Annotated in this window: 58 protein-coding genes (2 of these 58 only partly in view); 36 read left to right on the forward strand and 22 right to left on the reverse strand. The window is 61.5% G+C overall.

Features of this window, described 5'->3' with window-relative positions:
* From PSJE_RS28070 to PSJE_RS28140, 15 genes are all read left to right on the forward strand, one after another.
* Window positions 1–633: the 3' portion of a CpsD/CapB family tyrosine-protein kinase gene (locus PSJE_RS28070; protein WP_090456392.1), read on the forward strand. 15 nt of this gene lie to the left of the window's left edge; the window shows 633 of its 648 coding nt (coding positions 16–648); its start codon lies off the left edge, out of view; its stop codon occupies window positions 631–633.
* Between the two features lie 22 nt (window positions 634–655).
* Complete coding sequence (locus PSJE_RS28075) at window positions 656–1,687, forward strand: polysaccharide biosynthesis/export family protein (protein WP_090456394.1); 1,032 nt, start codon at window positions 656–658, stop codon at window positions 1,685–1,687.
* Between the two features lie 14 nt (window positions 1,688–1,701).
* Window positions 1,702–3,294 carry a GumC family protein gene (locus PSJE_RS28080; protein ID WP_090456396.1) on the forward strand — a complete coding sequence of 531 codons (1,593 nt, stop codon included), beginning with the start codon at window positions 1,702–1,704 and terminating at the stop codon, window positions 3,292–3,294.
* Window positions 3,291–4,385, forward strand: coding sequence for a glycosyltransferase family 4 protein (locus PSJE_RS28085; protein ID WP_090457944.1), 1,095 nt, complete (start codon window positions 3,291–3,293; stop codon window positions 4,383–4,385). The genes PSJE_RS28080 and PSJE_RS28085 overlap by 4 nt, the downstream gene beginning before the upstream one ends.
* Complete coding sequence (locus PSJE_RS28090; RefSeq protein WP_090456398.1) at window positions 4,382–5,749, forward strand: O-antigen ligase family protein; 1,368 nt, start codon at window positions 4,382–4,384, stop codon at window positions 5,747–5,749. The genes PSJE_RS28085 and PSJE_RS28090 overlap by 4 nt, the downstream gene beginning before the upstream one ends.
* Window positions 5,746–6,714, forward strand: a complete 969-nt coding sequence (locus tag PSJE_RS28095; RefSeq protein WP_090456399.1) for a glycosyltransferase family 2 protein — start codon at window positions 5,746–5,748, stop codon at window positions 6,712–6,714. Before PSJE_RS28090 ends, PSJE_RS28095 begins: the two co-directional genes overlap by 4 nt.
* Window positions 6,707–7,843 (forward strand): glycosyltransferase, encoded by a 1,137-nt coding sequence (locus tag PSJE_RS28100; protein WP_090456401.1) that lies wholly within the window; start codon window positions 6,707–6,709, stop codon window positions 7,841–7,843. The genes PSJE_RS28095 and PSJE_RS28100 overlap by 8 nt, the downstream gene beginning before the upstream one ends.
* 12 nt (window positions 7,844–7,855) lie before the next feature.
* On the forward strand, window positions 7,856–8,854 hold the full coding sequence (locus PSJE_RS28105; RefSeq protein ID WP_090457946.1) for a polysaccharide deacetylase family protein: 999 nt from the start codon (window positions 7,856–7,858) through the stop codon (window positions 8,852–8,854).
* Entirely contained in the window at window positions 8,851–10,155 is a 1,305-nt protein-coding gene (locus PSJE_RS28110) for a lipopolysaccharide biosynthesis protein (protein WP_090456403.1), read from the forward strand. The genes PSJE_RS28105 and PSJE_RS28110 overlap by 4 nt, the downstream gene beginning before the upstream one ends.
* The gene (locus tag PSJE_RS28115; protein ID WP_090456404.1) at window positions 10,152–12,071 is read left to right on the forward strand and encodes a hypothetical protein; all 1,920 of its coding nucleotides are present in this window, start codon (window positions 10,152–10,154) and stop codon (window positions 12,069–12,071) included. Before PSJE_RS28110 ends, PSJE_RS28115 begins: the two co-directional genes overlap by 4 nt.
* Window positions 12,072–12,155: 84 nt before the next feature.
* Window positions 12,156–12,842: an N-acetyltransferase gene (locus PSJE_RS28120; RefSeq protein WP_090456406.1), complete on the forward strand. Its 687-nt coding sequence runs from the start codon at window positions 12,156–12,158 to the stop codon at window positions 12,840–12,842.
* A 4-nt stretch (window positions 12,843–12,846) separates the two neighbouring features.
* Window positions 12,847–14,046: a GNAT family N-acetyltransferase gene (locus PSJE_RS28125; RefSeq protein ID WP_090456408.1), complete on the forward strand. Its 1,200-nt coding sequence runs from the start codon at window positions 12,847–12,849 to the stop codon at window positions 14,044–14,046.
* Entirely contained in the window at window positions 14,018–14,812 is a 795-nt protein-coding gene (locus PSJE_RS28130; RefSeq protein ID WP_090457948.1) for a ChbG/HpnK family deacetylase, read from the forward strand. The genes PSJE_RS28125 and PSJE_RS28130 overlap by 29 nt, the downstream gene beginning before the upstream one ends.
* A gap of 126 nt (window positions 14,813–14,938) precedes the next feature.
* Window positions 14,939–15,232, forward strand: coding sequence for a type II toxin-antitoxin system RelE/ParE family toxin (locus PSJE_RS28135; RefSeq protein ID WP_057397259.1), 294 nt, complete (start codon window positions 14,939–14,941; stop codon window positions 15,230–15,232).
* A gap of 2 nt (window positions 15,233–15,234) precedes the next feature.
* Window positions 15,235–15,543 carry an addiction module antidote protein gene (locus tag PSJE_RS28140; RefSeq protein WP_057397260.1) on the forward strand — a complete coding sequence of 103 codons (309 nt, stop codon included), beginning with the start codon at window positions 15,235–15,237 and terminating at the stop codon, window positions 15,541–15,543.
* A 13-nt stretch (window positions 15,544–15,556) separates the two neighbouring features.
* On the opposite strand, the gene PSJE_RS28145 is transcribed toward PSJE_RS28140, so the two are convergent.
* The gene (locus PSJE_RS28145) at window positions 15,557–16,369 is read right to left on the reverse strand and encodes a class I SAM-dependent methyltransferase (protein ID WP_090456410.1); all 813 of its coding nucleotides are present in this window, start codon (window positions 16,367–16,369) and stop codon (window positions 15,557–15,559) included.
* A 171-nt stretch (window positions 16,370–16,540) separates the two neighbouring features.
* On the opposite strand from PSJE_RS28145, the gene PSJE_RS28150 reads away from it, so the two are divergent.
* Window positions 16,541–16,918, forward strand: coding sequence for a hypothetical protein (locus PSJE_RS28150; RefSeq protein ID WP_090456411.1), 378 nt, complete (start codon window positions 16,541–16,543; stop codon window positions 16,916–16,918).
* Between the two features lie 3 nt (window positions 16,919–16,921).
* Here PSJE_RS28150 and PSJE_RS28155 read toward each other — a convergent pair whose 3' ends face one another.
* The 4 genes from PSJE_RS28155 to PSJE_RS28170 form a co-directional block, all read right to left on the reverse strand.
* Window positions 16,922–18,355, reverse strand: a complete 1,434-nt coding sequence (locus tag PSJE_RS28155) for a sigma-54-dependent transcriptional regulator (protein ID WP_090456413.1) — start codon at window positions 18,353–18,355, stop codon at window positions 16,922–16,924.
* Window positions 18,324–19,817 (reverse strand): sensor histidine kinase, encoded by a 1,494-nt coding sequence (locus tag PSJE_RS28160; protein WP_090456415.1) that lies wholly within the window; start codon window positions 19,815–19,817, stop codon window positions 18,324–18,326. Before PSJE_RS28160 ends, PSJE_RS28155 begins: the two co-directional genes overlap by 32 nt.
* Before the next feature lie 102 nt (window positions 19,818–19,919).
* Window positions 19,920–21,020, reverse strand: a complete 1,101-nt coding sequence (locus PSJE_RS28165) for an SCO family protein (RefSeq protein WP_371318472.1) — start codon at window positions 21,018–21,020, stop codon at window positions 19,920–19,922.
* A 200-nt stretch (window positions 21,021–21,220) separates the two neighbouring features.
* Complete coding sequence (locus tag PSJE_RS28170; RefSeq protein WP_090456418.1) at window positions 21,221–22,666, reverse strand: sensor histidine kinase; 1,446 nt, start codon at window positions 22,664–22,666, stop codon at window positions 21,221–21,223.
* A 280-nt stretch (window positions 22,667–22,946) separates the two neighbouring features.
* Here PSJE_RS28170 and PSJE_RS28175 point away from each other — a divergent pair, with 280 nt between their 5' ends.
* Both PSJE_RS28175 and PSJE_RS28180 read left to right on the forward strand, forming a co-directional pair.
* A complete protein-coding gene (locus PSJE_RS28175) occupies window positions 22,947–24,293 on the forward strand; it encodes a hypothetical protein (RefSeq protein WP_090456420.1) in 1,347 nt (448 codons plus the stop codon).
* Window positions 24,294–24,328: 35 nt separating this feature from the next.
* Window positions 24,329–26,578: an Ig-like domain-containing protein gene (locus PSJE_RS28180; RefSeq protein ID WP_090456422.1), complete on the forward strand. Its 2,250-nt coding sequence runs from the start codon at window positions 24,329–24,331 to the stop codon at window positions 26,576–26,578.
* 677 nt (window positions 26,579–27,255) lie between these two features.
* Here PSJE_RS28180 and PSJE_RS28195 read toward each other — a convergent pair.
* Both PSJE_RS28195 and PSJE_RS28200 read right to left on the reverse strand, forming a co-directional pair.
* Window positions 27,256–28,674, reverse strand: a complete 1,419-nt coding sequence (locus tag PSJE_RS28195) for an FAD/NAD(P)-binding protein (RefSeq protein WP_090456426.1) — start codon at window positions 28,672–28,674, stop codon at window positions 27,256–27,258.
* A 15-nt stretch (window positions 28,675–28,689) separates the two neighbouring features.
* Window positions 28,690–29,253, reverse strand: coding sequence for a helix-turn-helix domain-containing protein (locus tag PSJE_RS28200; protein ID WP_090456428.1), 564 nt, complete (start codon window positions 29,251–29,253; stop codon window positions 28,690–28,692).
* An 84-nt stretch (window positions 29,254–29,337) separates the two neighbouring features.
* On the opposite strand from PSJE_RS28200, the gene PSJE_RS28205 reads away from it, so the two are divergent.
* The 7 genes from PSJE_RS28205 (at window position 29,338) to PSJE_RS28235 (ending at window position 36,610) form a co-directional block, all read left to right on the forward strand.
* On the forward strand, window positions 29,338–30,270 hold the full coding sequence (locus PSJE_RS28205; RefSeq protein ID WP_224795421.1) for a DMT family transporter: 933 nt from the start codon (window positions 29,338–29,340) through the stop codon (window positions 30,268–30,270).
* A 276-nt stretch (window positions 30,271–30,546) separates the two neighbouring features.
* A complete protein-coding gene (locus PSJE_RS28210; protein ID WP_090456432.1) occupies window positions 30,547–33,465 on the forward strand; it encodes a monovalent cation/H+ antiporter subunit A in 2,919 nt (972 codons plus the stop codon).
* A complete protein-coding gene (locus PSJE_RS28215; RefSeq protein WP_007986256.1) occupies window positions 33,465–33,809 on the forward strand; it encodes a Na+/H+ antiporter subunit C in 345 nt (114 codons plus the stop codon). Before PSJE_RS28210 ends, PSJE_RS28215 begins: the two co-directional genes overlap by 1 nt.
* Entirely contained in the window at window positions 33,806–35,491 is a 1,686-nt protein-coding gene (locus PSJE_RS28220; RefSeq protein ID WP_090456434.1) for a monovalent cation/H+ antiporter subunit D, read from the forward strand. The genes PSJE_RS28215 and PSJE_RS28220 overlap by 4 nt, the downstream gene beginning before the upstream one ends.
* Entirely contained in the window at window positions 35,488–35,976 is a 489-nt protein-coding gene (locus PSJE_RS28225) for a Na+/H+ antiporter subunit E (protein WP_090456435.1), read from the forward strand. The genes PSJE_RS28220 and PSJE_RS28225 overlap by 4 nt, the downstream gene beginning before the upstream one ends.
* Window positions 35,973–36,251, forward strand: coding sequence for a K+/H+ antiporter subunit F (locus PSJE_RS28230; RefSeq protein WP_007986253.1), 279 nt, complete (start codon window positions 35,973–35,975; stop codon window positions 36,249–36,251). The genes PSJE_RS28225 and PSJE_RS28230 overlap by 4 nt, the downstream gene beginning before the upstream one ends.
* Window positions 36,248–36,610 carry a Na+/H+ antiporter subunit G gene (locus PSJE_RS28235; protein WP_090456437.1) on the forward strand — a complete coding sequence of 121 codons (363 nt, stop codon included), beginning with the start codon at window positions 36,248–36,250 and terminating at the stop codon, window positions 36,608–36,610. The genes PSJE_RS28230 and PSJE_RS28235 overlap by 4 nt, the downstream gene beginning before the upstream one ends.
* A gap of 121 nt (window positions 36,611–36,731) precedes the next feature.
* Here the strand turns inward: PSJE_RS28235 and PSJE_RS28240 are convergent, their stop codons facing one another.
* From PSJE_RS28240 to PSJE_RS28255, 4 genes are all read right to left on the reverse strand, one after another.
* On the reverse strand, window positions 36,732–37,169 hold the full coding sequence (locus PSJE_RS28240) for a DUF3995 domain-containing protein (RefSeq protein WP_090456439.1): 438 nt from the start codon (window positions 37,167–37,169) through the stop codon (window positions 36,732–36,734).
* Between the two features lie 118 nt (window positions 37,170–37,287).
* The gene (locus tag PSJE_RS28245) at window positions 37,288–38,301 is read right to left on the reverse strand and encodes an ABC transporter substrate-binding protein (RefSeq protein ID WP_090456440.1); all 1,014 of its coding nucleotides are present in this window, start codon (window positions 38,299–38,301) and stop codon (window positions 37,288–37,290) included.
* 118 nt (window positions 38,302–38,419) lie between these two features.
* Window positions 38,420–38,623 carry a hypothetical protein gene (locus PSJE_RS28250; RefSeq protein ID WP_090456442.1) on the reverse strand — a complete coding sequence of 68 codons (204 nt, stop codon included), beginning with the start codon at window positions 38,621–38,623 and terminating at the stop codon, window positions 38,420–38,422.
* Complete coding sequence (locus PSJE_RS28255) at window positions 38,623–39,072, reverse strand: hypothetical protein (protein ID WP_172435400.1); 450 nt, start codon at window positions 39,070–39,072, stop codon at window positions 38,623–38,625. Before PSJE_RS28255 ends, PSJE_RS28250 begins: the two co-directional genes overlap by 1 nt.
* Before the next feature lie 433 nt (window positions 39,073–39,505).
* On the opposite strand from PSJE_RS28255, the gene PSJE_RS31845 reads away from it, so the two are divergent.
* The 3 genes from PSJE_RS31845 to PSJE_RS28270 all read left to right on the forward strand — a co-directional run bounded on the left by PSJE_RS31845 (window position 39,506) and on the right by PSJE_RS28270 (window position 40,511).
* Complete coding sequence (locus tag PSJE_RS31845) at window positions 39,506–39,754, forward strand: hypothetical protein (protein ID WP_090456444.1); 249 nt, start codon at window positions 39,506–39,508, stop codon at window positions 39,752–39,754.
* A gap of 160 nt (window positions 39,755–39,914) precedes the next feature.
* A complete protein-coding gene (locus PSJE_RS28265) occupies window positions 39,915–40,145 on the forward strand; it encodes a hypothetical protein (protein WP_007973761.1) in 231 nt (76 codons plus the stop codon).
* Window positions 40,146–40,274: 129 nt separating this feature from the next.
* Complete coding sequence (locus PSJE_RS28270) at window positions 40,275–40,511, forward strand: DUF2789 domain-containing protein (RefSeq protein WP_007973758.1); 237 nt, start codon at window positions 40,275–40,277, stop codon at window positions 40,509–40,511.
* 5 nt (window positions 40,512–40,516) lie between these two features.
* Here the strand turns inward: PSJE_RS28270 and PSJE_RS28275 are convergent, their stop codons facing one another.
* The 3 genes from PSJE_RS28275 to PSJE_RS28285 all read right to left on the reverse strand — a co-directional run bounded on the left by PSJE_RS28275 (window position 40,517) and on the right by PSJE_RS28285 (window position 43,095).
* Window positions 40,517–40,720: a hypothetical protein gene (locus PSJE_RS28275; protein ID WP_090457950.1), complete on the reverse strand. Its 204-nt coding sequence runs from the start codon at window positions 40,718–40,720 to the stop codon at window positions 40,517–40,519.
* Window positions 40,721–40,847: 127 nt separating this feature from the next.
* The gene (locus tag PSJE_RS28280; protein WP_408003778.1) at window positions 40,848–42,455 is read right to left on the reverse strand and encodes a methyl-accepting chemotaxis protein; all 1,608 of its coding nucleotides are present in this window, start codon (window positions 42,453–42,455) and stop codon (window positions 40,848–40,850) included.
* 235 nt (window positions 42,456–42,690) lie between these two features.
* Window positions 42,691–43,095 (reverse strand): TraR/DksA family transcriptional regulator, encoded by a 405-nt coding sequence (locus PSJE_RS28285; protein WP_007935965.1) that lies wholly within the window; start codon window positions 43,093–43,095, stop codon window positions 42,691–42,693.
* Between the two features lie 370 nt (window positions 43,096–43,465).
* Here PSJE_RS28285 and PSJE_RS28290 point away from each other — a divergent pair, with 370 nt between their 5' ends.
* The 5 genes from PSJE_RS28290 to PSJE_RS28310 all read left to right on the forward strand — a co-directional run bounded on the left by PSJE_RS28290 (window position 43,466) and on the right by PSJE_RS28310 (window position 48,269).
* Window positions 43,466–44,071, forward strand: a complete 606-nt coding sequence (locus PSJE_RS28290; RefSeq protein WP_090456445.1) for a glutathione S-transferase — start codon at window positions 43,466–43,468, stop codon at window positions 44,069–44,071.
* Between the two features lie 256 nt (window positions 44,072–44,327).
* On the forward strand, window positions 44,328–45,011 hold the full coding sequence (locus tag PSJE_RS28295; protein WP_090456447.1) for a response regulator transcription factor: 684 nt from the start codon (window positions 44,328–44,330) through the stop codon (window positions 45,009–45,011).
* Window positions 44,989–46,392 (forward strand): sensor histidine kinase, encoded by a 1,404-nt coding sequence (locus PSJE_RS28300; protein WP_090456449.1) that lies wholly within the window; start codon window positions 44,989–44,991, stop codon window positions 46,390–46,392. Before PSJE_RS28295 ends, PSJE_RS28300 begins: the two co-directional genes overlap by 23 nt.
* Before the next feature lie 534 nt (window positions 46,393–46,926).
* A complete protein-coding gene (locus tag PSJE_RS28305) occupies window positions 46,927–47,289 on the forward strand; it encodes a DUF6124 family protein (RefSeq protein WP_090456451.1) in 363 nt (120 codons plus the stop codon).
* A 59-nt stretch (window positions 47,290–47,348) separates the two neighbouring features.
* Complete coding sequence (locus tag PSJE_RS28310; protein WP_090456453.1) at window positions 47,349–48,269, forward strand: LysR substrate-binding domain-containing protein; 921 nt, start codon at window positions 47,349–47,351, stop codon at window positions 48,267–48,269.
* Here the strand turns inward: PSJE_RS28310 and PSJE_RS28315 are convergent.
* Window positions 48,190–48,786, reverse strand: coding sequence for a DinB family protein (locus tag PSJE_RS28315; protein ID WP_090456455.1), 597 nt, complete (start codon window positions 48,784–48,786; stop codon window positions 48,190–48,192). The genes PSJE_RS28310 and PSJE_RS28315 overlap by 80 nt on opposite strands.
* 72 nt (window positions 48,787–48,858) lie before the next feature.
* Window positions 48,859–49,968, reverse strand: a complete 1,110-nt coding sequence (locus PSJE_RS28320; RefSeq protein ID WP_090456457.1) for an NAD(P)/FAD-dependent oxidoreductase — start codon at window positions 49,966–49,968, stop codon at window positions 48,859–48,861.
* A gap of 118 nt (window positions 49,969–50,086) precedes the next feature.
* Here PSJE_RS28320 and PSJE_RS28325 point away from each other — a divergent pair, with 118 nt between their 5' ends.
* Entirely contained in the window at window positions 50,087–50,407 is a 321-nt protein-coding gene (locus PSJE_RS28325; protein ID WP_090456459.1) for a DUF2388 domain-containing protein, read from the forward strand.
* Window positions 50,408–50,460: 53 nt separating this feature from the next.
* On the opposite strand, the gene PSJE_RS28330 is transcribed toward PSJE_RS28325, so the two are convergent.
* Window positions 50,461–51,393, reverse strand: coding sequence for a pyridoxal-phosphate dependent enzyme (locus PSJE_RS28330; protein ID WP_090456460.1), 933 nt, complete (start codon window positions 51,391–51,393; stop codon window positions 50,461–50,463).
* A gap of 102 nt (window positions 51,394–51,495) precedes the next feature.
* Window positions 51,496–52,287, reverse strand: coding sequence for an SDR family NAD(P)-dependent oxidoreductase (locus PSJE_RS28335; protein ID WP_090456462.1), 792 nt, complete (start codon window positions 52,285–52,287; stop codon window positions 51,496–51,498).
* 124 nt (window positions 52,288–52,411) lie between these two features.
* On the opposite strand from PSJE_RS28335, the gene PSJE_RS28340 reads away from it, so the two are divergent.
* A complete protein-coding gene (locus PSJE_RS28340; RefSeq protein WP_090456464.1) occupies window positions 52,412–53,359 on the forward strand; it encodes a GlxA family transcriptional regulator in 948 nt (315 codons plus the stop codon).
* 110 nt (window positions 53,360–53,469) lie between these two features.
* Window positions 53,470–54,129 (forward strand): methyltransferase family protein, encoded by a 660-nt coding sequence (locus PSJE_RS28345; protein ID WP_090456466.1) that lies wholly within the window; start codon window positions 53,470–53,472, stop codon window positions 54,127–54,129.
* Between the two features lie 104 nt (window positions 54,130–54,233).
* Here PSJE_RS28345 and PSJE_RS28350 read toward each other — a convergent pair whose 3' ends face one another.
* The 4 genes from PSJE_RS28350 to PSJE_RS28365 all read right to left on the reverse strand — a co-directional run.
* Window positions 54,234–54,896 carry an HAD-IA family hydrolase gene (locus PSJE_RS28350; RefSeq protein ID WP_090456468.1) on the reverse strand — a complete coding sequence of 221 codons (663 nt, stop codon included), beginning with the start codon at window positions 54,894–54,896 and terminating at the stop codon, window positions 54,234–54,236.
* A 60-nt stretch (window positions 54,897–54,956) separates the two neighbouring features.
* A complete protein-coding gene (locus PSJE_RS28355; protein WP_090456470.1) occupies window positions 54,957–55,364 on the reverse strand; it encodes a response regulator in 408 nt (135 codons plus the stop codon).
* Window positions 55,365–55,533: 169 nt separating this feature from the next.
* On the reverse strand, window positions 55,534–55,818 hold the full coding sequence (locus tag PSJE_RS28360) for a pentapeptide MXKDX repeat protein (protein ID WP_090456471.1): 285 nt from the start codon (window positions 55,816–55,818) through the stop codon (window positions 55,534–55,536).
* A 53-nt stretch (window positions 55,819–55,871) separates the two neighbouring features.
* On the reverse strand, window positions 55,872–55,964 hold the 3' portion of the coding sequence (locus PSJE_RS28365) for a molybdopterin-dependent oxidoreductase (protein WP_090456473.1). It continues 693 nt past the right edge of the window; 93 of the gene's 786 nt are visible here — the last part of the coding sequence; its start codon lies beyond the right edge, outside the window; it ends in the stop codon at window positions 55,872–55,874.

Here is a 55,964-nt window from a genome sequence, read left to right on the forward strand (position 1 = left end):
GCTAAAAGCCTCAGCATTGCCAGCCCGAGCGAGTCCAATCTGACATCGACCGTGCTCGACCAGAACCTGCGGATCCTTTTCCTGACCGCCGCCAACCCCGGCGCAGGCACCACCACCAGCGCGCTGGCGCTGGCCAGTCAACTGGCGAAGATGAGCAGCGGCCTGGTGCTGCTGGTGGATGCCAGCCAGTCGGCGACCAACCTCACGCAACAGTTGGGGCTGAGCAAGGAACGGGGGTTTCGCGACTTGTTGTTCAACACCCAGAGCCCGCCCTTGTTGCAGGACTGCGTGGTGGACGTCTCCAGCCTGCCCTTTCACGTTCTGCCATTCGGCCGCTACTCCCGTGGCAACGAACACCTGACACCCGAGCGCCTGAGCCCGCTGCTCGATCAACTCGGCATCCGGTACCGCTTCGTGGTGATCGACGGCGACGCGGTGTATTCGGCCTCCGACACCCTGGTCATCAGCACCCAGGTGGACGGCGTGGTCCTGGTCGTGCGCTCGGAAGACACCCGCTGGGAGGTGGCCCAGGCCGCGGCCCAGCGCTTGAGCCAGGCGGGAGCGAAGCTGGTCGGCAGCGTGTTCAACCGACGCAAGTACTACATGCCCGAATGGCTGTACAGAAACCTGTGAGCAGTCAGACAAGGATGACGCCATGAACGCCAAGATGCTTGTCCTGCTTTTGCTGCCCCTTGCAGGTTGCTCCAGCACTTCCTCCGACGAATCCCAAGGCATGCCGGTGCAAATCCTCACGGCCCCACCGGCGAACGCCCAGGCCACTGACGTGCCCAAGGTCGAGCAGACCCTGCGCCCACAGGATGTGCTGGACGTGATCTTCCACATCAGCACCAGTGGCTCGGCCGCCTATCGCGTGCAGTCCGGGGACACGATCGCGCTGAACTTCACCGCCGCCAGCCAGTTCAACGGCAACCAGTTGGTGCTGCCCGATGGCACCATCGAACTGCCGGGGGCCCACACCACGGTGAAAATCGAGGGCCTGACCCGCGATGAAGCACGGGACGCGATTCAGCGCGCCTACGATCGCAAACAGCTGTTCCAGCCCAACCGCAATCAGCTGTCAGTGATGGTAGTGAGCCCGCTGGCCAATGAGTGGAACCTCAAGTCTGTGCTCAACCACCCCGGCACCGGCATGAGTCGGGAAATCACCGTGGGCACCGACGGCTACGCCAGCTTCCCGGAAATCGGTGCCGTACCGCTGCAAGGCATGACCATCAACCAGCTGGAGGCCTACCTCAATAAACGCTACGCCACCCTGCCGGGGCGCATGACCGTGGACGTGCTGCTCAAGTCCACCGCCGGCAACGAAATCTATGTACTGGGTGAAGTCGGCCAGCCGGGCTCCTACCCGATCCGCCGTCCGGTGTCGGTGCTCGAAGCCCTGACGTTGGCCCGCGGTTCCAACGTCAAGGCACGCCTGGACTCGGTAATGATCATGCGGCGCAACGGCAACCAGGTGGTCGCGCATCGTTACGACGTGGAAAAAGCCTTGTCCGGCGACGCCACCCAGATCGCCTACCTGCAAGCGGACGACATGCTTTACGTGCCCAAGACCAAACTGGCCAGCGCCGGTGAGCTCGCGCGGCAACTGGCGGACGTCGTGTTGTTCCAGGGCATGGGCCTCAGCTTCAGCTACCGCGTCGACAACAAAGACGACAACAGCAACTAACTCTCAGGTGGCCAATGAATCCAAAGGAAAACTACCTGCATGAGTTCTTCAGGATCTTCTTCGCCAACAAGCAGCTGGTGAAGCGAGTTTTCCTGGTCTTTGCCGTGATCGCCGTGGTCTTGCCGCTGTTGCTCAAGCAGAGTTTCGATATCACCGCCCAGGTGATCGTGCAGTCCAAGAAAATCTCCCAGGGGGATGCCACCAGCACCCTCAATCAGGAAAACGCTTCCTTCATTCCACCGTCGCTGGCGGACATGGAGACCGAGAGCAACATCCTGCGTTCGCCGGCCTTGATCCGCCAGACCATCAGCGAGTTGCGCGAAAAGGGTGAGTACACGCTACCCGTGAGCGCCTTCAACAAACTGCTGGTGCAGCCGTTCAAACGGTTTGTCACCAATCCCGTTCGCGAACACGTGACCAACCCGGTTCGCAACTTGCTCGGACTGCAGACCGATCCGGTACGCGACACCGTGCTCGATGCCCTCACGCAGCAAGCGTCCTCTGCCCTGAAGGTGGAAACCTTGCCCGGCTCCAACGTGATCTCGATCGTCTACCGTTTCCCTGACCCGGCCCAGGGCACCCGGTTCGTCGCCGCCCTGCTGCAGAACTACCTGGCCAGCCGCCAGGAAATGCAATCGATCGACCTGCCACAGAGCTTCTACGAAACCAAGAAGTTGCAGTACCAGGTGCGTCTCGATGGCCTGGAAGCCAATCGCCTGGCCTTGCTCGAAAGCATCGGTTCGTCCGACCCCAAGGAAGAAATCACGTTCCGTCTCAACGCGATCAACACCGAGGAGCAGGCGCTCAACCTGTATCAGGACCGACTGCTGCAAAGCCAGCGCTGGCTCGATTACCTGAAAACCAGCCTGGCGACCGCCAACAACGCCAGATTCACCGACTACACCTTCCCCTACACCTTCACCACCACGGTCGACAGCGTCGCTTTCGAAGACCGCGAGATCAAGCAACTGGGTGAGCAACTGACGACCCTGGTCAGCCGCTATATGGACGACCTGGCGGTCTTTCAGCCCGGCAGTGAGCCGATGCAAATGACCCGCGAGCAAATCATCCGGGCCCGTGGGCAATTCCTGAAGATTGTCAGCAACCGGATTCAGGAGCGCACCAGCGACCTGGCGACGATCAGCTCGGTCATCGAGCAGAAAACCGCGCGCATTGCCGAGTTCAAGAATCGTATCCACCAGTTGCAGGAAACCCGGAGCAAGCTGCGGCAGATGGACACCGAAATCAACGCGCTGCACAAGGCTTTCGCCACCTATGCCCAGCGCTTCGCCGAAAGCAGCACCGCGCGCGCACTGGACAACGACCTGTCCAACGCACGGGTACTCAGCCCGCCGTTCGAACCGACCGAAGCGGCGTTCCCCAAGCCGATGCTGATCATTCCGTTCGGAGTGTTCACCGGTTTGCTGCTGGCGATTGCCCTGGTCTATGTGCGTGAGTTCTTCGACCACCGCTTCAAGCACCCTGCACAAATCACCCATGAACTGGGCTTGCCGGTGCTGCTGGTGATCAATGATCAAAGCACCCTGCCAAACAATCCGCACAAGAGCTGGAGCGTACCGGCCCTCGTACATTGGGTGCGCAATTGAACGCGCCGCTCGGCACCACCCACGACCTGCCGATCATTCATTTGCTCAGCAGCGGCGGCTTCTATGGGGCCGAGCGGATGCTGCTGGATCATTGCCTGGCGACGCCGGGGCAGCACCAGGTGCTGTTTCTCGATGCGCCGCCAGAACTGATCGCGCGATTTCGCGAGGCCGGTGTCGATTGCCTCGGCTGTGCAGGCCTGGTCGCGTTGCTGGGGCATTTGCGCCAGCGACGGAACCAGCGGCCACTGATCAATACGCACAACTTCAAGGGTCTGTTGTTCGGCTGGATCGGCGCTACGCTGTTGCGCCTGCCACTGGTGATCACCCAGCACGGCTTCACCCCACGCAGTCGCAAGCAGAAGTTCTACACCTGGCTGAGCCTGCAACTGTGCCGCACGGCCTCGGTGAACCGGGTGGTGTGTGTCGCCGAAAGCATTGCCGCGCTGCACCGTCAGGCCAATGTGCGCACGGACAAACTGCAGGTGATCCCCAATGGCCTGCCGGCGGCCCACGACTTGCTGCCGCACAGTGGCGAGCGTCAACGCTGGCTGGCTGGCTACGTCGGGCGCCTGAGTAGCGAAAAAGGCCCTGACCTGTTTCTCGATGCGCTGATCCCGTTGTGTCAGCAGTACCCGCAACTGGACGCTGTGATGCTCGGTGACGGGCCGGAGCGCGAAAGCCTGCAGACGCGGATCGACGAGGCAGGCTTGCAGGCGCGCATCACACTGGCGGGCTACCAGACCGACATGGGCGCCTGGTGGCGGCAACTCGATGCGTTGGTGATCAGCTCGCGCACCGAAGGCACGCCCATGATTCTGCTCGAAGCGATGCAGGCCGGAGTGCCGGTGGTGGCCTTCGGCGTCGGCGGGATTCCCGATGTCTTGCAGGACCGCCACAACGGCCTGCTGGCCACGCCCACCGACAGTACCGCCCTCGCCCGCCAGATCGGCACGCTGCTGGGTGACCCGGCCCTGGCCGGGGAGTTGATCGACAACGCAAAACGTACGCAACGGGATCGCTACGACCTCAAGGTCCTGGCCGAACGCTGGTCGCAGCTTTACATCCGGACTGCACGAGAGGCGCACCCGTGATTGTTCCGCTCTCGATCGTCAGTTTGCTCGGCCTGGTCTGCCTCGGTTTGCTGGCCAGCCCTTATCCGTATCTGGCGCCGGGAGCGGTACTGGGCCTGGTGGGTGTCGCGGTGCTGTACCGCAAACCGGCCTGGGGCCTGTTGGGCATTGTCGCCATTCTGCCTTTCGAAGGTCTGTTCAAGGACAGCTCACTGTCGGGCTCCAAATTCCTCGGGGCTTCGCTGGCGCTGATCCTGATGCTGCAACTGGCGACTCACCAACTGCCGAGCGAGCGCCTGCGCAGCAATATCTGGCGTTTCCTGGTCGGGTTCATGGTGCTGTACCTGCTGAGCCTGTTGAACACCGACGACATGGGCTTCTCCCTGGGCCACCTGCGCGAATTGAGCGTCGGCCTGATTCTGTTTGTCATCACCCTGCTGGTCGGGCGTGAGTTGAACCTCGACATGTTCGCCAAACTGGTTGCCATCAGTGTCGCGGCGACCTGCGCCATGGCGATGTTCTCTGCCAAATACCAGGACGATGGCCGTGCATCCGGGATGCTCAATGACCCGAACGACTTTGCCCTGATGATCGCCTTCGCCGTACCCATGGCGCTGTTGCTGGTGGTCCGCAGCCCGAACCGGTTGCACCGGTTGTTCTGGGGGGGCTGTACCCTCTTGCTGCTGGGCGGCATGACCAAGACCGAATCCCGTTCGGGGCTGGTGGTGTTGCTCCTCAGCCTGTTGATCGGCGCGTGGCACTACCGCGCGCAGTTGCCACATATTCGTCCACGCTACCTGGGCTTTGCCATGCTCGGCCTGGCGATTGTGATTTCGCTGGGGCTCTATGCGATGCCGGCCGGTTACGTGGAACGCATCCAGTCGCTGAGCATCCTCAGCTCCGGGGCCAAGAGTCAGGACGCGTCACTGGGCCGTCGTGCCTCCTACATTGTGGTCGGCAGCGCCATGATCGCCGAGAACCCCTTGCTTGGCACCGGCCCCGGCACGTTCCCGCTGCACTACGCTACCACCGGTTATGCCAAGACCTTTGCCATGACCGGCAAGACCGATGACCTGTACCGTCGCGCCCACAACACCTACCTGGAGATCTTCAGTGAACTGGGAATTCCCGCCGGCCTGATGTTCGTCGGCATGCTCGCCCTGGGTTTGTACAACCTGATCCGCGCCCGCCGCGCCTGGCTATTGCGAGGAATTGGGCATCAGGCCGATCTGATGACCCACCTGAGCATGAGTTTTCTGTCGTTGACGTTGTTCCTGATGTTCCTCAGCGCACCGAATCACAAGTACCTGTGGATCATGCTCGCGTTGACCAGCGTGCTGCGCACTAAAGCCGAAGAAGCCCCGCCGACGGAGGTCAGGGCATGAACCGCATCAGCATCATCATCCCGATGTACAACGAGGCCCGGCACATCGCCCGGACCCTGCAAGCGGCACGACATGCCGCCGAGGCGGCCAACGTCGAATGCGAGTTGATCGTGGTGGACAACGGCTCCGATGACCAGGGCCCGGACATTGCCCGACAGTTCGGCGCCCAGGTGCTGGTCCTGCCCGGCCTGCTCATCGGTGCATTGCGCAATCGCGGAGCGGCGATCACCAGCGGCGAATGGCTGGCCTTTATCGATGCCGACGTCGAGATGCCCGAGAACTGGCTCAAGCTGTTGTTCGACCTCGAGTCCGGCGGCCAGGCCGATGTCATCGGCCTTGACCTGCACACCCCGGCCGAAGCGCCGTGGTACGCCGACGCCTGGCAGCGTCGCACCTTGCGTCCCGATACGCAGCCGCTGCATGTCGTGCAATGGCTGCCCACTTGCAACCTGCTGATGCGCCGTCGCTGGTTCGACAAGGTCGGTGGTTTCAATGAACAACTGCGCACCGGCGAGGACAAGGAACTGACCATGCGCCTGGTCGACGCGGGCGCGAAACTGCTCGCAGTCAACCAAAGCGTGGCGCTGCATTGGGGCTACGAAGGCAGTTGGCGGGAATGGATGGGCAAGGAATTATGGCGCCAGGGCAGTCATCTGCAACTGCTGCGCACCCATGGCCCGAGCCTGCGCTTGCTGCGTTTTCCGCTGCTGTCGATTGCCGCCTGGTTGATCGATTTCATGGCCATTTCCGCCCTGTTCGACGGGTTCCCCCATCATTCGCTGCTGATGCTGCTGCTGACCGTCCTGCCCGCCCTGGCACTGAGCCTGCGTCAGAGTGCCAGGCACCGCGACACGCTCCTGACCCTGCAACTCTGGGGCCTGCACTGGGTGCGCCTGCACCTGGCGGGGGCCGGGTTCATCCTCAGCCTTTGTCATTGGAATGCCAGGAGGCCCGCCCGTGGCTGAATTCATTTTCTGGTTGTGTCTGTTGCTACCGGTTTACGCCTACCTCGGTTATCCCCTGTTATTGACGTTGCTGGCACCGTTTTACCCGGCACCGCGCCAAGGACCGGCACAACCGATGGACGTGAGCATCGTGATTGCCGCGCACAACGAAGCGCGGCATATCGAAGAAAAACTGCGCACCGTGCTGGCCCAGGATTATCAGGCCCGCTCGCTGCAAATCATCCTCGCCAGCGACGGCTCGACCGATGACACAGTGGCCTGCGCGCACCGGGTCGAGGACCCGCGCATCACCGTGCTCGATCTGCCCCGCCAGGGCAAGGCGGCGACGCTCAATGCCGGGGTCGCGATCAGCAGCGGCGCGATCCTGGTGTTCACCGACGCCGACAACCAGTGGTCGACCGACACCCTCGGCCATTTGCTCGCGCCGCTCAACGACCCGCAGGTCGGTGGCTGCGCCGGGCACATGGTGATCCCGGTGACAGGAAAGGGGTTGAGCGTTGGCGACAGCCTGTATCGGCACTATGAAGGCTGGCTGCGCTACGTGGAAAATCGCACCGGCTGCATGGTCTCCGCCGACGGCGCATTGCTCGCCTTACGCCGCGAGTTGTTCCAGAACGTTCCGGCGGAGGTCAACGACGATTTTTTTATCAGCACCTGCGCGCCGGTCGCGTTCAAGCGGATTGTCTACGTGCCCCAGGCCCGGGTAATCGACCAGGGTGTGGACGAAGCCGACAAGCAATTCCGTCGCCGTCAGCGGGTCACGGTGGGTGGCCTGCAAAGCCTGGCCCAGCGCCGGGAGTTGCTGAATCCGCTGACCCACGGCCTGTATGCGATTGCCTTGATCAGCCACAAGCTGATCCGCCGGCTGGCGCCGATCCTGTTGTTGCCATTGCTGCTGAGCAATTTCTGGCTGTGGGAGGATCACGGCTTTTATCGCCTGAGCCTGATCGCACAACTGCTCGGTTACACGATGGCCATTGCCGGCCTGCTGGATTCGCAACACCGCTTGCCCAAACCCTTTCGCCTGGCCGCGTTCCTCCTGGTGACCCTTGCCGGGATGAGCATCGGCCTGTGGCAGTTCCTGCGCGGTCAGCGTTACGCCCAATGGAATCCCGAGCAAAATCGATGAGAGGTGCGTGCCGTGGCGATCAAACAACTGTTGAAACGCACCAGTGGCTGGCTGTACCTCAACTCCCCAGTGGGGCGCAAGCAACTGCACGGCGCCGGTGTGATCCTGATGTTGCACCGGGTGCTGGCCAGCGACCAGGCCGCCGAACTGCCCCACCGCAATGAACTGTGCGTCGGGCCAAAAGCGTTTGAACATTTGCTGGTGTGGTTGAAAAAACACTTCGACTGCGTGCCGCTGATGGACATTCTGCAACCGGGTGCGCGCTCGGAGCGACCGAAAGTGGCGCTGACCTTCGACGACGGCTGGCGCGACAACGCGCTGAATGCCTTCCCGCTGCTGCAAAAACACCAGGTGCCGGCGAGCATCTTTCTGTCCACCGACTTCATCGGTAGCCGCCAGCGGTTCTGGTGGGAAAGCATCGGCGAAACCCTGTGGAACAGTCATGGCGAACAGGCACGGCAGAAACTGATCGAACGCTTGCAGCACCTGGGGCGCCCGTTGCCGACACGGTGCGATGACCCGGATCGGCAACGCCGCAGCCTGGCGTTGCTGAACTTTTTGCAGAGCCTGAAAACCCTGTCGCCGCTGGACCTCAATCGCCTGACCGACGACTGCCCGCACGAGTCGTTGCCCCAGGCGCTGGACTGGCAGCAAGTGCGCCACCTGGAAGCGTCCGGCCTGGTGCGCTTCGGCCCCCACGGTGCCAGCCACGCCATCCTCACCGGTCTCGACGATCAACGCCTGGATGAAGAGCTGAGCCGCAGTCGCCAGGCGCTGCTCCACGGCTGCAACCAGCCATTGCCGGTTTACTGCTACCCCAATGGCGACAACGATGCGCGGGTGCGCCAACAGGTGGCCAGGCATGACTTCCCGTTTGCCCTGGGTACCGGCACCGGCATTTATCGAGGGGCCGAAGATCCACTGGCCCTGCCACGCTTCGGCGTCAGCCAGCGTACCGCACGCAATCCCGGGTTGCTGTCCTGGCGCATCTACCGTGGGGCACGCCCATGAGCGGCAACAACTACCTCAAGCACCTGGCCCTGAGCATGGGCACCAAACTGGCGATGATCGCCCTGCGCTTGCTGCGCAACGTGTTGCTGGCGCGAATTCTCGGCCCCAGCGAACGGGGGTTGTTTGCCTTGCTCAGCGCCCTGCCCGACCTGATCAGCGCGGCCACCAGCGGCGGCTTGAATTCAGCGGTAGGCTATCAGGCGGCCAAGCAACGACCGATGGGTTTGCTGCTCAGCCAGGTGCTGCTGTTCGGTTGCCTACTGGCGGCGTTGCTGACCTTGGCGGTGGTGGCGCTGACCCGCGAGTTCGGCAGTGAACTGGAGATCACTACGCAATTGGGCCTGCTCGCCTGGCTGTTGCTGCTGGCGGTGCCGCTGACCGTGCTCAAAAGCGGTTTGCTGACCCTGCACAACGCCTCGGGCGGCGTGGTCGCCTTCAATGCCTTGCGCCTGATCGAGTCGCTGGCGCCGCTGCTGATGTTCCTTGCCCTGTTCTGGATGTGGAAAAGCGCGGCCCTGGAAGCGGCGTTGATCAGTTGGCTGACGGGGATCAGCCTGGTGGTGCTGGCCGGTTGGGTCTGGCTCAAGCGTGAGCATCCGTTGAGCCTGCAATGGGACCGCGCCAGTCAAAACGAATTGCTGCGCTACAGCGCCCGCAGCCATCCGGACCTGCTGTTCCAGCAAATGATCCTGCGCTCCGACTTCCTGATCATCGGCGCCCTGCTCGGCACCACGGCACTGGGTCACTACGCCATGGCCAGCGCGGCCGCCGAGTTGCTGCTGATCGTTCCGGAAGCAGTGACCACGCCGCTGATGAAGCGCCTGCTGCAACAGGAAGAAGGCATCGAAAAAGTCACACCACTGGCCTTGCGCTTGACCGCTACGGTGATGATCGGCGCTTGCCTGAGCATGGCTGTGGTGGGTGAATGGTTGATCGTGACGCTGTTTGGCGAGGCCTACCAGCCTGCATACCCGGCGTTGCTGGCGCTGCTGCCAGGCCTGTTGGGCCTGTGCTATGCGAGCATTCTGCGCCTGGACCTGCTGGGCAAAAACCGGCCCGGCACGATTTCGTTGTTGATGGGCCTCAGCGCCCTGCTCAACCTGGCACTCAATGTGCTGCTGATCCCGACCTACGGCATCGTCGGCGCAGCAGCGGCGTCCTCTATCGCGTACCTGGCCGTGACCCTGGCGCTGTTGGTGGTGTATTGCCGGTTGAGCCACGTGCCGGTCTGGCAAACGCTCATCGTCCTGCCCGGCGACATCGCGCCGATGCTGCTGATGCTGCAACGGAAATCGGCATGAAACACCTGTTATTGCTGGTGAGTCTTGGACTCGGGCTGAGCGCCGAAGCTGCGCCCATGCGTTGGGCCGATATCCGCGACGGCAGCCTGTACCTGCAAACGGACCGCCCCGACACCCTGACCGTGCTCTGGACCCCGGTGTGGCAGGCTGAAGCCAACGAAGAACACCTCTACTTGCTCGACGGCCAGGGCAAACTCCAGAGCGAACGACTGATTGCCGCCAATGAGCCCCGCGGTAGTCAACGCTGGAACCTGGCGCCGGACGCCGCCAGTTATCGACTGGAAATTCCTGGCTACAGCTTCCGCCGTTATACGGTTGAGCACGACGACCACACCGTCGCACTGTTCGCCCCGGCCAAGGTGCATTTCAGCGCCGAGCCCCGGGACGGTGACGAGTTGTATTTCAAGGTCGCGGCCGGTGAGCACGCGGTGCTGGCCGGTAAATTCCACGGCGGCGTCGGCGCGTTGCAAGCGCAACGCGTGAGTGACGGCCAACAACTTTCACTTTCTCTAAAGCCGTACCCCTTCTATTGGCAGTTCGACAAAGTCGAGTTGCCCGTTGCAGCTACCGATCAAGTCTGGCGCCTGCACCTGCGCGGTAGCGGCAAGGTCGCATTCTGGCTCGATGGCACGGCCAACCTGTTCGCCCAGAACCCGCAACAGCTCAAGCCCTTGCGCGAAGACGAAGGCCAGACCCGGCTGACGCTGCACAACGACGTGCTCGGCAGGACCCCGAACCTGGGTATCGCCCTGCCCTATGCGCAACTGCCGGATTCCGGTTTCGCCGTGCTCGATGCCCTGCAACCACAGGCTGGAACCTATTACAGTCTGGTCGACATCATGGCGACGCGGCCGCATTACGAAGACGTGTTCCGCCGGCTGTATCAGGATCGCTTGGGCATCACTCAGGACATCACCCTGCTGGCCGGCAGACAGCGCCTTGCCTACCTGCGCGCCGACACCACCAGCAACGCCGGCCTCGACGCCTGGCTCGCCGCCACACGCGCACTCGGCGGCAAGGGCACACACTACATCGGTTTTGCCGACGAACCGAACCTCAACTACCCGGACTACGCCAGCTACAAGCGCATCTTCAACAGCATGGCCTGGCAAGTGCGCAGCAACCCGGACAACGCCAAAGCCGGCGTACGCATCGCCATGCCGGCCAGCTCCCGGTTCGTCAATGGCCCGTTCGTCGACAATGCCGCCGACAAGCGCGGCATCGACTGGGCCCGACGCCTGCTGGCCGAGTCCGGCGACAAGATCGATGCGCTGGCCTGGCACGAATGGATGGTCCGCGACCTGCTGGCGACCCGTGTCTACCGCGATAGCGTACGCAAAGCGGCAGAGCTGGTGGGGTTCGACGACCAGGGACGACCGCGCAAAGCCTTGTTGCTGGACCAGACCAACATGTCCAGCGGGGCCAGCCTCAGCCCTTACGATCAGGAAACCCACTACGCCTCGTTATGGTGGGCCTCGGTCATCATCAATGCTTCCCAGGACGGCTTGCTCGACATGCTCGGCTGGTTCCAGGCCTCCGATGAACCTGAATATCCCAAGGGTATGTTGCGCGTGCTCGGCAAGGATGAATTCCAGCTCAAGCCCGTGGGCCTGGCGCAGCAATTTATCCGCCAGCATTGGCTACGCGATGTCATGCGCCTGGAGAACGACGCCTTCGAGGTTGACGTGCTGGCCATGTCTGCCGGGCACCAACGCAACCTGCTGGGCGTCAATAAAGGCTCACGCTTGCAGCGTGTGAGCCTGGCTGGCGCGCAATGTCCATTGCCCCATGGATCATTGCGCTATTTCGGCGCCGACAACCGCAGTCGCGACGCATCCTTCAAATGCCTGGAGGGTCGCATCAGCTTCGATTTACCAGGAGAAACCCTGTTTTCCCTCAGCTGGAGCACCTCATGAACGCCATTGTTTTTTTACCGCGTGGACGATTCGTCGCGCATTGAGTCACGCCACTCACGGCCAACACCGTCGGGAGTCAAAAACATGAATGCTCTGAAAAAGCTCAGCGATCACATCAAGCAAAAAGGTCTGCGCGCCACCGTCGGCAAGTTGTGGAAACACTACGTATTTCTCCACGAAGAACTGTTGTGGATGGAACGCGACCTGGTGAGCCCGGTACCGCCACACAAGCTTCGGCCCTATTCACCGCTACGACTGGAAACCATCACCCCACAAAACGCCGTAGCGTTCGCCAGGCACTTCGGTGATCGCGTGGGCACCATGGCCGAGTTGGCGTCCGAAGGGTACACCGGGCACATGTACCTGGATGAAAACGGCGATACCGTGGCCTTTATCTGGGGCAGCACACGCGATTATCTCGACCGTCATTACTACGGCTGCATGTTTCCGGTGAAGCCAGGCGAGTTCTTCGAGTTCGCTCTCGAGCAGATTCCTGCCTACCGGGGCACCACGCTGTCGGTCGATTTCCAGCTGAACCTGTGGAAAGCCATGGCTGATCAGGGCTGCAACAAAGTGGTGGATATCTGCGAGTCCCACAACATTCCCGCGCTCAAGCTGCACATCCGCATGGGGTATCGCGAGCAGGGACGGATCATGAACATCTACCACCTGTTCGGCTGGCGCTTCTTTCGCGAAACCCGCTACAGCGGTTCACGCCTGGATGCCTTGCGCAAACCGGCACCCTCTCCTGTTCCAGCCGAGGCGAGCTGATCTTATGTCTGCACGATTCGAATGGCGCACTTCGCTGTGCACCCACGACTTTCCGGTAGAGGCTTACGAAGCGTTGCGCCAGCGCGTAACGGACCACACGCCGTTCAACACCCTGGCCTGGCTATACGCCTCGGAACTGGCACTCAAGCCCGGCGAGCAGTTGCACGTGCTGCTCGGCTGGCAGGGTGACGAACTGGCGCTGTGCCTGCCGCTGGTGGCGTCCATGGAGCGCTTTGCGCGTTTGCCGTTTCGGGTCCTGCATCATTTGGGCTATCCCCTCGCCGACCGCCTCGCACTGCTGACGAGGCTGGACGACGACAATTTACGCCAGGCGCTGACGCTGATCCGTCAACGCCTGCCCCATGCCGTGCTGCAACTCAACGAACTGGCCGGTTCCACGGCCCAGGTACAGGCCCTGGCACCGTGGCAGGCGCTGAGTTCGACCGCCGAACATCGCCTGAGCTGTCGAGTACCGGTGCACCTGATCAGCGAGGCCGACCATCAGGAGGTCTCCGGCGACCCGCGCTACAAACTGCGCCGCGCACGCAAACGCATCGCCGCGTGCGGTGCCCAGGTGCGGCGGATTACTCCCGACGCCCTGACCATGGGGCCGCTGTTGCAGGAAATCAGTGAGGTCGAAGCGGTGAGCTGGAAAGGCGATGAAGGCGTCGGGATCTTTTCCGATGCGCGCCATCGCCAGTGGATGGACCGCGCCTTCACCGCCCTGGCGGCCCGCGGCCTGGTGCGCATGGTGGTGCTGGAGCTGGAGGGGCGCTGCATCAGCTATCGCCTTGGCTTGCTGGAAGAGGGTCGACTGTACGACTACAATCTGGCGTTCCTGCCGCAATATGCCGACCTGGGCAGCGGCCGGGTGCTGCTCGAAGAGTGGATTCGCTGGGGCCTGGAAGACAACTGGTGCTGGATCGATGCGTCGCGGGTCAGCCTGGAAAACTCCAGCCATCAACTGCACGAACGCATGACCGGGCAACTGGAACACTGGCGCTGGAGTTTTTACTCCTGGCGTCCAGGCGGTCTGGTGCTGGGGCTGGCCTTGCGGGTCTGGCAACGCTTCAAACCCCGATTGCAGCAATGGCGCACCCGACGCGCGGCGGCCGCAGTCGCAACACCCGCGGTCCACACGCCTGCGACTACGGAAAAACTCAAGGAGGGTGCACATGCCTCGGCAAGTGATAGTCAACGCTGACGATTTCGGCCTCAGTGCCTGCGAAAACGCGGTGATCCTTGGCGCGTTCCAGGCCGGGCTCATCAGCTCCGCCACCGCCATGGCCAACATGCCGGCGTTCGAAGCGGCCTGCGTCCTGGCCCGGCATCCATTGCTCGAAGGCCGAATCGGCCTGCACTTCAACCTGACCTACGGCCGTCCGTTGAGCCAGAGCATTGCGCAGCGCCCGACGTTTTGCGACGGGGCCGGCGTGTTCGACCTCAACCTGCCCCGCACCCACCTCTGGCTCGGGCGCCGGGATCGCAACGCCGTACTGGAAGAACTCGAAGCCCAGTGGCAGCGCTGCCTGGACAACGGCCTGCGCCCCACCCACCTGGACTCCCATCAACACGTGCACAATATCTGGCCGATCGGCGAGATCGTCGCGCGCTTCGCCGCCCGCCAGGGGGTGCCGGTGCGTCTGGCGCGCAATCTGGGGCAAAACCTCAGCCTGCCCAAGCGCGTGTTCAAGGACCTGCTCAACCGTCGCCTGAGCAATCTGGCCGGTGCCACCGCCGACTACGTGTGCACCCCGGTGGATCTGCGCAACGCCGAGCCGCCACCCGATGGATTGCTGGAAATCGTCGCCCACCCGAACCAGCTCGGCGCCGACTTCGGCGATGCCTACCTGGAACCGGGAGAGTCATTGAGCGCGTTGCTGGAACAGCGTTTGCCGGGTGTGCCGCGGGTGGCCTATACCGCTGCGGGAGACGCCGCACCTCGCCGTGCGCAGGCCGCTCTGGAATAGCTCACCCCGCACTTGTTGGAGCGAGCCTGCTCGCGATGGGGTTGCCTACATCTTCCTCGAAAAAAAACCCTCTGATCGCGGAAATGTCTGACTGCTCATCCGTATCCATTTGGATACATTCGAGCAATGAATTATCTTGTCCAGCAAACCGCTACTTTCGCAGCATGGCACGCCTCGGTTCGCGACTTGCGAGCCAGACTAGCTATCGCTCGTCGCATTGACCGCGCATCTGCGGGTAATCTTGGCGACAACAAGCCTGTCGGTGATGGCGTTTCTGAAATGCGCGTGGACGTAGGTGCCGGATACCGGGTTTACTTTACGATGCGAGGCGGTGCCGTCATTGTCCTGCTGGCCGGAGGTGACAAGTCATCTCAAACCGCCGATATCAAACGCGCAAAAAAAATGGCAAAGGAGGTTTAACCATGAGCCAGACTTTGACGACTTTCGACATGGCGGCGCTGCTCGACAGTGATGAAGCCATTAGCGAGTATCTCTCTCAGGTACTGGCAGACGGTGACAATGAGGAGTTTCTGCGCGCTATCGGCTATGTGGTGAAAGCCCGTGGCATGACACAGATAGCCAAAGACTCTGGAATGGGTCGCGAAAGCCTCTACAAGGCCTTCGCGCCGGGAGCAAAACCACGTTTCGATACGGTCCTGAAGGTCATTCATGCCCTGGGCATAGATCTCTGCGCGCAACCAGGACACACCGTCAATCACTCAAATCTATAACTGATTTTCCGCGTCATGTGGCTGGTTTCACCACCACCCACGTAAAACACAACGGCAACTGCGCTGCCTGCTGCTGATAGCGGTCATAGAGCTCTTCGCGGTTGGAGTGTGGGTATTCCCTGAAGTGACGGATCTGCAGCCCTGCCGCAATGGCGGCGCTGAAGAGGTCGCCCAGGGTGTGGGCGAACCAGTAGGACGGCGCGGCCGGCTGTTCGATCCTGCCTTCGTAGACGATCGGTTCGTGCTGCACGAACGGTTCGCGGCGGAAGTATGAGCTGGCCGGGCGAAAAGGATCGGCTGCCTCGGGGTCGAACATTTCCAGGAACGGATGGGTTTCGTACACCACCAGCGCCCCACCCGGCTTCAGCGTGCGCGCCACATGGCGGAAGAATTCGCCGATGTCCGGCATCCAGTTCAAGACCCCGATGGTGATCAGCGCCAGGTCAAAGCGCTCCTGCAGTCCGGCCGGCAAGTGGTGAATGTCCGCTTCGATGAATTGCGGCGCGTGGGGCGATCGGGACGCCAGTTCCCGTGCCTGCCCGAGAAAGGCTTCAGACTGGTCGACGCCCACCACGCTGCGCGCGCCCATGGCGAACAGCGACAGGCTTTCACGACCGTTGTTGCAGCCTAGTTGCACCACGTCCTTGCCGTCGATACCTGTCTGGGTCAGCAAAGCGGTCAGGGTGTCGTCCAGGCAGGAAAAATCCGCGTGTTCCACGCCCTTCAACAAGGCTTGCCATTCGCTGGAGTCCTTGTGGTGACGGGCGGAGTCATTCCAGGCCTCGCGGTTACTGGCGATGGCTTGTTCTTTTGTCGGCAGTTCCATTGCACGCTCCAGGGTCCGGGTCGTCGATTTGACCGGCGAAGTCTAGATCAACCCCATCCTGGCAGGTGTTGCGAACTTGTAATCCGCGCGGCACCGACGGCTGTCCACGGCGCCAGCTATAGTTAAAGACCTTGGGGAGAGTGTGGTTAAACCGATTTAGCAGGTGTTGACATGAAAAAGACCGACCTGACGCTTTTGCTCGCCGTCTGCCTGGGCGCAACCGCTGTCGTCCATGCGGACGACATGCCGACCACCAACTACAGCAGCGAATTCAACTATTACGGTGCTGACCAACCCTTCGCGCACCCCGTACCGCAGTCGATGAACATTGTGCCGCCGGGTTCGTATATCCCGACCGCGCCCAGGGAATTCATTCCGGTTTCAAGTGAGCACGTGTTTTCCGATTCGCGCCTGCCGACAGTGGCCGACGCCACGGTTCGGGTGTTTATCCGCTCCTACGATCCGGAGCGTGGTGTGTACGTGAACCAGGAAGTCGAGAACCCCAGCTGCATGCTGTCCTGTCTGAGGCAGGGCCCGGTGTTGCAGTGAGCCTTACCACTGGCGCTTGTCCGGACGGGCGAGGCCGAGTTTTTCGATCCGGTAGCGCAACATGTCACGGCTCAGACCCAGCAGGCGGGCCGATTTGGTGACGTTCCAGTCGGTCTTGTCGAGCATCTTGCGCACCATGTCGCGCTCCACTTCCGGCAGGTTCATGGAGTCGCTGCCGCTGAAGGACGGACGCGGTTCGCTGAAGTGTGACGGCTCGTGATGAAACATCGGTGGCTCATCCATCAGGCTCAGGCAGACGTTCAACTGATGGGCGGCGATAGTGTCGCTTTGCGCCAGCAACACGGTTTGCTCCAGCATGTTGCGCAATTCGCGCACGTTGCCCGGCCAGCTGTAGCTGAGCAGCAATTCTTCGGCCTGGTTGCTGAAATGCAGGTTCGGCTTGCCGTAGCGTTTGCCATGTAGCCCCAGGAAGTGCCGGGCCAGCAGCAGGATATCGGCGCCACGGGTATACAGTCGCGGCACCTTGATGGAAATGATGCGCAGACGGAAGAACAGGTCACGACGGAATTTGCCTTGCTGGACCATCTGTTCGAGATTGCAGTTGGTGGCGCTGATCACCCTCAGGTCGACCTTGCGCTCCTTCACTGAACCGACCCGGCGAATGGTCCGGTCTTCCAGTAGTTTCAGCAGCTTGGCTTGCAGCAGCAAGTCCATCTCACCGATTTCATCGAGGAACAGCGTGCCGCCATCGGCCGCTTCCACCAGCCCCATGCGACGATCCTTGGCGTCGGTGAAGGCGCCCTTCTCGTGGCCGAACAGTTCCGACTCCACCAGATTGGACGGGATCGAAGCACAGTTGAATTCAATGAATGGGCCTTTGGCGCGCGGGCCATCGAAGTGCAAGGCCCGGGCCACCAGTTCCTTGCCGGTGCCCGTCTCGCCTTCCACCAGCACCGGCGGCAGATCGCTGTTGGCCATGCGCCGTTCGGCGTCGAGCAACTGGGTGATGGTGCCCTTGAGGTACGCCATCGGTGCCGACTCGCCAATCAGAGCCTGCACTCCCGACTTCTGGGCCTCGCGCTCCTGGTAAAACGACAGCGTACGCTCCATGCGGTCGGTGGCCAGGGCCTTGTCCAGCAGCAACTTGAGCTCTGGCAGGGCCACCGGTTTGGTGACGTAGTGAAAGGCGCCCTCTTTCATCGCCACCACGGCGTCTTCGACATTGCCGTAGCCGGTCATCATGATCACTTTCAGATCCGGCGCGCTGATGCGCAGCTTCTGGATCAGGTCGTGACCACTCATGCCCGGCAACGAGTTGTCGGTCAGTACCACGTCAGGCGCGAATGAACCCAATTGCTCCAGTGCATCTTCAGCCGAGTGGCAGACGGTCACCTCGAAGTCCTTGCGCTCCAGGTAAGTCTGAATATTCTCGGCGAGGATTTCGTCATCCTCGACCAGCAGAATGCTGTGCTCCATATACCCCTCCCGTTGCCACTTTGAAATTGAGACAAACACGGGTTCCTTCCTGCTCCCGGCTGGTCAGTTCGACCGAGCCGTCAAAACGCTCCATTATTCGTTTGACCAGGGCCAGGCCCACACCCAACCCACCTTGTTTGGTGGTAAAAAACGGCTTGAAGACCATTTGCTGCTGTTGTTTGGACATGCCCTTGCCGGTGTCGGTCAATGTCATTCTCACGTCGCCGGACACCGAGGAGTCGATCTCGATCGTCAGCACGCCACCCTTGGGCATGGCTTCCAGTGCATTAGCAAACAGGCTATTGAGTATTTGCGTGAGCAGCACCTGCTGGCTGACGACCGGTGGCACGCTGACAGGGGAGAAACGCACCTCAACGTCCGAACGCTTGATCAGGGACTCAAAGGCACTCAGGGTGTCTTCGAGAGCCAGCACCAGGTCGACCGTTTCACAGTCGTCATTCATCGGCCGCAACGACACCAGCAATTCACGGACCCAGCGCGACATGCGGTCGACCTGACTGATGATGTCGCCGATGTTTTTCTGTGCGGTCTGGCTGGCGATGTCCTGGGCCAGTTCGGCGCTGGAACGGATATTGGCCAGCGGGTTGCGCAAGCTGTGGGCGACCGCCGAGGACATCTCGCCAAGGGCGACAAAGGTCTCGTTGGCGATCAGTTGTTTCTGCTGGCTCTGCAACAGCGTCGCCGCGCGTCGCACGATCCAGAACAGCCCCAGATAAATGGCTGCCCCGCCGATCAGCGTGGCCAGCCAGATTGCCTTGAAGCCACGCTGGATGCGCGCCACCAGATCCACCGGCTCCTTGTAGATTTCCACCATGGCAATCACTTTGCTTCTGTCGGCGTTGAACATCGGAATGTAGTTCTCGACGAACAGGTACTCCGGTTCGCGCAGCAAGCGCTGCTCGGGACGCTCCTCATCGATTTCGTGGTAACTGGTGGACACCGGCGATTTCATTTCGAAGGATTCGTCCAGCTCAAAGTCGCCTTCGATACGCACGCCGATCAACTCGGGGTTGGTCGACCAGACCACGGTGCGGTCCAGGGAGTACACCGTCGCCAGCAGGATGTCCGGCAGATGCTTCACATGGTCAAGAAACTCAACGCGCGCGGCGGCCCGGGATACGGGGTTTACGTCGGGGTAGGCATCGTCCATGCGCGGGTCGAGCATTTCACCCATGGTTCGCCCCGGGGCAATGCCGGCATGCCGGATTTCGGCCTCGCCAATGGACTGGATGAACTGCGCGGTCAGCATCGAATCACGCTCGATACTTTCATCGACAACAAAGCGCGTGGAGATGTAACCCAGCCCCAGCGCCACCACAGCGATGATCAGAAAGCTCGCCAGGGAGAACCAGCGCAGCAAATTGAACTGCGGTCGCCACCCCTTGCGTTGTGCTGCCGGATTCTGCGGCGCAGCTACTTTTTGTTGTTCGAGTATCTGCATGGCTGTGTCCTGGGTGCTTGAAATCGAGCCTGTTCAGCCGCTTTCAGGATCAGTGTAGGTGGCATTGATAGCCACCGACTGGCCCGCGTAATTTTTTTGACACTATTGCACCCGGGGTGTCTCGGGGTGCGCGACCGAATGATGTTGTTCAGGCTCTTCGTTACCACTGGCCAATGGCGCCGCTGGCGGATGTTGACGGTCGGTTTCTTCTTTCAGGAAATCGATGAGGGACTGGGCGGAACGCGCATCCAGCCGCAAGTTGGGCATCGAGATCCTGTTGTAGCGCTCGAACAGCTCCATCGCAATCGGGTCCTTTTCCGCGAGCATGCGGTCAGGTTCGCGGATCCAGCGGTTGAGCCAGGCCGGATCGCGCTGATAGGTCACGCCGATCAGGTCCGGGCCGATGCTGCGCAGGCCGATGCCCTGCCCGTCCAGCGGACCGAGGCTGTGGCAAGACGCGCAGCGGGTGCGAAACAGCTCTTCGCCATTGCTCGGCGGACGGATTTCGGGGGCCTCGACGTAGCTTTCCTCCACACTGGGCTGTTTCCAGTTATGCAGGGTATTGGCCAGTTGGTCGGCCAGAATCCACGGGTTTTCGAACGGCGATGCTTTCATCCAGCGGCCCGTTGCCTGGTTGCCGACGATCAGGCTCAGGTTGTGGTCCTTGTTGCGCCCGTTATCGACGCCTTCGATGAACAGCCCCAGTTTTTTGCGCAGGTCCGTGACGTCGGCGAATTCCCCGGTGAGGAATTTCCACCCGGGCCCGACCTGGAAGCGTTGCGCATAGGCTTTGAGCACCTCGGGGGTATCACTCAAGGGGTCGATGCTGATGGAGTAGAAGAAGATGTCCTTGCCGACCCGATCCCCCAGCAGTTTCTGCACCTGGCGCATGCGCGCGGTTTCCAGGGGGCAGGAGTCACTGCACGAGGTGAAGATGAAGTTGATCACCACTACCTTGTCTTTGATCAAGTCATCGAAAAAACGCAGCTGCTGTCCGTCCTGGTCGGTCAGCAGGGTGTTGGGGAAATAGTCGGCACCCCACGGGGTGACGGCTTCAACGACAGCGGGTTCGGCAGTGGATGCCGGAGCAGGTGCAGGCGTCGACGTCGGCTGGCTGGCGACCAGCAACTGGCTGGCCAGCAAACCGGTCACCAGCATCAGCACCAGGTGCATGCCCAGGGCTCGCGAGCGTGGTGAATGCATCTCTTTTTTTTCCATCACCAGCCGCCTCGATGTGGTGAAGGGGGGTTATGGTGGTTTTGCAAGGACCTCGCCAATCATGTGTTTTTTTATAAAAACGTACTAACACTCGACAAAACAGTGATTTATCAAAATCAATGTGCAACGACCGGGCAAATGACCGGGGATTAATACCCGTTATTGGGGGTAGATCATCCCCGTTTTCAGGGGGCCAGAACAAAGGACAGGCGCACAGTGGTGCCCTCGCCTTCACTGCTGTCGAGGGTCACCGCACCGCCAAATCGCTCCATGATCCGCTCGACCAGCACCAGCCCGACTCCCAGCCCGCCCTGTTTGGTGGTGAAGAACGGCCGGAAGGCCATAGTGCGCTCTTCTTCGCTCATGCCTTTGCCGGTATCGCTCACCCTCACACTGACGTGCTGGGCATCGCGCGGTTCGATCTGGATGGTCAGGGTGCCGCCGCCGTCCATGGCTTCCACCGCATTGGACAGCAGGCTGCTGAGGAGCTGGGTCAGTTGTACGTGCTGGCTCAGCACCATGGGCGTCTGGTCCGGCTCGAACACCACGTTGACCTTGGCCTTGTTGATCTGATGCTCGTAAGCCATCAGGCTGTCATGCAGGGCCGCCACCAGGTTCACAGGTTCGGCCTCGTCATTGAGCGGTCGCAGGGACTGGAGCAACTCCCGTACCCATTTCGACATGCGATCGACCTGACCAATGATGTCGTTGATGTTCCCGTGTGCCGGACCGCTGTCGAACTCTATCGCCAGCTCGGCGCTTGAACGGATGTTCGCCAACGGATTGCGCAGACTGTGGGCAACCGCCGAGGACACCTCCCCCAGAGCCACAAAGGTTTCGTTGGTGATCAATTGCTTCTGCTGCGTCGCCAGCAGGATCGCCGCCCGCCGCACGATCCAGTACAGCCCCAGGTAAATGAGACCGCCGCCCAGGGCGGTTGCCAGCCAGATCAGCACCAGGCCGCGCTCCATGCGGTTGATCAGGTCCTGGGGTTCCTTGTAGATCTCGACCATCGCCGTGACGGTGCTGCCATCGGCGTCGAACAAGGGAATGTAGTTTTCGATGAAGGCGTATTTGGGTGGTTCCAGGAACTTCTGCTCCATGCGGGATCTATCCACACCGTGGTAAGCGGTCGACACGGAAATTTTCGAGTTGAATGCCCGGTCGAGGTCTTCATTGCCATGGATCGTAATGCCCATCAAGGCCGGGTTGGTCGACCAGATCACCATGCGGTCGGGGGCGTAGATGTTGACCAGAATCACGTCCGGCAAGTTTGCGATATGGTCGAGGAATTCACCACGGGCACTGACACGGGACAGAGGGTCGACGTCAGGAAAGTCCATGTCTTTTCGTGGGTCGAGCAACTCGCCCATGGTCCTGACGTTGGGAATCGACACATGGTGCACCTCGGCCGAGGCAATCGCCTGAATGAATTGTGAGGTCAATAGCGCATCGCGTTGCACGCTTTCGGTAATCACGAAGCGCGTGGATACCGCCCCCAGCGCCACCGCCACCGTGCCGATCACCAGCATGCTGACCAGTGAAAACCAGCGCAGCAGATTGAAGGGCTCCTTGCGCGTGTTCAAGCGAACTTCGCTGTCGGTCGCAAGTACTTTGGCGATTGTGGTCATGGACACGGTTCCCGGAAACCCCCTATAGGTTTATAGCCCAGCCATGGCCGTTTGGCCGAGCCTGGGGACTGCGATACCCCACCCGCCCCGCGGCCCCGTCACCCCCAAAGTCGGGGATAGCTGCCCGTGCCATAACTTCCCGGCCTGCCGCCTGCGACCGCGCCAACACCTTTACTGCGGGCGTCTCACGGGCGTTTTCGCCGATTGGTATGGAAGTTGCCGAACTCCCTGCCAACTGCCCCATCCCCAAGGGGCAGGTACTTCGACAGAGGGAACACTCATGCACCCGTTACTGTGCAAAACCGCGTCCGCCCTGGTTGTGACTGCTCTAGCCCAAGGTATTGCCCAGGCCGCGCTGTTTGCCGTAGACCCCGGCCCCTACCTGCCAGCCAATGGCAATTTCGCCGCCTGGTATCAAGACAGCCACGGCCGAACCCTTGACCTGTGTTTATCAAAGGCTGTCAGTTCCAGGGTTGCCAGCGCGCCGGGCGCCCCGACTTACATGTGCTCGCTGATCCCTAATCCCGGCATTTTCGATGACACGCAACCGTTGGTCTTCCCGACCAATTTCCCCGACGAAGCGTTCTGGGCAACAGGCGAAACAACCATCGTCGATGCCGCCCGAGGCATCGACCTGACCTATGTCTCGGCGCTCGAAGCAGCCTTCAGTGGTGGGGATCCACTGGAGGGCGACCAGATCAGCTTCGCCCGGATCCGTGTTCGCATCGACGTGGCCACCGCTGGCACTTATGTCATCACCCACCCTTACGGCGTCGAAGTGTTCAACGTCGAGACCCCCGGCCGTCGGGCGATCAACATGACCCGGGACATTGGCATCGGCGCGCCAAAAACCTACAACGGCGCGCTCAAGGGCGACGTCGGGCCGTTCCTGCGCAGCGTCAATGGCCCCTACACCGAGACCAACCCGAGCACGGGCCAGGCCGAACAATTCGTCGGCGATCCGAACCTCACCGAAGCCGTCACCGGCAGCCCGTTCAACACCAACTACGTGCGCATCGAGGGCCCCAATGGCCTGGACTTGCGCACCAACCTCTTCGCTGTTTCCGGCAAGTTGTCGTCGGTGGTCCGTCCGACCCCGGTGATCGCCGAGCGCAGCACCTACTCGCGACAGGCCGGCACCAGCGCCCCGGTGGCCCAGCAGGACGTGTTCGTGATGGCCCCGCCGCCACCCGCCACCGTGACCCTGGACAGCAACAATCCGCTGCTGAACTTCACCGAAGCCAATACCACCGGCCACTGGTATGCACAGTCGCCGAACAATCCGACGTTGCCGAGCACCTTGCAGGTGACCGCCGACAACCACCTGGCCATCGCCAGCAGCGCGCCGACCATATTGCCCATGCCGTTGACCGACCTGGTGACGATCTCACGCGCCGAGTACAGCCTGAGCACCGGGCAAATCACCATAGTGGCTTCGACCAGCGATGAAACGTCGCCACCGGTGCTCACCGCCACCTCCGGCACCGGTATCGCCATCGGCGCCCTGAGTGGTGATGGCGCCGTGAAAAGCCTGGCCACCGGCATCTCGCCGATTCCGCCAGCCCAGGTTCGTGTGTCGTCCTCCAATGGCGGCAGCGATACCGAAGAAGTGGTCATCGTGCAATGAACGCCCACATGCCCGGATCCTCATCAGGAGGCATCATGAACAAATGGCCACGCCTGGCGCTCAACGCCCTGGGACTGACTCTGTCGCTGACCGGCAGTGCTTTCGCGCAACTCGCCGCCGTCGATCCCGGTCCTTACACCTTTGCCACCGGGAAATTCCCGATCTGGTATCAGGACAAGAATCAACTGTCGATGGAGCTGTGCCAGTCCCGCGCCGCCAGCTCGCGGGTGGCAGCCAGCGTGCCACCGGCCTACATGTGTACCCTGCTGCCGACACCGGGCATTTTCGACGACACCCTGCCAATGGTGTTCCCGGATAACTGGCCAGACGAAGCCTTCTGGTTCCTTGCCGAGACCAGCATCCCCAACAACACCGCCGGCTATGGCATGGACGTCTATGTTGCCGGGATCGAGGCTGCATTTGCCGGTGGCAACCCACTCGATGGCGACCAGATCAGCTTCGCGCGGATTCGTCTGCGGGTGAACATTCCCGTTGCCGGGACCTACACCATTACCCACCCCTATGGCGTGGAAACGGTCAACGTCACCACCACCGGGCGCCGGGCGATCAACATCACCAGGGACGTCGGCATCGGTGCGCCGGGGGTTTTCAGCGGTGCGGTCAACGGTGCGATCGGGCCGTTCCTGCGCAGCGTCAACGGTCCCTACACCGAGGTGAACCCGGACACCGGCGCCATCGAAACCTTCGTCGGCGACCCCAACCTCACCGAAGCCGTGACCGGCAGCCCCAACAACACCAACTTCGTGCGCATCCAGGGTCCGGCCGGGACCATCCAGACCAACCTCTTCACCCTGTCCGGCAAGGTGCTCGACAACCGCGCGCAGACCGCGGTGGACATGACCCGTGCCACTTACCGCCGCATAGCCGGCACGGGCGGCAACACCACCCGGGTCGAAGTGTTTGCCAAAGCCGCCAACGGCTCGACCCTGTGCTTTCGCGAAAGCATCGCCCTGGTCCCCGGCCCGCCTGTGTCACCTTGCCAGACCAACATGGTGAGCGATAACAACGGCGTGTTCTTCGCCCAGAATCTGCTGGCCAACGCAACGGTGCCGCCGGTCGTGGTGGTCACCGCCACCAACCCCGCCGGGACCACCCGCCCGACTGCGGTGTCGAGCAAGCTCTCGGACGTGGTGAAAATCCAGACCGCCCGTTACAGCTGGAGCAATCACAGCCTGCTGATCGAGGCCACTTCCACAGACGAAGTGGTGGTACCGGACATGGTCGCCCAGGGTTACGGGCGGCTGTCGAAAACCGGAATCCTGCAACGCCTGACGGTGGCTGACTTGACCCAACCGCCTGCAACCGTAACGGTCAAATCCGCTGCCGGCGGCAGTGACATCGAGCCGGTCGTAGTCGTCGGCACTGCACCGGACACCGGCGCGAACCAGGCACCGATCTCCGTCGCCGATACCGGCAGCACCAGCTTCGGCGTGCCGATCACCCTCAACCTGCTGGCCAACGACAGGGACCCGGACGGCAATACGCCGCTGAGCATTACCGCGCTGACCCAACCGGCCGCCAGCCAGGGCACGGTGGCATTGAGCGGCACTACGGCGGTGGTCTACACCCCTCCTGCTGTCGTCAACGCGCCGTTGACCACGACCTTCACTTACAAGGCCCAGGACGTCAAAGGCCTGGCCTCGACGACAGCGGCAACCGTGAGCATGACCGTGTCGCCTAACCGGCCTCCGGTGGCCGTCGCCGATGCCGTCACGACACTGGGTGTGGCGATTCCAATCAACGTGCTGGCCAACGACACCGATCCGGAAGGCAATGTGCCGCTAGCCGTCGCCGACTTCACTCAACCGCTGGCAGGTGGCGGCACCGTCAGCAGTAACGGCACGGTGCTCACCTACACCCCACCGGCCACCGTCACCACGGCCTTCACCACGACCTTCACCTACTTTGCCCGGGACAGTTTCGGCGCCCAATCGACGTCGCCAGCCACGGTCACGGTGCAGGTCTCGCCACGGCCTGCTGCGGAAACCTTCGCAGTGACCACCGCAACGGTGAGAGCCCGCTCCAACAACCGCTTCACCTGGGACTTTGCCGGCACCTCATCGGTGACCACCGGCAACACCATCACCATCAAGGTCACCACTGCGACCGGGCTGGTCACCCTGGGCACCACCGCCGTACCGGCGAATGGACGCTGGCGGTTGACCGTGAACAACACCACCACGGTCGTTCCGTCGGCGAACCCGACCGCCACGATCACCTCGTCCCAAGGCTCCGTGCGCACGGTGCCGGTGATCGCCAACTGAGCCCGCGCTCCATTAGCCACGCAGGTTGATGGGGCCGGCTTCAACCCTATGGAAAACCGCGGCCTCGGGTGGGGGGCCGCGGTTTTTTGCCGGGTGCATTGATGGGAGCAATCCAGCGGTGGTCTGGCTGTCATCACTGGAGCGGTGCCCGGACCAGGCTCACTCCCACAGGTATTCAGTACATCTGAAAGATTTCGGTCGGCTGTCAGACCACCATCGCGAGCAAGCTCGCTCCCACAGGTACTCAGTACATCTGAAAGATTTCGGTCGGCTGGCAGGCCGCCATCGCGAGCAAGCTCGCTCCCACAGAAGAGCAAAAAGCAGAGCATCCCGCACCACCGCGTCGCTTCTCACCACTCATCAGGCCGAGCGTTAGCTCGCCTGCAGCTCTTGATCTTGATCCACCCGCCCCCTCGGCAGGCTGAGTGGAGGTGTTTATCCGGGGATTGGCGCGCAGCGCCGTTCGACGCAGTCGAACCCATTGCATGTAGGTCGAAGCGAAGCCGACCGGAGGGCAATGCCCCCGTATGAATACCGCAGCGAAGGAACCCCGAGCCTAAGCGAGGGGCCGTACGTAAGGGGCGAGACTTTTTGGTTCCTTTTGTGTCGTTTGACAAAAGGGACTCGCCGTAAGGGCGAAACCATAAGCCGCCATTACCGCAGCAACGGATATGTACTCAGACCCCCAACCTGATCGACAGCCGCTCGGCCAACGCCTTGGCCTGGCTCGCCACATCGGTGACGGCGGTACTTTCCCACCACATACCGCGCAACGGCGGACCCATGGCAAACAACCGGCTGGCGGGCTGACCCTCGGCGTTCAGAACCGCACCATCGACCTCTGCCGCGATGCCCAAGGCCAACGGCCCGGGCCGGACCAGGCCTCGGGCGAGCAGTTGCCGGGGCAGCGGTCGCGCGACCCGGCGCCAGTCGTATTCGATACCGCTGGAGTTGATCAGGGCGACACCGCTGACCACACAGGTCTGCGCCTCGCCCCGCCGTCGAAGGCGAATACTCACCTCGCCATTGAGCGACGGTTCGAGGCCCTGGTAAGAGGCTGCGTGAATACGTAACCGCCCTTCTTTATACAAGCGCTCAACCAGCTCGGCACTCAAGGGTGGCGAGCGGTGATGATGGCTTTCCCACCACGGCCGCACATGCCGCACGAACTGCCGACGCTGCACGTCGGTCGCCTGATGCCACAAGCGGCCGATGTGTGCCCGCACCGTGTCCAGCGGCGCCTGCCAGTCGATACCTTGGGCGATGGCGTCCCGGCAGTGCCGACGCAGTTCGCGCATCAACTGGCGAGGTGTGCGGATGCTCTGATCCTGCGCGAGAAAATCCACCCAGGCCGGTGGCTGGCGACGCACATGGGGCAGCAGCCCATGGCGGGAAAACACTTCGATCGGCCCACGATGCCCGGCCTGTTCCAGGGACACCACGGCATCGACCATGGTCAGGCCCGAGCCGATGATCATGACCGTCGCTTGCGGATCGAGTTGCCGCATGGCCGCCACGTCCCACGGATCGAGAGCGGCCGCATTCAAGCCGCTGGACCGGGTTTGCGGGGTGCGCGCGGCGGGAAACATCCCGGTGGCCAGCACCGCAAAAGCGCCCTGCAAGCATCGGCCGTCGCTCAGGGTCAACCGCACGGCGTCTGCATCGATTTGCAAATCGACCACTTCGGCCTGCACATGCTCGACCGTCGAACCGACCAAGGCGCCCACCGCCTGCGCTTCTGCCAGGCGCTGCCGGGCGTACAGGCCGAAAACGCCCCGAGGCGGAAACAACTCGCTGATCGGCACATGCTGCTGATCCGATTCCGGCCAGCCGCCCGCCTTGATGTACTCGGTCAGCCATTGGGTCAGGTCGTCGGCGTTGTCCGGGTCAACACTCATCCGCGCCGCATTGCCGTTGAGCGTATGACCCAGTTCCACCGCGCTGTAGGCTTCACCCCGCCCCAACCCGGCCCGGGGCTCGATCACCAGCACCCGGCGCCGGCCCGGCAAACGCATCAACTGCGCCGCCAACATCGCGCCACTGAGGCCGCCACCGACAATCAGGATGTCGGCGTCATTGTTCAAGGTCTGGCCCATCCATGCACTCCCTGTTCAGATCACCACATTACGTACAAACTTCGCCGCTACCACCCCGTCGTTGCGATAACAGTGTGGCTGGTTGCTGGCAAACATAAAGAATTCACCCGCCGCGATATGCTGTGGCTGGTCGCCGAGCATAACGGTCAGGCACCCTTCGAAGACATAAATCTGCTCGCTCCAGCCATCGGCGTCCGGCTCCGACGGATACACCTCGCCCGGTTGCAGGCACCATTCCCACTGCTCGACTTCACGACTGGCCTGGGCCTTGGAAAGCAACACCGCCCTACTGCCAGGGATCGTGCCGGTCCAGGCCAGCTCATTGATACGGCTGGGATCGCGGGCGTCGGGGGCCTGGATCAAATCACTGAAGGCAACGTCCAGGGCTTCGGCCACCCGGTCGAGGGTGGTCAGGCTGACGTTCTTTTCCCCTGCCTCGATCGCCACCAGCATTCGACGGCTGACACCGGACTTTTCGGCCAGCGCGGTCTGGCTCAGGTCGGCGGCATGACGTAAACGACGGACGTTTTGACTGACGTGCTGGAGGACCGAAGCCCGCTGGGTAGAATCTTTGTGCACTATATTGCTCACTGAGTGGGGTTGGGCAGTATACTGCGCAACATTCGACGCATTGTGCGTCCCCCTCCAGTAGCGTGCAAGGTCATGACGTCGGTGAATTCCCCAAAGGCTTCCTCCCGTTTTACAAGGTTCAGCAAGGCCGAATGCGTGCTGGTACTGATCACGATGGTCTGGGGCGGTACCTTCCTGCTGGTACAGCATGCGATGACCGTCAGCGGCCCGATGTTTTTCGTCGGCCTGCGCTTTGCCGCCGCCGCGAGCATCGTCGCCCTGTTTTCCTGGCGTCACCTGCGCGACCTGACCCTGTTCGAACTCAAGGCCGGGTCGTTTATCGGCGTGGCGATCATGCTCGGCTACGGCTTGCAGACGGTCGGGCTGCAGAGCATTCCCAGCAGCCAATCGGCATTCATTACCGCGCTGTACGTCCCGTTTGTGCCGTTGCTGCAATGGCTGGTGCTGGGGCGGCGCCCGGGGTTGATGCCGAGCATCGGCATCATGCTGGCCTTTACCGGGTTGATGTTGTTGTCCGGGCCGTCAGGTGCGTCGTTCAATTTCAGCCCCGGTGAAATCGCCACCTTGATCAGCGCCGTGGCCATTGCGGCCGAGATCATCCTGATCAGCACCTATGCCGGCCAGGTCGATGTGCGCCGGGTGACGGTGGTGCAACTGGCGGTCACTTCGGTGCTGTCGTTCCTGATGGTGGTGCCGACCAACGAGACGATTCCGGACTTCTCCTGGTTGCTGTTGTGCAGCGCGCTGGGGCTCGGGGCGGCGAGCGCGGCGATTCAGGTGGCGATGAACTGGGCACAGAAAAGCGTGTCACCGACCCGCGCCACGCTGATCTATGCCGGCGAGCCGGTATGGGCCGGGATTGTCGGGCGCATTGCCGGGGAGCGCTTGCCGGCGATTGCCCTGGTCGGGGCCGGGTTGATTGTGGCGGCGGTGATTGTCAGTGAGTTGAAGACCAAGGGTAAGGCTGCGGCGCCTGAGGAAGAGCTGGAGCGGGAAACACAGTGATAAGTCGCAAACTTTGCATTGCCGGATAGGCCGCCATCGCGAGCAAGCTCGCTCCCACAGTGTCTTGGGTTGAACACAAGATTGTGTGTACACCTTCATACCCTGTGGGAGCGAGCTAGCTCGCGAGAGGCCGGAACTGGCTCCCCGACCTCTCTCTGAAACAATGTGAATCAGGGCGTTTCCGTCTACCGTGTAGGATTCTGCGACAGCTTGGCGTTTGGTGATCCGGGAGCTGGCACGTATGATGCTTCACAAACTTCCGCAGATTAGAAGCCTATGTCCCTGATAGTTCTACTGCTTCTGCCTTTCATAGGCAGCTGTTTGGCGGCCGTGTTGCCGCACAATGCCCGTAACGCCGAATCCCTGCTGGCTGGCCTGATCGCCCTGATCGGCACCGTTCAGGTCGCCTTCCTGTACCCGCAGATCGCCGATGGCGGCGTCATTCGCGAAGAGTTTTCATGGCTGCCCAGCCTGGGCCTGAACTTCGTCCTGCGCATGGACGGTTTCGCCTGGCTGTTCTCCATGCTGGTGCTGGGCATCGGCACCCTGGTTTCGTTGTACGCGCGCTACTACATGTCGCCGAACGATCCGGTGCCGCGATTCTTCGCGTTTTTCCTGGCCTTCATGGGCGCCATGCTCGGGCTGGTGATCTCCGGCAACCTGATCCAGATCGTGTTTTTCTGGGAGCTGACCAGCCTCTTCTCGTTCCTGTTGATTGGCTACTGGCACCATCGCGCCGATGCCCGGCGCGGCGCCTACATGGCGCTGATGGTGACCGGTGCGGGCGGTTTGTGCCTGCTGGCGGGGGTCATGCTGCTCGGCCATGTGGTCGGCAGCTATGACCTGGACAAGGTCCTGGCCGCCGGCGATCTGATTCGCGCCCATGCCCTCTACCCGATTCTATTACCCCTGATCCTGATCGGCGCCTTGAGCAAAAGCGCACAGTTCCCCTTCCATTTCTGGCTGCCCCACGCCATGGCCGCGCCGACGCCCGTATCGGCGTACCTGCACTCGGCGACCATGGTCAAGGCCGGGGTTTTCCTGCTCGCACGGCTATGGCCCTCGCTTTCGGGCAGTGAAGAATGGTTCTACATCGTCAGCGGCGCCGGCGCCTGCACCCTGCTGCTCGGGGCGTATTGCGCGATGTTCCAGAACGACCTCAAGGGATTGCTGGCCTACTCGACCATCAGCCACCTGGGCCTGATCACCCTGTTGCTTGGCTTGAACAGCCCGCTGGCCGCCGTCGCCGCGGTGTTCCACATCCTCAACCATGCGACGTTCAAGGCCTCGCTGTTCATGGCCGCCGGGATCATCGACCACGAAAGTGGCACCCGCGATATCCGCAAACTCAGCGGCCTGTACAAGCTGATGCCGTTTACCGCCACCCTGGCCATGGTCGCCAGCGCCTCGATGGCCGGCGTGCCGTTGCTCAATGGCTTCCTGTCCAAGGAAATGTTCTTCGCCGAAACCGTCTTCATCAATGCCACGCGCTGGATCGAACTGAGCTTGCCGATCGTGGCAACCATTGCCGGTACCTTCAGCGTGGCTTACTCCCTGCGCTTCACCGTGGATGTGTTTTTCGGCCCGCCCGCGACCGACCTGCCACACACACCCCACGAGCCACCACGCTGGATGCGCGCGCCGGTCGAGTTGCTGGTGTTCGCCTGCCTGCTGGTGGGAATTTTCCCGGCCCAGATAGTCGGCCCGCTGCTCGCGGCGGCGGCGCAACCGGTAGTCGGCGGCACGCTGCCCGAGTACAGCCTGGCCATCTGGCACGGCCTGAACGCACCGATGATCATGAGCCTGATCGCATTGTCCTGCGGCACCCTGCTCTATCTGCTGCTGCGCAATCAATTCAAGCGCGGACGTTTCGATCGTCCGCCCGTCATCGGTCGCCTGGACGGCAAGCACCTGTTCGAATGTACGCTGGTCGCCATCATGCGCCTGGCCCGTCGCCTGGAGCCCCGGATTGGCACCAGGCGCCTGCAAATGCAGTTGTTCCTGGTAGTGCTCGCCGCCGTACTGGCCGGGTTGATTCCCATGCTCCACAGCAGCCTTCACTGGGGTGACCGGCCGAAAATCCCGGGGTCGATCGTCTTCGTCACCTTGTGGTTGCTGGCCATCGCCTGCGCCCTTGGCGCGGCCTATCAGGCCAAGTATCACCGTCTCGCGGCCCTGACCATGGTCAGCGTCTGCGGCCTGATGACCTGCGTCACCTTCGTCTGGTTTTCCGCGCCGGACCTGGCCCTGACCCAACTGGCGGTCGAAGTGGTGACCACGGTGCTGATCCTGCTGGGCCTGCGCTGGCTGCCACGACGGATCGAGGAGGTCTCGCCGTTGCCGGGCAGCCTGCGCCGGGCGCGGGTGCGGCGTATCCGCGACTTGCTGCTGTCGACCGCGGTCGGTGTCGGCATGGCGTTGCTGGCCTACGCCATGCTGACGCGCCAGACCCCCAACGATATTTCCTCGTTCTATCTCAGTCGCGCCTTGCCCGAAGGCGGCGGCAGCAACGTGGTCAACGTGATGCTGGTGGACTTCCGTGGTTTCGACACCCTCGGTGAAATCACCGTGCTGGTGGCCGTGGCGCTGACCGTGTACGCCCTGCTGCGCCGCTTCCGCCCGCCCAAAGAAAGCCTGCAACTGCCGGCCCAGCAACGCTTGCTCGCGCCGGATGTGGTGACCGACCTGGTCAACCCGCGTCACGCCAGCGACACCGCGCTCGGTTTCATGATGGTGCCGGCGGTGCTGGTGCGCCTGCTGTTGCCGGTGGCGCTGGTGGTCTCGTTCTACCTGTTCATGCGCGGGCACAATCAACCGGGCGGCGGTTTTGTCGCCGGGCTGGTGATGTCGGTGGCGTTCATCCTGCAATACATGGTCGCCGGCACGCAGTGGGTCGAGGCGCAAATGAGCCTGCGGCCACTGCGCTGGATGGGCACGGGACTGATGATTGCCACGACCACGGGCCTGGGCGCGATGGTCGTCGGCTATCCGTTCCTGACCACCCACACCTGGCATTTCTCGTTGCCGCTGCTGGGTGACATTCACCTGGCCAGCGCGCTGTTCTTCGACATCGGTGTGTACGGCGTGGTGGTCGGCTCGACCCTGTTGATCCTCACCGCCCTCGCCCACCAATCGGTGCGCGGCCACAAAACCGCCGCCCAGCCCAGATCCGTTGCCGCCAAAGGAGCCGTCTGATGGAAGAAGTCATCGCAATCGCCATCGGCGTACTGGCCGCGTCCGGCGTCTGGCTGATCCTGCGCCCACGGACGTTCCAGGTGGTCATGGGCCTGTGCCTGCTGTCCTACGGGGTCAATCTGTTCATCTTCAGCATGGGCAGCCTGTTCATCGGCAAGGAACCGATCATCAAGGACGGCGTGCCGCAGGACCTGTTGCATTACACCGACCCGCTGCCGCAGGCACTGGTGTTGACGGCGATCGTCATCAGCTTTGCCATGACCGCGCTGTTCCTGGTAGTGCTGTTGGCTTCCCGGGGCCTGACCGGCACCGACCATGTGGATGGCCGGGAGCCCAAAGAATGATGGCGATGACTCACCTGATCGTCGCACCCATTCTGCTGCCGCTGCTGACCGCCGCGATCATGCTGATGCTCGGCGAGAAGCACCGGCCGCTCAAGGCCAGGATCAATCTGTTCTCCAGCCTGCTCGGGCTGGGCATTGCCGTGGCGTTGTTGCAATGGACACAGACCACCGGCGTGCCCGGCTCCATCGGTGTGTACCTGCCGAGCAACTGGCAAGTGCCGTTCGGCCTGGTGTTGGTGGTCGACCGCCTGTCGGCGCTGATGCTGGTGCTGACCGGCATCATCGGCGTCAGTGCCCTGCTGTTCGCCATGGCCCGCTGGGACAGTGCCGGTTCGAGTTTTCACGCGCTGTTCCAGATCCAGTTGATGGGCCTTTACGGCGCGTTCCTCACCGCGGACCTGTTCAACCTGTTCGTGTTCTTCGAGGTGCTGCTGGCCGCGTCCTACGGCTTGATGCTCCACGGTTCGGGCCGGGCGCGGGTGTCGTCGGGGCTGCATTACATCTCGATCAACCTGCTGGCCTCGTCGCTGTTCCTGATTGGCGCGGCGCTGATCTATGGGGTCACCGGCACGCTGAACATGGCCGACCTGGCGGTGAAAATCCCGCTGGTGTCCGAAGCTGATCGCGGTTTGCTGCACGCTGGCGCGGGGATCCTGGCCATCGCGTTCCTGGCCAAGGCCGGCATGTGGCCGCTGAACTTCTGGCTGGTACCGGCCTACTCCTCGGCCAGCGCGCCGGTGGCGGCGATGTTCGCGATCATGACCAAGGTCGGCGTTTACACCTTGCTGCGCCTGTGGACGCTGCTGTTCTCCGCCCAGGCCGGGGCATCGGCGTTCTTTGGCGGCGACTGGCTGATCTACGGCGGGATGGCGACCATCGTCTGCGCTGCCATTGCGATCCTCGCCGCGCAACGCCTGGAGCGCATGGCCAGCCTGAGCATCCTGGTGTCGGCGGGCATTCTGTTGTCGACCATCGGCTTCGCCCAGCCGAACCTGGTTGGCGCGGCGCTGTTCTATCTGTTCAGCTCGACCCTGGCGTTGAGCGCCCTGTTCCTGCTGGCCGAGCTGATCGAGCGCTCGCGCTCGGCCAACGAAGTCCTGCTCGAAGATGAAGCCGAACTGCTGCCGCGGCCACTGGAATCCCTGCATCCGCCCAAAGGCACCAACCTCGACGACGACCAGAAAGCCGTGGTCGGCCAGGTGATTCCCTGGACCATGGCGTTTCTCGGCCTGAGCTTCATCGCCTGCGCCTTGCTGATCATCGGCATGCCGCCGCTCTCTGGCTTTATCGGCAAACTCGGGTTGATCGGCGCCCTGCTCAATCCGCTAGGCCTGGGCAACAGCGGCGACACACCGGTTTCCAACGCCGCGTGGGGCCTGTTGGTGTTGTTGATCGTGTCTGGGCTGGCATCGCTGATCGCGTTCTCGCGCCTGGGCATCCAGCGTTTCTGGACGCCTGCGGAACGACCATCGCCCCTGTTGCGACGCCTTGAATGCGTACCGATCTTCGCCCTGCTGGGCCTGAGCATTGCGCTGACCTTCAAGGCCGATCCGCTGCTGCGCTACACCCAGGCCGCCGCCGAAGCCCTGTACAACCCGCAGCAATACGTGATGGCGGTGCTCGACACACGCGTCGTACCGAACCCGTCGGCCGTAGTGGCCCCGCAGGAGGTGCAGCCATGAAGCGCCTTTTTCCGGCACCGCTGCTATCGCTGGCCCTGTGGCTGCTGTGGCTGTTGCTGAACCTGTCGATCAGCCCCGGCAACCTGCTGCTGGGTGCCGCGCTGGGATTCTGTGCGCCATTGATGATGCGCAGGCTGCGTCCGCTGCCGGTGCGCATCCGTCGTCCCTGGGTAATCCTGCACCTGATCCTGGTGGTCGGGCGCGATGTGCTGGTGTCCAACCTCGCCGTGGCCTGGAGCGTGCTCAATGCCGGTCGCCGCCCGCCTCGCTCGCAATTCATCAAGGTGCCGCTGGACTTGCGTGACGCCAACGGCCTGGCCGCGCTGTCGATGATCACCACGGTGGTTCCCGGTACAGTCTGGTCGGAGCTGGCGCTGGACCGCAGCATTCTGCTGTTGCACGTCTTCGACCTGGACGATGAGGCGCTGTTCATCCAGCACTTCAAGGCGACCTACGAACGTCCGCTGATGGAGATTTTCGAATGAGCCCCTTGCTGTCGAACGCGATCCTGCTGAGCCTGTTCTTCTTTTCCCTGGCGATGATCCTGACCCTGATCCGCCTGTTCAAGGGGCCGTCGGCCCAGGATCGGGTTCTGGCGCTGGACTACCTGTACATCGTCGCGATGCTGATGATGCTGGCGCTGGGTATACGTTATGCCAGTGACACCTACTTCGAGGCGGCGTTGCTGATCGCACTGTTCGGTTTCGTCGGCTCGTTCGCCCTGGCGAAATTCCTGCTGCGTGGTGAGGTGATCGAATGAATACGCCATTGTCGTTGTGGGTGGAGATCCCGGTGGCGATCCTGCTGGTGCTCGGCAGTCTGTTTGCCTTGATCGGCGCCACGGGCCTGCTGCGCATGAAGGACTACTTCCAGCGCATGCACCCACCGGCCCTGGCCTCGACGCTCGGGACCTGGTGCGTGGCGCTGGCTTCGATCATCTATTTTTCGGCGCTCAAGTCCGCGCCGGTATTGCACGCCTGGCTGATTCCGATCCTGCTGGCGATTACCGTGCCGGTGACCACCTTGCTGTTGGCCCGGGCGGCGCTGTTTCGTAAACGCATGGCCGGGGATGATGTGCCGGCTGAGGTGAGCAGCCGGCGGACGGAGAGCGGTAGTTAGAGCAAAGATTTGTGTTGCCTCATCGCGAGCAAGCTCGCTCCCACAGGGTTCAGCGCAATCCCTGTGGGAGCGAGCTTGCTCGCGATGAGGCCAGTATTTTCACTACAGAAACGTCGCTTGATCAGACCCAGGCCACCGCCAACAACCCCGCCCCCAGCACCACACACAACGGCGAGTAAACCCAGGTGTCGAGCCGGGCAAATTTCGAGCCTTTGACCTCTTTGAAAAAGCCCACCAGATCCGAATCGCCAATGGCCCGGGCAAACAGCAAGATCGCAATCGCACTGAGCACCCACTGCAACGACCAGTGATGCAAGGGTGGCAGGCACCAACCCACCCGCAAGCACACCAACACGGCAATCAACAGCAACAGCCCGGCCACCACCAGCGTGATCCAGCCTCGCGGTTTAAACGCCGGTCGCAGTTGCGCGCTGCCCGCCTGAGGTACTTGCGGGACCGCCGCCACCGCCGCCCACTCGCCACCCAACGCCCAATACACATGCACCAGACTGATCGCGGCGAAGATCGTCACCAGCGATTGAGCCAACACCAGGGTCATGGTTCAGAGATCCTTGAAAGGGAAATGAACTGAACATTGTAGGAGCTACCGCAGGCTGCGATGTTTTGATTTTGCATTTCCATGACAAAGATCAAAAGATCCCGACCTGCGGCAGCGCCTACAGGGCGGCGGAGACTTTATCTGCCACGTCCTTGGGCAGCCAGGCCCGCCAGACGTCCGGATGGGCCTTCATGAACGCCTCTGCCGCCTGACGCGGCGGTGTATGTTTCTCGCTCATCTCGGCCAGTGCCTTGTTCAGCGGGTCGATTGGAAAGTCGACCTTGGCAAAGAACTCGGCAATCTGCGGATATTGCTTCTGGAAGGGGGTGGACACACCGATCGACAGCTTGGAGGCCAGGGAACGGGTCGGCTTGGGATTGGGGTTGTCGGCGTCGGTCAGGGTCTTCCAGGCTTCGGCGTCGAACGGTGGCTCTTCGAGTTGAATCAGCTTGAAGCGGCCGAGCAACGGCGTGGGCGACCAGTAGTAAAACAGCACCGGCTTGCCACGATGAATGGACGAACTGATCTCCGCATCCAGTGCCGCCCCCGAACCGCTACGGAAATTCACGTAGCTGTCGTCCAGCCCATACGCCTTGAGCTTCTGCTTGTTGACCACTTCCGAGGTCCAGCCGATAGGGCTGTTGAGGAAACGTCCCTTGGTCGGGGCTTCCGGATCCTTGAACACGTCTTTGTAACGCGGCAGGTCGCTGACACTGCGCAGGTCCGGCGCCAGCGGCTTGATGCCCTTGGCCGGGTCGCCCTTGATCACATATTCCGGCACCCACCAGCCTTCGGTAGCCCCCTTGACCGTATCGCCGAGGCTGACGACCTTGCCTTCGGCTTCCGCCTTGACCCACACCGGGCTGCGACCGGCCCACTCTTCGCCAATGACCTGGATGTCATTGTTGGCCAGCGCGGTTTCCAGAGTGATGGTGGTGCCCGGCAACGTATCGGTCGGCAGCCCGTAGCCCTTCTCGACAATGATGCGCAGGACATCGGTAATCAGGCTGCCGCTTTCCCAGTTCAGGTCGGCAAAGTGGATCGGCGCCTGGGCGGCAGACACCGGGGCGGGCGTCGCCAGCAAACCGAAAGTGGCCAGGACCGCAGCCAGCAACCGTCGAAATCCGTTCATGCTTTTGCACCTCGTGCTGTTCACAGCAATAGCAGGGTGGCCTGGCAGTAGACCGCGAAGCCTCTGAACACTCAGTCCATTGACTGTAGTAGAGGTTCCTGCTTTCGAGGTGCATGGGTCAGTTTTCGCAGGTTTCCTGCAAACGCATCAGTTCTCGTCTGACCATGCTGGCGTAGGGTGCCGGTTGCAGTTGGTAAAGCTGTGACGCCACCCAATTCAGCCAGGCTCCCTGCAGAATGGTCTTCTGCCCGAACAGCCGCCGCGCTTCGTCTTGAGCACTGGCCAGGTTCTGTTCGTGGAAATCGGCGCGGGTCAGGGTCATCACTCGCTGGCCTTGAAGGTCACCAGCTCGCCCTTGCGCCACTTGGCCGCTTTGGCGGTCACGGCCTTGAGGGTCTTGGTCAGGCCTTCCTGCAACTGTTGATGGGCAGCGAACACCATCACCACGCTGTGACCTTCCTTGAACACGATCCCCTGACCGTCGGCTGTAGTCACGAAGGCGTAATCGCCTATTCCGTAGACCGTCAGCTTGATGTCACGAAACCTGATGTCCAGCTTGCCACCTTCGCGGCTGGGCAGCACGGACGCGCTGAAATGATCGCCGACCTTGAGCTTGAGTCCGGGCTTGTCGTCCACAACCAGGGCTGACTCGGTGTCGATTTCGGCAATGTAAATGCCTTCTGCGTTCTGTTCGGTGATGTAAACGAAACGTGACTGAAACTGCTTGACCAGCTTTGCACGCAAATCACCCAGCACGAACAAAGCATGCATATCGAGATTACTTACTGCCAAGGAAACATCCCCACATCTGAATAATGGTGCCGTGCGCGAAAAATGAACGCACAGCCAAAAAAGCGGCAATGCCGAAGGTGTAGCCAAAGAACCCGGGTTGAGGTCCTGAATGAGCAGTGCACTCATTCATCACGAAGCTTGAGAAGACTACTGGAACGTCACTCACGTCGTCCTGACTGGCGTTCGTCACAGGTTGAAGGAAAACACCCTTCCTGCTGCCAGAAAATTATGGACTATCAACTTCGGGGAAAAATCTCATCAAGAAAAAAACTTTTCCTACATATCGTCCGCAAAAAATTGCTTTAGATAAACGTCATTCACCCACCAGTGAGGGTGATTCTAGAGCAGCGATGCTCTTGGAGACTAGCCAAAACGACGTACATACGTCGGTAAACAATGAAAAGGACTTCATATGTGCACGCTGACCCACTTTGCCTATCCCTTGGTGCCTGACTCGAAAACAGCACCAACCCCGCACCCGACACGGTTCTGCCTCCATGAACCAGCTCCCGATGCCTCGACCCGCCCGCGATTTCAAGTGGTAATGGCGGGCATTGCCTTCTTTCACATCAAGGATATTTCTACAGGCTGCGTAAGAGGTTTCCGAGCCAATCATAACGAAGCCTGTGCCCTCGCCCGGTTTCTTGAATCACACGGTTGACTAGCCCACCGCACTCGCTTCCATCGACGTTTCGTCTGCCCGTCGACTTATCTCAGCCGTCGACGGGCAACTACTGCCATACTGCCCGCCCAATAAAACGGATCCGCAGAAAATCGGGTGCGTTGACAACAACAATGTATTTCCAAGGGAAGTCGGCAACGTGACGGAATTTGATATCGGCGAGTTTTTTATCCGGGGTGAAGCCAGAGAAGTCGAAGGTGAATTCCAGGCCGTGATTGTCATGCGGGCCAAACCACCGCTCAAGACCGTGACGTATCACCAGGTCGAAAAGGATCGCTGGTTCAAAACCCCGGATGTCGCCGCCATCGCGGCCCAGGAATCGGCCAGGGAACTCAAGGCCGCGGTCGATGCGGGCGCATTGAAAGCCTGATTGTCGGGTTGGCGGTCTATGCTCATTGTTGCACTTGAACATTGCGATCGAACTCCACCGGTGCGGCGCCCTCGAATCCAGGGTGCGCCTCGTCCCTCGACCCGACCGATGACCTGCAAGGAGATGAAGATGGAATCACCGACACATGACTTGAAAGGCCTGTTCGACCAACTCGGCCTGGACTCCAGTCAGAAAGCGATCGACGACTTCATTGCCGGCCATTCCCTGCCTGACGACAAGAAACTCATCGACGCCGAGTTCTGGTCACCGCAACAGGCCGGCTTCCTCAAGGAACAATTGCGCGAAGACGCTGACTGGGCGCGGGTGGTCGACGACCTGAACCTGCGCATGCACCAGACCCACTGACAACTTCAATGCAGGCTGCCAGGACTTTCGGCGCTCAATTGCGCCAGCCAGGCAGCCTTGCACTCCTCCGCTTCGTCGCGACTGGAGAACGCCGTGCCCCGGCGCTCGCCATTGAGCAACACTACCCAGCAAACCTTGCGTCCCATGGAACGAAGATTGGCAGGTACTCCGCTGCCGATCATGACCGCGACATCAACTTTGCCTTGCATGCTGCCCCCGAACTTCATTAGCAACCTAATTAGTAGATATGTTAATTAGTTTTCCAGCGAGGAAACAGCAAAAGCCTGCACAGGTTAATTGCAGAACTTGCAACAATCACCCGGCAGCACGGCGTTTCTAGCGCGGCTTTTCCGGTTTGTAACCCAGGCGCAAACCACCCCAGTGCCGGCCCTTGAGCATGATCGGCACCGAAAGATCGTGCATCAACTCTCCGGTATCACGGGTATAGGTTTGCAGCAGTACGGCCTTCTGATGGCTGCCGCAGCGGATCCCGGTGCGGTCAGCGAATTTGCGTTTGGTCCGGTTCTGCAAGGCATCGACCTGCGCGTCCCCCGTCAGCGGCTGGCTGAACACCTTGTTATGGGTCGGCACATAACCCTGTTGGGTGCAGGCGATGGCGAATACCAATCCTTCGTGACGCGGTAACAACGGTTCTTGAATCGCTGGCAAAACCTGATCGGTGTAACGGTCGAAACGCGTCTGGTACTTGGCCGGGCTGGTGTCGGGGATGACCTGGTAATTACGGTCGAACAGATCGTCGAGACTGATTCGACCGGCATCGATATCCGCTTCGAAACGCGCTGCAATCTGGCTCGCGGCGTCTCGGGCCAGGTCATAGATCCGCTGGTGATAGTCATCCAGCCCCACTTCGGCAAGACGCTCACTGATGGTTTCGGCTTGCCCTTCCATTTGCACCGCCGCATGGGCCAGGCGCTGAGTCTGCTGGTCGCTGACCACCAGATCGCTGCGCATCTGTTCGATGGCGTGAAACAGGCTGTCGAGTTGTTCGCGGTTGGTGTCTGCCCCTTGGGCGATCTCCCCGACCTGGGACTCGACACTGGCCGCGAGACGGGCAATGTTCTCCAGATGTTGCCCCGTCCGCTCTACCTGCTCCACACCGGAGTCAAGGTCGCTGGACAGCTGGCGGATCTGCTCCACCACCTGCGCCGTGCGATGCTGGATGTCGGCCACCATCTCGCCCACCTCCCCCGTGGCGGTCGCTGTGCGTGCGGCGAGCCCGCGAACCTCGTCGGCCACCACTGCAAACCCGCGACCGTGCTCCCCTGCCCGCGCCGCTTCTATCGCAGCGTTCAATGCCAGCAGATTGGTCTGGCTGGCGATGGATTGAATCACCAGGGTCACCCGCTGGATATCATCGCTGCGCAGGCTCAAGGCTTCGATCAGTTCACGGCTGTTGCTGGCGCGCTGGCTGAGCTGATGCATACGCGAAATGGACTCGATCAATTCCGTACGCCCGACCACTCCGCTTTGATGAGCCTCGCTGGCGGCACTGAGCGCCTGGCGACTGAGGGTCGAGGTGGCCTGTTCGGTGGTGATCATGACCTCGGCATTGCTGACGATCTGTGCCGCCGACGTGAGCTGCGATTGCAGTTTGTCCGCCAGTTGCCGAACCGAAAACGCCACACCGGCGGCCGACAGTGCGTTATGGCTGGTGGTGCAGGAAAGATCGCGAGTCAACGCGCCGATGGCATTGGGGTTGTCGGGGCAAGCCGCCTGCGGGGTCGCGCGCGAACGCAAACGAGGCAGCCAGATAATCAATATGGCCAGGGGCAGGCCAAGGTAGAGCGACCCATCGCCCAGTGTCATGCCACTTAACAACAGCATCAGGGCGATGCTTTGCAGCGTTGGCGTCAGCCAGCGGTTTTTCGGCAACAGCACGGGTGCGGGCACTGCCGCAACCAGAGACCCGTCTTGCGTCATCATCGTCACCCCGTAAAGCTTCTAATTGTTGTCTTCGCATTAAACGCCACCATAAAGCCATTATCCATGAGCCTTTAGTCGCGAACGTTGCAGCAGATCAATAGAAGAACCGGGAAATCGAAGACGGCAGAAAACAAAGATCGCAGCCTGCAACAGCGCCCTACTTCAATTGCGTAGGAGCTGCCGCAGGCTGCGATCTTTTCAAGGCAGCCCGGATTAACGGGGCTGCCCCACAGAATCAGGCCTGACGCTGGTGCTTGTCGATTTGCTCGTGACGTTCCTGAGCTTCGATGCAGTACTTGGTGGTCGGGCTGATCAGCAGGCGCTTGAGGCCAATCGGCTCGCCGCTGTCGTCGCACCAGCCGAAGCTGTCTTCCTTGATGCGTTCCAGCGCTTGTTCCAACTGAGGCAGCATGCGCTGATCGCGATCGATCGCATTCACCAGCCAGGTGCGCTCTTCTTCGACCGAAGCCGCGTCTGCCGGATCGGCCGGGGTGTCCAGGCTTTCGATGGCGATGCGGTTCTGTTCGATGCGCTCATGGGTTTCGACTTTCATGTTCTGCAACAGCTCGGAGAAAAAAGCATGTTGCTCGGCATTCATGTAGTCATCCGCCGGCATGGCCAGCAACTTGTCCTTTGTCATTGATATCTCTATAAAAAAACGTGCATTAAGGCGAATAAGGGAGCGTTCCGGCAGGCCTGGGCAGGCCATCGGAAAGGCGCCGTTTGTTCCAAGCGCCACCCGGCACTCAATTTACGAGGGGCGGCAGTCTAAGGCCGACTTGAGGCCTCAGCAACTGAAAAGACAGCGAATTTGTCCGACAAAGCCCTGAAAATGCTCTACGGCAGGCTTTGAGGCGGTAATCGGAGTGCGTTTATAGCAAGAAATTCAATCGAGCGGCTGTATATAGATGACAAACGGCCTGGACCGGGCATTTTTCACTGTCATTTGCAGGGCTGCGAACCTCAGCTAAGGTTGTCCCTCCCGAAATGGCCATATAAAGGAAAGGACCATGAAGCTGATCGGTATGCTGGATTCGCCCTACGTACGGCGCGCCGCCATTTCTGCCAAATGCCTGGGAATCACGCTGGAACATCAATCGGTCTCGGTGTTCCGCCACTTCGAACAATTCCAGCAGATCAACCCGGTGGTCAAGGCGCCCACCCTGGTGCTGGATGACGGTGAAGTGTTGATGGACTCGACGCTGATCATCGACTACCTGGAAACCCTGGCCAACAAAAGCCTGATGCCCGTCGAACCGCGCCGGCGCCTGCGCGCGTTGCGCCTGATCGGCCTGGCCCTGACCGCCTGCGAAAAATCCGTGCAGCTTTACTACGAGCGCAACCTGCGGCCTGCAGAGATTCAATTCGAACCCTGGGTGCAGCGGGTCGAAGGACAGCTGACGGCGGCCTATTCAGCGCTGGAGCGGGAGCTGGAAAAGCAGCCGCTGAAGACTGACGGTCCGATTGAGCAGGACGGCATCACGCTGGCGGTGGCCTGGAGCTTCACCAATCTGGTGGTGCCGGACCAGGTGAGTGCGGCGCAGTTTCCGCGGATCGCAGCGTTCACGAAGTATGCCGAGGAACTAGAGGTGTTTGTCAGTACGCCGATTGACTGACAGATTCGTTTTGCCTGATCTGCCGTCATCGCGAGCAAGCTCGCTCCCACAGTAATTTTCGTCGTACGCGGGCTTTGTGTTCGACATCAATCCGTTGTGGGAGCGAGCTTGCTCGCGATGGCGTCGTGTCAGTCGACACATGAATTGCCTGTCAGCCCGCTATCGCGAGCTAGATGAAAGTTAATTTATTAAGTCGCGGGCAATTCTTGGCAAAATGCTCGCAACTTCGTATTGAACTGCTTATCAGGCCAGCCCTATGACCCGCATCTTGACCATCGAAGACGACGCCGTGACCGCCCGGGAGATTGTCGCCGAACTGAGTAGCCACGGCCTGGACGTCGACTGGGTCGACAATGGCCGCGAAGGGCTGGAGCGTGCGGTCAGCGGCAACTACGACCTGATCACCCTCGACCGCATGTTGCCCGAGCTCGATGGCCTGGCGATCGTCACCACGCTGCGGACCATGGGCGTGGCCACGCCGATCCTGATGATCAGCGCGCTGTCCGACGTCGATGAACGCGTGCGCGGCCTGCGCGCCGGCGGCGACGACTACCTGACCAAACCCTTCGCCACCGATGAAATGGCCGCCCGGGTTGAAGTCCTGCTGCGCCGGCAGAACACCGTGACCGCCCAGGCCACCACTTTGCGAGTGGCGGATCTGGAACTGAACCTGATCAGCCACGAAGCCAGTCGCGACGGTCAGCTGCTGACGCTGTTGCCCACCGAGTACAAACTGCTGGAATTCCTGATGCGCAACACCGGGCAAATCCTCTCGCGGATGATGATTTTCGAAGAGGTCTGGGGTTACCACTTCGATCCCGGCACCAACCTGATCGACGTACACATCGGCCGTCTGCGCAAGAAGATCGACCCGCCTGGCAATGCCCCACTGATTCGGACCGTGCGAGGCTCGGGTTATGTCATTGCCGAACCCGTCTAAAGGCTGGCGCTCTTCCAGCAGCCGTCTGCTGGCGCTCTACAGTTCGCTGTTTGTGATCTGGAGCGGGATTCTCATGGGGGTCATGTACTACGAGGTTTCCGCTTACCTGGACAACCTGGCCAAGCATTCGCTGATGCAACGCCAGCACCTGTTTTCACGCTTCTCCGGCGAGCAACTGGTGGACGCCCTCGCCGTCAGCATGACCTTCGACATCCGCGGCATCGACGCCTACGGCCTGTTCGATGCCCGGCACCATTACCTCAGCGGCGCCCTGCGCTACATTCCGAACGGCTTGCCACTCGATGGCAAGATCCACATGTTGCGCGATTGCGATGCCTCCGGCGACAGCGACGAGCAGACGCTGCCCGCCGACAGTTGTGACGCCGTGGCGACCCGCACCCTCGACGGCCGCTGGCTGGTGCTGGTGCGCGACAACGGTTCGTTGTTTGCCGTGACCCGGATCATCCTTCACGCCTTGTTCTGGGGTGTGACCCTGACCATCGTGCCGGGCATCGTCGGCTGGTATTTGCTGCGCCGCCGCCCGTTGCGGCGCATTCGCGGGATTCAGGCCAGTGCCGAGGCCATCGTCGCCGGCGACCTGAGCCGACGCTTGCCACTGTCCAATCGGCGTGACGAACTGGACATGCTCGCCGCCATCGTCAACGCCATGCTCGAACGCATCGAGCGCTTGATGAACGAGGTCAAGGGCGTGTGCGACAACATCGCCCATGACCTGCGCACGCCCCTGACCCGTCTGCGCGCGCAGCTTTACCGCATGCAGCAACAAGCCGGCGAAGGCTCGCCGCAGGCCATGCAACTGGACCTGGTGCTGGCCGAGGCCGATACGCTGATGGCACGTTTCCGAGGCTTGCTGCGGATCTCCGAGCTGGAAGATCGTCAGCGTCGCTCCGGTTTCGTCCAAGTGGACCCGGTGGCGTTGCTGCAAGAACTGCATGAGTTCTACCTGCCCCTGGCGGAAGACGATGACCTGGTGTTCCAACTTCACCTGCCCGCGTCATTGCCGCCCCTTAATGGCGACCGCGCGCTGATGTTCGAAGCGGTGGCGAACCTGCTCAGCAACTCGATCAAATTCACCCCGCCCGGCGGCGCAGTGATCCTGCGGGGGATCAATGATGGCGGGCACACGCGAATCGAAGTACTCGACTCCGGCCCGGGCATTCCCGAAGCGGAACGTGAAGCGGTGTTCCAGCGCTTCTATCGCGCCGAGGCGGGCAATCACAAAAGCGGCTTCGGGCTGGGGCTATCCATCGTCGCGGCGATTGTCAGTCTGCATGGGTTTACCCTGGAAGTGGGCAGCAGCGAACTGGGTGGCGCGCGGCTGGTGCTTGATTGTCGGGAGAGTCTGATTCCCCCGGCCTGATAAAAATCTGCCTGAACTGACACAAAACCTGTGGGAGCGAGCTTGCTCGCGATGGCGATCCGTCAGGCAATGATGATTCGCCTGACACTACGCTATCGCGAGCAAGCTCGCTCCCACAGTTGATTGATGTCGTACGCAGCATTTTTGCTCACTGGAATCCAGTGTGGGAGCGAGCCTGCTCGCGATGGCGGTACCTGTTTAAAGCACATGTTTAACGGCTGTCAGCGTAACTTGATGAAAGCTACAACGCCTTGCGCCATTGCCTACGGTTACGCCAGAATCCGCCGGCTTACGCGCCTTGAGTCCGGGCATTATCGTTAGCCGGTCGCTGAAAAACAGCGATCGGGTTTGGTAGCCCGGAGTACTGCGCGTAGCGCCACTTCAAGCAGTTGCTGCTTTTATGGTTGTCATGCGCAGGGCCTCTTCGGGGGCGCCGGTTCCAGTACTCCGGTCTACCAACCTGTGCATGGCCACCGCCCTTCGTTTGGTAGCGAAAGTGATGGCTCCAATTTTTACAGTACTGGAGTTCTATCGATGATCAAACCAACACCCAACCCCTCGGTAACAGATCCCGCCTCCCCCTACGAAAGCCCCGACTCAAAACAATTCCACGAAGCCGCCGAACGCGCCCTCAATCACTACCTCAACCCCGCCGCCAACATCATGGCCACGCCCCACAAACCGTCCACGATGTTCACCATCAACCCCGACATCGACACCGAAACCCTGCTGGCCCACGCCTGCGAGTCGCTGGCCTCAGCCAATGTGATGACCAACGATCTGGCGGGTTTTCTTGAGGGCTCGCACCGCAACACACTGCTGGGCATTGCACAGGTCATCATGCTGGGTGAATTGGCGGTGAACCGGGCGCTGGATCGACTTGATCCGCCTGAGTAAAGCTCCTACAGGGTTTGGTGCTTTACTGAAAAGATCCCAGCCCCCACCGAGCCATCACCATGAACCGCAACGACCTGCGCCGCGTGGACATGAACCTGCTGGTGATTTTCGAAACCCTGATGTTCGAGAAGAACCTGACCCGGGCCGGGGAAAAGCTGTTCCTCGGCCAGCCTGCCGTCAGCGCATCGCTGGCAAAATTGCGCGATCTGTTCGACGATCCGTTGCTGGTGCGCAATGGACGCACCCTGGAGCCGACGCTGCGGGCATTGCAGATTCTCAAGGAATTGCAGCCGGCAATGGACACCATTTCCGGGGCGGTCAGCCGGGCCAAGGATTTCGAGCCCTCCACCAGCCGCGATGTGTTTCGTATCGGACTGTCCGACGACGCCGAATTCGGACTGTTTCCGCCACTGCTCAAGCAGATTCGTGAAGAAGCGCAGAACGTGGTCGTGGTGGTGCGCCGAGTGAATTTCCTGCTGATGCCGTCGATGCTGGCCAGCGGCGAGATTTCCGTCGGCATCAGCTACACCACGGAATTGCCGGCCAATGCCAAGCGCAAGAAATTGCGCGACTTGAGCGTGAAGATCCTGCGTGGCGATGACCGCCCCGGCCCGTTGACCCTGGACGAGTTCTGCGAACGCCCTCACGCGCTGGTGTCGTTTTCCGGGGATCTGAGCGGCGCCATCGACAATGACCTGGCGCGGATCGGCCGTTCGCGCCGGGTGGTGCTGGCGGTGCCACAGTTCGCGGGGTTGCGGGCCTTGCTGGCGGGCACCGACATGCTCGCCACCGTGCCGGATTACGCGGCCAATGCGTTGATCGAAGGCAGCAGTCGTTTACGGGCGGACGATGCACCGTTTGATATCAACCTGTCCGAACTGTCGATGGTCTGGAACGGGGTCAACGATAACGATCCGGCAGAACGCTGGTTGCGCTCGAAAATTGCACAGCACATGGCGGCGCCACTATCGGGGCATTGATCGACTGCAGGAGCACCGGCTCGGACTCGCGCAGGTACACCGGCATGTCGGTCACCGGTGGCATGGCCGGAATCTCGAAGTACATCTGCACCACCCAGCCACGGTGATAGCTGGCGTGGTTGACCACGTGCATCAGCATCGCGCCGGCACTCATGGTGCCGCTTTCGCCTGAGACAAAGGTGAATTCCAGGGGCTTGTCCAGGGAGGCATCGGTTTGCCGGGCACTCCAGTCGCAGTACCAGCGATCGATGTTTTTTTGCGCCATGCGCAGTTCGGACAGATCGGCATGCAGCAGGTCGTGTGAAGTCTTGAAGCCATGCCCCCGGCCTTCAAGGTGCGCCTGCCAGATGCAATCGACCACGTACACGTGATTGAGGGTGCCAATCATGTTTTTGAACACCGACACCCGTTCTTTTTTGACTTCGCCCGGAGGGAGCGCCGCGAGGCTGTCAAAGAGGCGCTGATTGGCCCAGCGCTTGTAATCGGCCAGCAGGCAGGCAGTGCGTACGGTGATCATCAGAGTTCTCCGATGGCAGTAAGCGCATCCCCTAGCATAGACCCGATGGCCACAAAGCAGCGCCAGCCCTGATCATCGGTCGTCCAGGTGTTTCACCACCAACTCGGCGAGCGCCAGGCAACTGGTCAGCCCCGGTGACTCGATGCCGAACAGATTCACCAGCCCCGGCACGCCATGTTCGGCGCGAGCGCTGATGAGAAAGTCGGCGCTCAGCTCTGTCGGCCCGCTGATTTTCGGGCGAATGCCACTGTAGGCCGGTTGCAGGCTGTTGTCCGGCAACCCCGGCCAATAGCGGCGGATCGCCTGATAAAACCCCTCGGCCCGATTGGGCTCGACGCGGTAATCAATGTGCTCGACCCATTCAACATCCGGCCCGAAGCGCGCCTGCCCGCCCAGGTCCAGGGTCATGTGCACACCCAGTCCGGCGCTCTGCGGGGCCGGATACACCAGGTGGCGAAACGGCGCCCGGCCGCTGAAACTGAAATAACTGCCCTTGCACAAATGCGCCCGGGGAATGAATGCCCCAGGCAGTCCGACGATGCTGCTCGCCACCTCGGGAGCGGACAGCCCCGCGCAGTTGATCAATTCGCGACAGCACAGTGTCATGGGTTGACTGCCGCCCATGTGCAGCTCGAAACCCTGTTCGATGCAACGGGCAGACAGCAGCGGCGTGTGCAAGGCCAGCGTGGCGCCGAACCTCTGGGCATCGCCCTGGAGCGCCAGCATCAGCCCGTGGGAGTCGACAATGCCGGTAGACGGCGACCACAGCGCCGCGACGCAGGACAACGCCGGTTCAAGCTCCCGGGCCTGCGGGCCATCCAGCCATTGCAGGTCATCGACACCATTGGCACGCCCCTGCTGCAACAGGCGCTGCAAAGCCGCGTGCTGCTGCTCGTCGGTGGCCACTATCAGCTTGCCCACGCGCCGGTAATCGACACCGTGCTCATCGCAATAGGCGTAGAGACGCTGCTTACCCTCCACGCACAGCCGCGCCTTGAGGCTGCCGTCCGGATAATAGATGCCGGCGTGAATCACTTCTGAATTACGCGAACTGATGCCCGTGCCGATCCCCTCACTCGCCTCGACCACCAGCACTTCCCGCCCGTTCCTGGCCAGGGCCCTGGCCACCGCCAGGCCGACCACGCCGGCCCCGATCACCACGCTTTGAATATCGACGTTCAACGACCCTGCCTCCCTCTCACCCCGTTCCTCGCTAATGCCAGGGAACTCTCGGCGACCGTCACGCATCCTAAACTATGTGGTACTTACCTTATGCTTCATGCTGTCGGAGGACACCGTCATGCGCCGCATATTTATCATTTCTTCCCTGGTACTTTGTTTACCCTTCGGCTCGGCTCTGGCCGATGTGGATGCGGGTGACGTCGCCACTTCCGCCGGGGTTTCCGCCTCGCTGTACTCGACGTTCAAAGACGACAAACTCATGATTCCCGCCCGGGATGACGCTTCCAGCTTCGTCGCCAGCGGCGGTGCGATTCGTGGTGCTTACCTGGAGGCACTGTTGAAAAAGGTCCGCCAGGACAATCCCGCCCTCAACAATGCAAGCGACGAAGACCTGGCCCGCGCCATTCTCGTCCAGGACGGCGTTGCCACCGATCACTGAAGATAGTCATCGCCAGCGGTGGGGCTTGTGACACCGGGATAGCGTTTCCAGCCCTACCTGGCGTGCGTGCCAGTGGACAAACGTGCCCACCCGGCCACGATTTGGGCGTTGATACTCACCCCGCCGCACACCACGATCACCACGTCATTGGCGTCGGCAATCGCCGGGTGATCCAGGTAGGCAATCGCCAATGAAACCCCGCACGCAGGTTCGACCAGCTGACGCAAATCATTGGCGTAACGCACCACGCCCATGATCGCCTCATCATCACTGAGCACCACGCACTCATGGGGGAATTCGCCGATGTGCTTGACCGGCCAGGTGGCCACTTGTGCGGCGCCCAGGGACGTGGCGACAGTGTCGATTTTCGGCAGTCTGACCGGATGCCCGGCCGCCACCGCCGCGGCGAATGATGCCGCGCCTTCGGTTTCGCAGGCAACGATGCGGCAATCGGTGCGCCGATGACGAATCAGGCCGGTGAGCAGCCCCGCCAGCAAGCCACCGCCGCCCACCGATGTCACCAGCACATCCACTGGCGGGCAGTCTTCAAGGATTTCATCGACCATGGTGCTGTGCCCTTCCCACAACACCGGGTGGTCGAAGGCCGGCACGAATTCAGTGCGTGGGTCCTGGGCGAGTTCCCGCGCCCGTTGATTGGCTTCGTCCCAGACCTTGCCGTGCACGATCACCTCGGCACCGGTATTGCTGATCCGCGCGCGGGTGCTTTGCGGGGTAGTGTGCGGCACCACGATGCATGCCTTGAGCCCCAGGCATGCAGCGGCCATGGCCGTGGCCAGTCCCGCGTTACCGCCGGAGGGACAGACCACCTTGCGCTTGCCCTGCTGCGCCGCCCGGCTGCACAGCAACCCGATGCCGCGTATTTTGAACGAGCCGCCAGGTTGCAGGTTTTCCAGTTTCAGCCAGATGCGGCGGGTCGGGGTCGACAGGCCAGGGTGCAGGATCAAAGGCGTGCGGATGTGAAGCATATGGGCTCCTGTTACACGCCACCGGCTCGTCGAGCTTGCACGAGCCGGTGGTGAACGGTCCTCTCTCCCAAGCTTAGTTCACCCGGCCTCGGGGCGACCGCCTCAGCGATAGCGCGGCGCCGCCACGGAGTTGCCAAACAACCCGGACAGCGTCTGCCGCTGGGCTTCGTAACGGTCCCACTGGCTGGCATCGTGCAGGCCGGGAATGGTCACCACTTCGCCGGCCGCCAGGCCAACGAGCGCGGCATCGACCATGTCTTCGGCCGACATCACGATTTCCTGCGGCAGGTTTTCCACCGGGTTGCCGGCCTCGCTCCAGAAATCAGTGGCGGTTGCCCCCGGCAACACAGCCTGGATGCGCACGCCTTTGTCCGCCAGTTCATGCTGCATCGACTGGCTCAGGCTCAAGACGAACGCCTTGGTACCGCCGTACACGCCGTTGAGGATTTCCGGCGCGATGGCGACGATGGAGGCGATATTGATCACGGTGCCAGTGCCCCGGGCGACGAAGCCCGGCACCACGGCATACGCCAGGCGCATCAATGCTGTCACGTTGAGGTTGATCATCGCTTCCATGTCGTCCACGGGACTTCCTAGCAGCGACATGACGCCACCGACTCCGGCGTTGTTGACCAACAGGGTGATGCTGGCATCGCTGCGCAGGATCTGTTCGACCCGCAGCGAATCCGCCTTGTTCTTCAGGTCGGCGACAACCACTTCCACGGTGCGCCCGGTCTGGTCGCTCAAATGATTGGCCAGGGCATTGAGCCTGGTCCGGCTGCGGGCCACCAGAATCAGGTCGTAACCCTGCCGGGCGAGACGATCGGCATACACCGCGCCAATGCCCGAAGAAGCGCCGGTGATCAGTGCAGTACCTTTGGATGAGAGCGCCATGGTGCAATTCCTCTACGGTGAGGCGAGAGATTCGCCGGGTGCAGACCGTTATAAAGGGACTTACGACTGTCTCAAATGACGTTTAAAGTACGTTTTTCGGACATGAGCATTTGAGGGCAGCCCCATGATCAACGTGGCGTTCGTGGTTTTCGAGGGTTTCCAGTCCATGGCGCTGGCCGCCATGCCGGTGTTCGAGTACGCCAATTTCAGTGCCGCAGAGACGCTGTATGACGTGCGCGTGCTGTCCGAAAACGGTCACACCCTGCGTGCCTCCGGCGGTTTGAGCGTCGGCACCGAGGCATTCGACGAGCGCGTGTTCGACACGGTGATCGTGGTCGGCGGCGACTCGATCATCGAACAGGCGCCCGAAGCCGTGCTGGATTACCTGCGGGCCAGTATCAATTCGGCACGCCGCACGGCGTCGATCTGCTCCGGGGCGTTCGTCATGGCCCAGGCCGGCTTGCTCGACGGACGGCGGGCCACCACCCACTGGGCCTACGCCCGGGAACTGCAGGCACGGTTTCCGGCGATCAAGGTCGAGCCTGATCGCATCTATGTGATCGACGGTTCGATCTGGACCTCCGCCGGCATGACGGCGGGCATCGACCTCGCCCTGGCCATGGTGGAAAAGGACCACGGCGCCGAGCTGGCCCGGGCCGTGGCGCAGAAACTGGTGATGTACCACCGGCGCGCTGGCGGCCAGTCGCAGCACTCGGCGCTGCTGGAGCTGGCACCGAAATCCGATCGTATTCAAACCGTGCTCGGCTACGCCCGGGAACACCTCGCCCAGCCTCTTTCGGTGGAGCAACTGGCGCAAGTGGCCAACCTCAGCCCCCGGCAGTTCAGCCGGGCATTTCGCGCCGAAACCGGGCAATCCCCGGCCAAGGCCATCGAGAACCTGCGTCTGGAAGCGGCGCGACAGATGCTTGAACGCGGACGCCTGACCCTCGACCAGATCGCCCAGGAAACCGGGTTCACAGACCGCCGTCGCATGCGCGAAACGTTCCTGCGGGTGTTCGGTCAACCGCCACAGGTGATTCGGCGCAATGCGAGAGCGGAGGAGTTTGTGTAGGCGCCGGCTTGCTGGCGATTGCCTCTGAAGTCTGTGTCGTATCTTCAAGCGCCTTCACTGGCAAGCCAGCTCCTACAATGAAGGGAGGCACTTTCGCGTGTGAGGCACTTATGAAAATCTCGGTCAGACTGGCGTTTTTCGCCGTGGTCAGCACCCTCGCCTACCTTGGCCTGGCGATCTGGGGAATCGGTGGATTCGCGGCTTATTTCAGCTACGGTTCACTGCTCGTCATTGCCCTGGCCACCCTGATCATGGCTGTCGCGTCTCTGTTCACCGAGGTCAACCTGAGTTCGGGGGAACGCGAAGACCGGGCCAATCGCTGGGTCCTCCCGGCTTTCGGCGTAATCGGTGTGCTGAGCGGCTTTCTGCCGGCCTATACCGACCGCATCGATTTCTGGACCTTTGGCGGTGAAGGCGTGCGCTGGCTTGGGGCGCTGTTGTTCATCGTCGGCGGCGCGCTGCGGTTGTGGCCGGTGTTTGTGCTGGGCAAGCGCTTCAGTGGGCTGGTGGCCATTCAGCCGGGCCATCGACTGGTCACCGAGGGAATCTACCGCAACCTGCGCAACCCCAGTTATCTGGGGATGATGGTCATCGGCATCGGTTGGGCACTGGCCTTTCGTTCTGGTGTCGGGCTGATATTGGTGGCGCTGACGCTGATCCCGCTGATTGCGCGCATTCACTCGGAAGAGGCCTTGCTGAGGGCGCAGTTCGGCAGCGAATACGAGGCCTATTGCGCCCGCTCCTGGCGGTTGATCCCCGGGTTTTACTGAAGAAACGCAGGCCCCTGTGGGAGCGAGCTTGCTCGCGATAGCGTCTACCTGTTTGCTATTGATTTGACTGGAAAACTGCTATCGCGAGCAAGCTCGCTCCCACATTAGACGGCGTGCAGGCGCAGACCTGCGGCATCCACCAGAACCCGCACCGATTCATAACTCGCCAACGTCGCATGCAACGTCTCGATCGGCTGCTCATGGGTCGCCGTGACAATCATCAAGTCAGCCCCCGCCGCCTCGGCCGCCAGAATCCCCACCGTGGCATCTTCAAAAATCAGACACTGGGCGGGCTCGACACCCAAGCGCCGGGCCGCGAGTTTGTACCCCGCCGGATCGGGTTTGCCGACCGTGACGTCCTCGGCCGTAATCATGACGTCAGGCTCCGGTATCCCCGCCGCCGCCATCCGCCGCAACGCCAGTTCCCGCGGGGCGGAAGTGACGATGGCCCATTGGCCGGCTGGCAAGGACCGCAAGAATTTCGCCGCGCCAGCCACTTCCAGTACCCCGTCGACGTCGACGACTTCCGCTTCGGTAATCCACGCGGCTTCGGCCTCGGCATCCACCCCGGGCAAGTCCAGGCGCCTGATGGTGTCGATGGCGCGGGCACCGTGAATGGTCGGCAGGAAGCTGTCGACATCGACACCATGGCGCACGGCCCAGGTGGTCCAGACCCGCTCGGCGGCGGCAATGGACGTCAGGACGGTGCCGTCCATATCGAACAGAAAGGCTCGGTAAGTCGAGTTGAATACAGAGTGATCGGACAAGGAAAAGAACCTCGCAGGTGCCGGACGGATTTGCCCGGCAATGTAGCATCTGCGCGCTGGTCAGTTGAGTCGTTTGGACTTGAAGGTCTGGTCCACGCAATCGAGCAGCCCGCCAATCATCCAGGGTTTCTTGATGAAAGAGACCGCATGCCGCACGCCTGCGCTTTCAGGGGTTTCGAAACCGGACATGATCATGATCGGCTTGTCCGGCCAGCGATCGCCGAACTGGTTGGCCAGGTCCGCGCCGTTGAGTGTGCCGGGCATGGTGATGTCTGTCAGCAGCATGTGCACCTGTGGCGCATGCTGCTCCAGATAAATCGCTGCCGCGTCCGCGCTGATTTGCGGTTCGACGACAAAACCTTCCTCCTGAAGAATTTCACAGAGAAACTCCAGGATCAGCGGGTCGTCCTCAACCACCAGAATCAACCCGCCAGGAAGATCCCCACCCGCCGTCGGTACTCGACTCATGACCGTGCCGCTCCCTGATTGCCTCGATGATTTCGCGGGTTCTGATCCGCCACCTAAAAGGTATGAGCAGCGGAATCGGTGGAAATTCATTTTTGATACAGCAGATCGACAATAGGAAAACCTGTGGGAGCGAGCTTGCTCGCTCCCACAGGTTTTGTGTTGCCTTTGATTATTGCGACATGCCGTCTTTGCTCATGCTGTCCTTGGACATGGCATCTTTCTTCATCGCGTCCTTGGACATTGCATCCTTGGACATGCCGTCTTTGGACATGGCGTCCCTGGACATCGAATCGGTCTTCTTCATCGCATCCTTGGACATGGCGTCTTTGGACATCGAGTCCTTGCTCATGCTGTCGTTGCTCATGCTGCCGTTATCAACAGCAGTAGCGGCAAACACAGAGGCAGCACCAACGGCCAGGCACATGGACAGAACAACAGTGGTCAACTTTTTCATGATGGATCTCCTTGGAGCACGGGTTTGCGGACGGTGAATGTTTCGCACGTTCATCAGCTGCCACCGAACCAGTTGTAGCCCTGGTCTTCCCAGTAGCCGCCGCTGTAGGTGTTGCTGACGAAAATCGCCTGAATGTGTTTGGGGTT

Source organism: Pseudomonas jessenii (assembly GCF_002236115.1).
In the GTDB taxonomy this organism is placed as follows: Bacteria; Pseudomonadota; Gammaproteobacteria; order Pseudomonadales; family Pseudomonadaceae; genus Aquipseudomonas; species Aquipseudomonas jessenii.

Excerpts from the sequence above, each read along its gene's own strand:
- PSJE_RS28175 (WP_090456420.1), top strand. The coding sequence starts at position 22,947 with ATGCACCCGTTACTGTGCAAAACCGCGTCCGCCCTGGTTGTGACTGCT.
- PSJE_RS28305 (WP_090456451.1), top strand. The coding sequence starts at position 46,927 with ATGATCAAACCAACACCCAACCCCTCGGTAACAGATCCCGCCTCCCCC.
- PSJE_RS28340 (WP_090456464.1), top strand. The coding sequence starts at position 52,412 with ATGATCAACGTGGCGTTCGTGGTTTTCGAGGGTTTCCAGTCCATGGCG.
- PSJE_RS28240 (WP_090456439.1), bottom strand. The coding sequence starts at position 37,169 with ATGACCCTGGTGTTGGCTCAATCGCTGGTGACGATCTTCGCCGCGATC.
- PSJE_RS28195 (WP_090456426.1), bottom strand. The coding sequence starts at position 28,674 with ATGGGCCAGACCTTGAACAATGACGCCGACATCCTGATTGTCGGTGGC.
- PSJE_RS28300 (WP_090456449.1), top strand. The coding sequence starts at position 44,989 with ATGTCATTGCCGAACCCGTCTAAAGGCTGGCGCTCTTCCAGCAGCCGT.
- PSJE_RS28135 (WP_057397259.1), top strand. The coding sequence starts at position 14,939 with ATGAATTATCTTGTCCAGCAAACCGCTACTTTCGCAGCATGGCACGCC.
- PSJE_RS28205 (WP_224795421.1), top strand. The coding sequence starts at position 29,338 with ATGACGTCGGTGAATTCCCCAAAGGCTTCCTCCCGTTTTACAAGGTTC.
- PSJE_RS28150 (WP_090456411.1), top strand. The coding sequence starts at position 16,541 with ATGAAAAAGACCGACCTGACGCTTTTGCTCGCCGTCTGCCTGGGCGCA.
- PSJE_RS28220 (WP_090456434.1), top strand. The coding sequence starts at position 33,806 with ATGATGGCGATGACTCACCTGATCGTCGCACCCATTCTGCTGCCGCTG.
- PSJE_RS28170 (WP_090456418.1), bottom strand. The coding sequence starts at position 22,666 with ATGACCACAATCGCCAAAGTACTTGCGACCGACAGCGAAGTTCGCTTG.
- PSJE_RS28250 (WP_090456442.1), bottom strand. The coding sequence starts at position 38,623 with ATGACCCTGACCCGCGCCGATTTCCACGAACAGAACCTGGCCAGTGCT.
- PSJE_RS28310 (WP_090456453.1), top strand. The coding sequence starts at position 47,349 with ATGAACCGCAACGACCTGCGCCGCGTGGACATGAACCTGCTGGTGATT.
- PSJE_RS28210 (WP_090456432.1), top strand. The coding sequence starts at position 30,547 with ATGTCCCTGATAGTTCTACTGCTTCTGCCTTTCATAGGCAGCTGTTTG.
- PSJE_RS28110 (WP_090456403.1), top strand. The coding sequence starts at position 8,851 with ATGAGCGGCAACAACTACCTCAAGCACCTGGCCCTGAGCATGGGCACC.
- PSJE_RS28360 (WP_090456471.1), bottom strand. The coding sequence starts at position 55,818 with ATGAAAAAGTTGACCACTGTTGTTCTGTCCATGTGCCTGGCCGTTGGT.
- PSJE_RS28120 (WP_090456406.1), top strand. The coding sequence starts at position 12,156 with ATGAATGCTCTGAAAAAGCTCAGCGATCACATCAAGCAAAAAGGTCTG.
- PSJE_RS28140 (WP_057397260.1), top strand. The coding sequence starts at position 15,235 with ATGAGCCAGACTTTGACGACTTTCGACATGGCGGCGCTGCTCGACAGT.
- PSJE_RS28295 (WP_090456447.1), top strand. The coding sequence starts at position 44,328 with ATGACCCGCATCTTGACCATCGAAGACGACGCCGTGACCGCCCGGGAG.
- PSJE_RS28255 (WP_172435400.1), bottom strand. The coding sequence starts at position 39,072 with ATGCATGCTTTGTTCGTGCTGGGTGATTTGCGTGCAAAGCTGGTCAAG.
- PSJE_RS28165 (WP_371318472.1), bottom strand. The coding sequence starts at position 21,020 with ATGCATTCACCACGCTCGCGAGCCCTGGGCATGCACCTGGTGCTGATG.
- PSJE_RS28355 (WP_090456470.1), bottom strand. The coding sequence starts at position 55,364 with ATGAGTCGAGTACCGACGGCGGGTGGGGATCTTCCTGGCGGGTTGATT.
- PSJE_RS28160 (WP_090456415.1), bottom strand. The coding sequence starts at position 19,817 with ATGCAGATACTCGAACAACAAAAAGTAGCTGCGCCGCAGAATCCGGCA.
- PSJE_RS28075 (WP_090456394.1), top strand. The coding sequence starts at position 656 with ATGAACGCCAAGATGCTTGTCCTGCTTTTGCTGCCCCTTGCAGGTTGC.
- PSJE_RS28290 (WP_090456445.1), top strand. The coding sequence starts at position 43,466 with ATGAAGCTGATCGGTATGCTGGATTCGCCCTACGTACGGCGCGCCGCC.
- PSJE_RS28335 (WP_090456462.1), bottom strand. The coding sequence starts at position 52,287 with ATGGCGCTCTCATCCAAAGGTACTGCACTGATCACCGGCGCTTCTTCG.
- PSJE_RS28115 (WP_090456404.1), top strand. The coding sequence starts at position 10,152 with ATGAAACACCTGTTATTGCTGGTGAGTCTTGGACTCGGGCTGAGCGCC.
- PSJE_RS28270 (WP_007973758.1), top strand. The coding sequence starts at position 40,275 with ATGGAATCACCGACACATGACTTGAAAGGCCTGTTCGACCAACTCGGC.
- PSJE_RS28125 (WP_090456408.1), top strand. The coding sequence starts at position 12,847 with ATGTCTGCACGATTCGAATGGCGCACTTCGCTGTGCACCCACGACTTT.
- PSJE_RS28315 (WP_090456455.1), bottom strand. The coding sequence starts at position 48,786 with ATGATCACCGTACGCACTGCCTGCCTGCTGGCCGATTACAAGCGCTGG.
- PSJE_RS28330 (WP_090456460.1), bottom strand. The coding sequence starts at position 51,393 with ATGCTTCACATCCGCACGCCTTTGATCCTGCACCCTGGCCTGTCGACC.
- PSJE_RS28245 (WP_090456440.1), bottom strand. The coding sequence starts at position 38,301 with ATGAACGGATTTCGACGGTTGCTGGCTGCGGTCCTGGCCACTTTCGGT.
- PSJE_RS28345 (WP_090456466.1), top strand. The coding sequence starts at position 53,470 with ATGAAAATCTCGGTCAGACTGGCGTTTTTCGCCGTGGTCAGCACCCTC.
- PSJE_RS28095 (WP_090456399.1), top strand. The coding sequence starts at position 5,746 with ATGAACCGCATCAGCATCATCATCCCGATGTACAACGAGGCCCGGCAC.
- PSJE_RS28280 (WP_408003778.1), bottom strand. The coding sequence starts at position 42,455 with ATGATGACGCAAGACGGGTCTCTGGTTGCGGCAGTGCCCGCACCCGTG.
- PSJE_RS28145 (WP_090456410.1), bottom strand. The coding sequence starts at position 16,369 with ATGGAACTGCCGACAAAAGAACAAGCCATCGCCAGTAACCGCGAGGCC.
- PSJE_RS28155 (WP_090456413.1), bottom strand. The coding sequence starts at position 18,355 with ATGGAGCACAGCATTCTGCTGGTCGAGGATGACGAAATCCTCGCCGAG.
- PSJE_RS28080 (WP_090456396.1), top strand. The coding sequence starts at position 1,702 with ATGAATCCAAAGGAAAACTACCTGCATGAGTTCTTCAGGATCTTCTTC.
- PSJE_RS28225 (WP_090456435.1), top strand. The coding sequence starts at position 35,488 with ATGAAGCGCCTTTTTCCGGCACCGCTGCTATCGCTGGCCCTGTGGCTG.
- PSJE_RS28130 (WP_090457948.1), top strand. The coding sequence starts at position 14,018 with ATGCCTCGGCAAGTGATAGTCAACGCTGACGATTTCGGCCTCAGTGCC.
- PSJE_RS28285 (WP_007935965.1), bottom strand. The coding sequence starts at position 43,095 with ATGACAAAGGACAAGTTGCTGGCCATGCCGGCGGATGACTACATGAAT.
- PSJE_RS28230 (WP_007986253.1), top strand. The coding sequence starts at position 35,973 with ATGAGCCCCTTGCTGTCGAACGCGATCCTGCTGAGCCTGTTCTTCTTT.
- PSJE_RS28325 (WP_090456459.1), top strand. The coding sequence starts at position 50,087 with ATGCGCCGCATATTTATCATTTCTTCCCTGGTACTTTGTTTACCCTTC.
- PSJE_RS28215 (WP_007986256.1), top strand. The coding sequence starts at position 33,465 with ATGGAAGAAGTCATCGCAATCGCCATCGGCGTACTGGCCGCGTCCGGC.
- PSJE_RS28275 (WP_090457950.1), bottom strand. The coding sequence starts at position 40,720 with ATGCAAGGCAAAGTTGATGTCGCGGTCATGATCGGCAGCGGAGTACCT.
- PSJE_RS31845 (WP_090456444.1), top strand. The coding sequence starts at position 39,506 with ATGTGCACGCTGACCCACTTTGCCTATCCCTTGGTGCCTGACTCGAAA.
- PSJE_RS28180 (WP_090456422.1), top strand. The coding sequence starts at position 24,329 with ATGAACAAATGGCCACGCCTGGCGCTCAACGCCCTGGGACTGACTCTG.
- PSJE_RS28235 (WP_090456437.1), top strand. The coding sequence starts at position 36,248 with ATGAATACGCCATTGTCGTTGTGGGTGGAGATCCCGGTGGCGATCCTG.